Annotated in this window: 43 protein-coding genes and 2 pseudogenes; 33 read left to right on the top strand and 12 right to left on the bottom strand. The window is 61.1% G+C overall.

Features of this window, described 5'->3' with window-relative positions; genetic code table 11:
- Window positions 1-775 precede the first annotated feature (775 nt).
- The 7 genes from AC1Q61_RS30290 (at window position 776) to AC1Q61_RS30260 (ending at window position 7,963) form a co-directional block, all read left to right on the top strand.
- Window positions 776-1,915, top strand: a complete 1,140-nt coding sequence (locus tag AC1Q61_RS30290; protein ID WP_075835651.1) for a hypothetical protein — start codon at window positions 776-778, stop codon at window positions 1,913-1,915.
- A 68-nt stretch (window positions 1,916-1,983) separates the two neighbouring features.
- Window positions 1,984-2,727, top strand: a complete 744-nt coding sequence (locus AC1Q61_RS30285; protein WP_190287584.1) for an AAA family ATPase — start codon at window positions 1,984-1,986, stop codon at window positions 2,725-2,727.
- 43 nt (window positions 2,728-2,770) lie between these two features.
- The gene (locus AC1Q61_RS30280; RefSeq protein WP_058228445.1) at window positions 2,771-3,913 is read left to right on the top strand and encodes a nucleotide-binding protein; all 1,143 of its coding nucleotides are present in this window, start codon (window positions 2,771-2,773) and stop codon (window positions 3,911-3,913) included.
- A 239-nt stretch (window positions 3,914-4,152) separates the two neighbouring features.
- Window positions 4,153-4,338 carry a hypothetical protein gene (locus AC1Q61_RS30275; RefSeq protein ID WP_141695860.1) on the top strand — a complete coding sequence of 62 codons (186 nt, stop codon included), beginning with the start codon at window positions 4,153-4,155 and terminating at the stop codon, window positions 4,336-4,338.
- 78 nt (window positions 4,339-4,416) lie between these two features.
- The gene (locus AC1Q61_RS30270; RefSeq protein WP_125053084.1) at window positions 4,417-7,080 is read left to right on the top strand and encodes an ATP-dependent DNA helicase RecG; all 2,664 of its coding nucleotides are present in this window, start codon (window positions 4,417-4,419) and stop codon (window positions 7,078-7,080) included.
- 137 nt (window positions 7,081-7,217) lie between these two features.
- Complete coding sequence (locus tag AC1Q61_RS30265; RefSeq protein WP_064112267.1) at window positions 7,218-7,457, top strand: hypothetical protein; 240 nt, start codon at window positions 7,218-7,220, stop codon at window positions 7,455-7,457.
- A gap of 134 nt (window positions 7,458-7,591) precedes the next feature.
- Window positions 7,592-7,963 (top strand): hypothetical protein, encoded by a 372-nt coding sequence (locus AC1Q61_RS30260; RefSeq protein WP_075835659.1) that lies wholly within the window; start codon window positions 7,592-7,594, stop codon window positions 7,961-7,963.
- A 115-nt stretch (window positions 7,964-8,078) separates the two neighbouring features.
- On the opposite strand, the gene AC1Q61_RS30255 is transcribed toward AC1Q61_RS30260, so the two are convergent.
- The 4 genes from AC1Q61_RS30255 to AC1Q61_RS30240 all read right to left on the bottom strand — a co-directional run bounded on the left by AC1Q61_RS30255 (window position 8,079) and on the right by AC1Q61_RS30240 (window position 11,078).
- Window positions 8,079-8,657: a hypothetical protein gene (locus AC1Q61_RS30255; RefSeq protein ID WP_075835661.1), complete on the bottom strand. Its 579-nt coding sequence runs from the start codon at window positions 8,655-8,657 to the stop codon at window positions 8,079-8,081.
- 295 nt (window positions 8,658-8,952) lie between these two features.
- The gene (locus AC1Q61_RS30250) at window positions 8,953-9,159 is read right to left on the bottom strand and encodes a hypothetical protein (RefSeq protein WP_143542516.1); all 207 of its coding nucleotides are present in this window, start codon (window positions 9,157-9,159) and stop codon (window positions 8,953-8,955) included.
- Between the two features lie 180 nt (window positions 9,160-9,339).
- Window positions 9,340-9,780, bottom strand: a complete 441-nt coding sequence (locus AC1Q61_RS30245; protein WP_047269150.1) for a hypothetical protein — start codon at window positions 9,778-9,780, stop codon at window positions 9,340-9,342.
- On the bottom strand, window positions 9,777-11,078 hold the full coding sequence (locus AC1Q61_RS30240) for an AAA family ATPase (RefSeq protein WP_047269149.1): 1,302 nt from the start codon (window positions 11,076-11,078) through the stop codon (window positions 9,777-9,779). Before AC1Q61_RS30240 ends, AC1Q61_RS30245 begins: the two co-directional genes overlap by 4 nt.
- 143 nt (window positions 11,079-11,221) lie before the next feature.
- On the opposite strand from AC1Q61_RS30240, the gene AC1Q61_RS30235 reads away from it, so the two are divergent.
- The gene (locus AC1Q61_RS30235; protein ID WP_075835665.1) at window positions 11,222-13,000 is read left to right on the top strand and encodes a hypothetical protein; all 1,779 of its coding nucleotides are present in this window, start codon (window positions 11,222-11,224) and stop codon (window positions 12,998-13,000) included.
- 123 nt (window positions 13,001-13,123) lie between these two features.
- Here AC1Q61_RS30235 and AC1Q61_RS30230 read toward each other — a convergent pair whose 3' ends face one another.
- Both AC1Q61_RS30230 and AC1Q61_RS30225 read right to left on the bottom strand, forming a co-directional pair.
- Complete coding sequence (locus AC1Q61_RS30230) at window positions 13,124-13,567, bottom strand: SRR1 family protein (protein ID WP_058228438.1); 444 nt, start codon at window positions 13,565-13,567, stop codon at window positions 13,124-13,126.
- Window positions 13,568-13,593: 26 nt separating this feature from the next.
- The gene (locus AC1Q61_RS30225; RefSeq protein WP_075835667.1) at window positions 13,594-14,058 is read right to left on the bottom strand and encodes a hypothetical protein; all 465 of its coding nucleotides are present in this window, start codon (window positions 14,056-14,058) and stop codon (window positions 13,594-13,596) included.
- A gap of 126 nt (window positions 14,059-14,184) precedes the next feature.
- Here AC1Q61_RS30225 and AC1Q61_RS30220 point away from each other — a divergent pair, with 126 nt between their 5' ends.
- A complete protein-coding gene (locus AC1Q61_RS30220) occupies window positions 14,185-14,844 on the top strand; it encodes a hypothetical protein (RefSeq protein WP_047269145.1) in 660 nt (219 codons plus the stop codon).
- Between the two features lie 10 nt (window positions 14,845-14,854).
- Window positions 14,855-15,865: a cytochrome gene (locus tag AC1Q61_RS30215; protein WP_143542517.1), complete on the top strand. Its 1,011-nt coding sequence runs from the start codon at window positions 14,855-14,857 to the stop codon at window positions 15,863-15,865.
- Window positions 15,866-15,981: 116 nt separating this feature from the next.
- Here the strand turns inward: AC1Q61_RS30215 and AC1Q61_RS30210 are convergent, their stop codons facing one another.
- The 3 genes and pseudogenes from AC1Q61_RS30210 to AC1Q61_RS30200 form a co-directional block, all read right to left on the bottom strand.
- Window positions 15,982-16,284 carry a pentapeptide repeat-containing protein gene (locus AC1Q61_RS30210; RefSeq protein ID WP_075835671.1) on the bottom strand — a complete coding sequence of 101 codons (303 nt, stop codon included), beginning with the start codon at window positions 16,282-16,284 and terminating at the stop codon, window positions 15,982-15,984.
- Window positions 16,285-16,372: 88 nt separating this feature from the next.
- Window positions 16,373-16,690: a DUF4333 domain-containing protein gene (locus AC1Q61_RS30205; RefSeq protein WP_231915709.1), complete on the bottom strand. Its 318-nt coding sequence runs from the start codon at window positions 16,688-16,690 to the stop codon at window positions 16,373-16,375.
- A 405-nt stretch (window positions 16,691-17,095) separates the two neighbouring features.
- A pseudogene (locus AC1Q61_RS30200) lies at window positions 17,096-17,215 on the bottom strand (DUF2510 domain-containing protein); the annotation flags it as partial.
- A 217-nt stretch (window positions 17,216-17,432) separates the two neighbouring features.
- Between AC1Q61_RS30200 and AC1Q61_RS30195 the strand changes: the two are divergent.
- Window positions 17,433-19,076, top strand: coding sequence for a zinc-ribbon domain-containing protein (locus AC1Q61_RS30195; protein ID WP_074447160.1), 1,644 nt, complete (start codon window positions 17,433-17,435; stop codon window positions 19,074-19,076).
- A gap of 292 nt (window positions 19,077-19,368) precedes the next feature.
- On the top strand, window positions 19,369-19,623 hold the full coding sequence (locus AC1Q61_RS30190; protein WP_058228433.1) for a hypothetical protein: 255 nt from the start codon (window positions 19,369-19,371) through the stop codon (window positions 19,621-19,623).
- Window positions 19,624-19,817: 194 nt separating this feature from the next.
- Here the strand turns inward: AC1Q61_RS30190 and AC1Q61_RS30185 are convergent, their stop codons facing one another.
- Complete coding sequence (locus tag AC1Q61_RS30185; RefSeq protein WP_125053072.1) at window positions 19,818-20,492, bottom strand: hypothetical protein; 675 nt, start codon at window positions 20,490-20,492, stop codon at window positions 19,818-19,820.
- Between the two features lie 86 nt (window positions 20,493-20,578).
- On the opposite strand from AC1Q61_RS30185, the gene AC1Q61_RS30180 reads away from it, so the two are divergent.
- From AC1Q61_RS30180 to AC1Q61_RS30170, 3 genes are all read left to right on the top strand, one after another.
- Entirely contained in the window at window positions 20,579-21,613 is a 1,035-nt protein-coding gene (locus AC1Q61_RS30180; protein WP_143542518.1) for a hypothetical protein, read from the top strand.
- 100 nt (window positions 21,614-21,713) lie between these two features.
- A complete protein-coding gene (locus AC1Q61_RS30175) occupies window positions 21,714-22,241 on the top strand; it encodes a hypothetical protein (protein WP_075835679.1) in 528 nt (175 codons plus the stop codon).
- Between the two features lie 699 nt (window positions 22,242-22,940).
- Window positions 22,941-24,035: a hypothetical protein gene (locus AC1Q61_RS30170; protein ID WP_143542519.1), complete on the top strand. Its 1,095-nt coding sequence runs from the start codon at window positions 22,941-22,943 to the stop codon at window positions 24,033-24,035.
- 210 nt (window positions 24,036-24,245) lie between these two features.
- On the opposite strand, the gene AC1Q61_RS30165 is transcribed toward AC1Q61_RS30170, so the two are convergent.
- Window positions 24,246-24,785, bottom strand: a complete 540-nt coding sequence (locus tag AC1Q61_RS30165; protein WP_064112277.1) for a GIY-YIG nuclease family protein — start codon at window positions 24,783-24,785, stop codon at window positions 24,246-24,248.
- Between the two features lie 382 nt (window positions 24,786-25,167).
- Here AC1Q61_RS30165 and AC1Q61_RS30160 point away from each other — a divergent pair, with 382 nt between their 5' ends.
- From AC1Q61_RS30160 to AC1Q61_RS30140, 5 genes and pseudogenes are all read left to right on the top strand, one after another.
- Window positions 25,168-25,638 (top strand): hypothetical protein, encoded by a 471-nt coding sequence (locus tag AC1Q61_RS30160; protein ID WP_064112278.1) that lies wholly within the window; start codon window positions 25,168-25,170, stop codon window positions 25,636-25,638.
- A 185-nt stretch (window positions 25,639-25,823) separates the two neighbouring features.
- Window positions 25,824-26,117 carry a transposase gene (locus AC1Q61_RS30155; protein ID WP_003945099.1) on the top strand — a complete coding sequence of 98 codons (294 nt, stop codon included), beginning with the start codon at window positions 25,824-25,826 and terminating at the stop codon, window positions 26,115-26,117.
- Entirely contained in the window at window positions 26,114-26,872 is a 759-nt protein-coding gene (locus AC1Q61_RS30150) for a DDE-type integrase/transposase/recombinase (protein ID WP_083954765.1), read from the top strand. Before AC1Q61_RS30155 ends, AC1Q61_RS30150 begins: the two co-directional genes overlap by 4 nt.
- 104 nt (window positions 26,873-26,976) lie before the next feature.
- Window positions 26,977-28,083 carry an IS110 family RNA-guided transposase gene (locus AC1Q61_RS30145; protein WP_003945393.1) on the top strand — a complete coding sequence of 369 codons (1,107 nt, stop codon included), beginning with the start codon at window positions 26,977-26,979 and terminating at the stop codon, window positions 28,081-28,083.
- A 10-nt stretch (window positions 28,084-28,093) separates the two neighbouring features.
- A pseudogene (locus tag AC1Q61_RS30140) lies at window positions 28,094-28,399 on the top strand (integrase core domain-containing protein); the annotation flags it as partial.
- 153 nt (window positions 28,400-28,552) lie between these two features.
- Here the strand turns inward: AC1Q61_RS30140 and AC1Q61_RS30135 are convergent.
- Window positions 28,553-33,283, bottom strand: a complete 4,731-nt coding sequence (locus AC1Q61_RS30135; RefSeq protein ID WP_075835683.1) for a helicase-like domain-containing protein — start codon at window positions 33,281-33,283, stop codon at window positions 28,553-28,555.
- 566 nt (window positions 33,284-33,849) lie between these two features.
- On the opposite strand from AC1Q61_RS30135, the gene AC1Q61_RS30130 reads away from it, so the two are divergent.
- From AC1Q61_RS30130 to AC1Q61_RS30070, 13 genes are all read left to right on the top strand, one after another.
- Window positions 33,850-33,999 (top strand): hypothetical protein, encoded by a 150-nt coding sequence (locus AC1Q61_RS30130; RefSeq protein ID WP_155419141.1) that lies wholly within the window; start codon window positions 33,850-33,852, stop codon window positions 33,997-33,999.
- 110 nt (window positions 34,000-34,109) lie between these two features.
- Complete coding sequence (locus AC1Q61_RS30125; RefSeq protein ID WP_075835684.1) at window positions 34,110-34,628, top strand: hypothetical protein; 519 nt, start codon at window positions 34,110-34,112, stop codon at window positions 34,626-34,628.
- 422 nt (window positions 34,629-35,050) lie between these two features.
- Complete coding sequence (locus AC1Q61_RS30120; protein ID WP_167349925.1) at window positions 35,051-35,683, top strand: TetR family transcriptional regulator; 633 nt, start codon at window positions 35,051-35,053, stop codon at window positions 35,681-35,683.
- A 56-nt stretch (window positions 35,684-35,739) separates the two neighbouring features.
- The gene (locus tag AC1Q61_RS30115; protein WP_263284125.1) at window positions 35,740-35,871 is read left to right on the top strand and encodes a hypothetical protein; all 132 of its coding nucleotides are present in this window, start codon (window positions 35,740-35,742) and stop codon (window positions 35,869-35,871) included.
- 93 nt (window positions 35,872-35,964) lie between these two features.
- Entirely contained in the window at window positions 35,965-36,171 is a 207-nt protein-coding gene (locus AC1Q61_RS30110) for a hypothetical protein (RefSeq protein WP_075835687.1), read from the top strand.
- 24 nt (window positions 36,172-36,195) lie between these two features.
- Window positions 36,196-37,113: a hypothetical protein gene (locus AC1Q61_RS30105; RefSeq protein ID WP_058228514.1), complete on the top strand. Its 918-nt coding sequence runs from the start codon at window positions 36,196-36,198 to the stop codon at window positions 37,111-37,113.
- 77 nt (window positions 37,114-37,190) lie between these two features.
- The gene (locus AC1Q61_RS30100; protein WP_143542520.1) at window positions 37,191-37,601 is read left to right on the top strand and encodes a hypothetical protein; all 411 of its coding nucleotides are present in this window, start codon (window positions 37,191-37,193) and stop codon (window positions 37,599-37,601) included.
- Between the two features lie 370 nt (window positions 37,602-37,971).
- Window positions 37,972-38,769 (top strand): DnaE2-dependent mutagenesis accessory factor ImuA', encoded by a 798-nt coding sequence (imuA', locus tag AC1Q61_RS30095; RefSeq protein ID WP_058228516.1) that lies wholly within the window; start codon window positions 37,972-37,974, stop codon window positions 38,767-38,769.
- Window positions 38,766-39,101 (top strand): hypothetical protein, encoded by a 336-nt coding sequence (locus tag AC1Q61_RS30090; RefSeq protein ID WP_058228517.1) that lies wholly within the window; start codon window positions 38,766-38,768, stop codon window positions 39,099-39,101. The genes imuA' and AC1Q61_RS30090 overlap by 4 nt, the downstream gene beginning before the upstream one ends.
- Window positions 39,102-39,178: 77 nt before the next feature.
- Window positions 39,179-39,322: a hypothetical protein gene (locus AC1Q61_RS30085; protein WP_156519186.1), complete on the top strand. Its 144-nt coding sequence runs from the start codon at window positions 39,179-39,181 to the stop codon at window positions 39,320-39,322.
- 164 nt (window positions 39,323-39,486) lie between these two features.
- Window positions 39,487-39,807 carry a hypothetical protein gene (locus AC1Q61_RS30080; RefSeq protein WP_075835691.1) on the top strand — a complete coding sequence of 107 codons (321 nt, stop codon included), beginning with the start codon at window positions 39,487-39,489 and terminating at the stop codon, window positions 39,805-39,807.
- Window positions 39,808-40,031: 224 nt separating this feature from the next.
- The gene (locus tag AC1Q61_RS30075; RefSeq protein ID WP_075835692.1) at window positions 40,032-42,296 is read left to right on the top strand and encodes an exonuclease domain-containing protein; all 2,265 of its coding nucleotides are present in this window, start codon (window positions 40,032-40,034) and stop codon (window positions 42,294-42,296) included.
- A gap of 228 nt (window positions 42,297-42,524) precedes the next feature.
- A complete protein-coding gene (locus AC1Q61_RS30070) occupies window positions 42,525-43,286 on the top strand; it encodes a hypothetical protein (protein WP_047269123.1) in 762 nt (253 codons plus the stop codon).
- The last annotated feature ends 379 nt before the right edge of the window (window positions 43,287-43,665 follow it).

The raw sequence follows: 43,665 nt of genomic DNA, 5'->3' as shown, positions 1-43,665 counted from the left end.
CCCTGCCTGGAAACAGTTCTTGCTCGTGTCGTCGATTCGGATCAACTTTCACAAGCTCATCGGTGGATTCAGGCTAAATCAGGCCCCATGCCTTCGTCGACGAAGGCATGGGGCCTGATCGGTTGGATGTCGTCCGCTCCGCAGGGAGTAGGGGCACTAAAGGTGTTGAGGCCAGACTTCAAGTTCCCCTCCGGACGAGCGAGTATCAGCTTCAAAACCTGTGGATACCGCACGGGATACCCTATCCATTTCGCTGTCTTCGGATACCCCTACGGATAGGTCAACGGATAGGGTATCCGCATTCAAACTCGCTGGTCAGAGCCGTGGTGGATAGGGTATCCGCTGGGGTATTGGATAGTCGCACGTGCGCGCGTCCGCGCGCGCACGAACAAGACCACAACAAAACCCCACCTCCCTACGGTCGGTGGGGGTGCAGGGGGAGGGTTTTCGCTCGAGTTGACGACCTCGCCGCTTCGCGCCGAGACCCCGATGCGCAAGCGCATCCCCGGATGAACTTCTACGCCGGCCATGAATAGGTTCCGAGTGGAATCGCCGCTGAGAGGCCTTGTGGGCCATTTGTCGGCGGAATGCGACCACGGACCGCGAGTACGCCTCGGCGCAGCTTCTGCGAGGCGCTCAGTGGCGGCTTTGTGTGTCCTGGATGCAGTCCGAGGAACCGGTAAGCAGCGCGAGTACGTGCCGCACACCGGAAACGGTGCTCCTAGCGTTGGCGATCGGAAACACCAACACGACTTCAGCCCGACCGGGAGGGACCATGGCGAACTTGGACGAGGCGGAACTCGCAGCATCGATCGTCGCCGCATTCGAGGCTCGACCGGAATTGATCGAACGACTCGCAGACGCGGTGGCCGGCCGAATCGCCGAGGCGCTCGCAGCTGGTGACTCTGCTCGAAATTCACACCGCGCAGAATCGACGTGGCAAACAGACGAAACTCGCGTCGAAACATTGCTTGAGTGGGTCAGAACGTCGCCGAAGAAACTCATCGACGGCGACCGACATGCGTGGGCATCCGCGATTGTCGGGGCCAGCGGAGCGAGTGATCCCCGCGGAGTGTTGGAATGGGCACTCGGCAACGATTGTGCAACCTCTCATTGGAGAAGCCGAGAAGCGCCGATTCCCGCGCCACACCCGACACGGTCGGGGGCTCCGAAAGCGGGGCCGTACTCGCAGATGCTTGCTGAATTCAGACTTGCCGAGTCCGAGAGCGGTGCAGTCATAGTCGCTGGCATCGACCGTTTGATCAGCGCAGTGATAAACACCGTACGGACATACGGGGTGGTGGGAGATGTGACCCCGACGACAGCGTGGCGGCGAAACGCTATGGCTGTGCTTCGAATTCGAGATGTCGAGGAAGCTTCCGGGGCGATCTCATGGGCGATGAAGCATAAGCCGCATTGGAAGTCGAATATCCAGGGCATGCCAACCGAACGAACATTCCAAAAGTTGTACGCCGACTATCGAACTGCAGGTGCCGGTTTCGACCCTGTGCGTGACGGTGGGGAACATGCCGAGGCGATCAAGGAGTTGAGTCGCGGCTGGTCGTGCTATCTGGGCAAACTGCTCAAGAACGGGGAAGTTCCCGTTCGGGGGGTGACGTATCGCAGGATCTGGGAGGTGTTGACGGGATCGGACGGCGGCGCCTCCGTGCCTGTGGCAGATGTGAAGGCAGTCATCTTGTGGATACTCGCACCTGACGCCGGACGCGCACGATTCTACGTACAAGGCGACGACTTTCCCTCGATCGAGAAGATCCGAAAGGCGATGGTGGACATGGCATCAGGATCGATCCGAACACGAAGCGGTATTGGGGCAGGTGTGAACGAGACGAATACGCTCGCGGGTGACAGTGTCGCGGCCGTGGGATCCACCACGGTGACCGTGCGGGGGATCTGATGGCAAAAACGAGAGCTAACACTGTGGTCAGGGTGAAGTGTCGCCAGTGCGGAGAGGAAGTTCTGCGCATGAGTGGAATGCCAGGTCAACCGCCTGGTTGGCAGTCGAACGTCACATGCACTCGCTGTCGCGGAGAGGACTACGAGCAGACATGGGATCGCGAACTCGAAGGCCAAGCCCGCGGTCGACTGTTGCGCAGGATCGCCGAGTTCGATGCGACTGCAGGTTACGAAGCGGCGACGTTGGGTGACCCGGACGTTCGAAACACCCGGTGGGGCCGCACAGCATGCGAAGCGGTCGCCGCTTGTGAACTTGATGATCGAGCGCGAGCTGGGCTGATGTTCTTCGGACCCACAGGAATCGGCAAGACCTTCGCGGGGTTCGCTGTCTGCAATGCGGTCGCTGAAAAGTTTGGTGCCGACCAGGTGCGATTTGTGTCGGAGGAAGCGCTTCTCGGCGGTGACGTTGCACCGTGGGAACTGCGAGGACGATTGCAGGCTTGGTTGAGAGGAGCGTCGGTGATCCTCATAGATGACATCGGCGTCGCCACCAGGCGCTCAGATCAGATTCAGTCCGCCTGGAAGGAACTGTGCGGTCAGATCGCAGGTCACCAGGGGCCGTTGATCATCGTGGGAACAACGAACAGGCAAGGTTGGGACGGTGATGTAGGTCTGGCTGCGTGGATGGGCGCTCAGTCGACATCGCGCCTTCGTCAGTGGACCGAAGACTGCACAACTGGCTGGGTAGATCGCAGGACGGACACTGTTCACGAGCGGTGGCGCGACCAGTTGACCAGAACACCGGAACAGTGACAGTCACTATGGTGGGCGAACGATTTTCAGGAGGTGAACGTCGATGAGTGAAAATGCGGGCTCCGGGCGCAACGATTCGTTTGGGGGTGGATCCGACAACCCGTGGGATGACCGGGCGCTCGACGACCAGGTTGGGCCCGGAGAGGCTGAGCCGCAGGCGGACAACACTCAGTGGGCGGAGTCAGCGACTCCGGCGTCGGTCACGGCTGTCCGACGACCTCTGCGGCCGGCCGGCGCCGGGAATACGACGAAGGCTGGTGGACAACGGCCGGTTTCGGCAGCGGAGCCCCGTCGCCGAGAGGATTCACCGAAGTCGGAGAAGCGTCGCGGGCGATGGCTGACGATGCTGCGTGGCCGCACCGCAGCGACTGGCCCCGGCGACGATGTGGCACTGGCGAAGTCAATCCGGCGACCGCTGAACGAGCCGAAGAACATTGCCTTCATCAACGAGGGTGGCGGGACAGGGAAGACGACAACCGCCGTGCTTCTCGGGCTGTTGTTGGCTTCGCTCCGGAACGGTCCGATCGTTGCCGTCGACGCATCACCCGGCTGTGGTGACTTGGGAAACAGAGTTCCCGAGTCGAAAAGACCTGCGGGAAACGTACGTAGCGTCGTCGAAGGCATCGGGCGGATCCGGACACTCGATGATCTGCGAGCCCACATGAACCGGGTGGCCGGTGGCTTGGACGTCCTTGCGGCCGACGCATCGACCTCGGCGGAGGCTGTTTTCACGAGCACGGACTACGTAAGGTTGACCGAGATACTTCGCGAGCATTACGAGGTGACGATCACCGACTGCGCCGCCGGCATGGTTTCCGATGTCGTGGAAGCTGTCCTCGATGATGCGGATCTCGTGGTGATCGTGTCCGAGGGTGGGGATGGGGTTCGGTCGTCGACTTGGACGGCTAACCGCATGATGGACCGGGCCGAGGCCAAGCCGAAGTACAAACGACTACTCGATGATGCTGTGGTGGTGGTCAATTCGAGGCACGACCGGACGAAAACCAATACAGCGAAGATCATGGATTTCTATCGAAATATCGTCAGGGCTGTCGTTGAGGTGCCGTTCGATCAGCACCTGGAAGGCGGGGACATCATCGTTTTGGACAAGTTGTCAAAGAACACTCGCACTCAGCTGCTTCGATTCGGTGATGCGGTTATCTCGAGTGACGGGTTCAATCAGTGATGCTGAGAGCCGAAGTCAGCTTTGTGAGGTTGGCCCACACTGTGTAGGGGATGCCGGTGTCGTCGACTGCTGTGAATGGTCGACCGGTTCCGGAGCGGGCGAGTAGCTGATCAGGGTATTGCATCGCGAATTCGGTGATTGACGGTTCTGCGGCCTTGATGATGTGAGCCGTTTTGTCGGTGGATCGTGTAATTGATAGACCTGCAAGAAGTTTGGACATTGTGGATGGGCCGCGATCAGTGGCCAAGACCAACAGGATCGACGGCACGGTGAGGCCGAACTCCGCGCAGCACTCTGCAATTGGCTTTGTCGGAGTGATGATTGTGACCCAGGTTAGAAGTGAGTTACTGCCGGATGTGGTGGTCATGATTTTGATTGTGGTGTGGGTGGTTCTGGTGTGTGGCACGACGCAGAGTGCCGCATGACCGGAAGTGCTTCTCGCAGAATTGAAATCGAGGCGCGGAATGATCCGTGACCACGACCGCAGTAGGGAGCGTGTTGACGTGCAACTGAGCTTGGCCCAGCGAGCGCGTCTGCGGGATGCAGCGGACCGGTTGGCGTCAGTTGGTGTGTGTACCCCTGCGATGGATTCTGCTCGTAAACGCAATGTTCGAGATGAATCGTCGTGGCCGCCCCGTCTGTCTCTGCAACTCCTCGTTGACGTACGCGCGCACGCCGATGCGTTGCCGGCGCTGGGAGTAATAGTTGAGAGCTTGCCAGATCTACCTGCCGGCGCACCGGGGGCAGGTGAGTCGGCGCCAGGGGGCGGAGTGCGACACAGCGGCCGTGACGAGGAATCAGCGGAGCAGTCGGTGCAGGACAGTGACTGGCCGTGGGGGAGTGGGACACGAGTCGCGGCGCCATCGTCCAGAGAGCCGAAGGCTCAGCAAGCGGTTGTGTCCTCACTGGTGGCGTCGACAGTCTCGTGGGGGAGTGGTACGCGAGTTGCGGCGGCTCCGACCGTTGCGGAATCGTTCGCAGCAGTGGGTGTTGAACTCGCGATCCCTCATATTGAGGACAACAGGTCAGCAGCAGCGGTTCTCGCGGAGAAGGGTTCCGGTGAACCGCTGCTATTCGATGGACTGCTCGATTCTCTGCGGGGAGTTCCTGTCGACGATCTTGACGGCGTTGGTGAGACGACGAACGAAAAGATGGTGGCTGGCGGAGTTTCGAGTGTGTTCGACCTGCTGATGCGGGTGCCCCTCCGCTACGTAGACCGAACGCAGTTGGCCCCTCTGGAGACACTGGTCGCCGGGACAAAGCAGGTGACGTTCGTTGCACGAGTCCTCGGAATGAAAACGGACTGGGAGAAGCGTTACGTCCGATTCACGCTCGGCGACCACCGTACGAACATCTCAGCGATGTTCTTCCATGCCATGTGGATGGGCCAGCGGTTCCACCGTGGTGACCTGTTGATCGTGCAGGGTGATCTCGGCGAGTTCAACGGAGCATTGTCAATGACCTCTCCGCTACTCGAACTGATGTCGGATTCCACGGCCCCGCTGTTGGCGATTTACCCACAGTCGCAGAAGCATTCGGTAGACACTTGGATGTTGCGACGGGCGGCGGTTGACGCGTTGCGGCGTATCCCGGCGCTCGACGATCCGATCCCGGCTCCACTGTTGGTTAGGCGGAAGCTACCAACGCGGTTGGCTGCGCTGCGGTCGGTGCATGTCCCGGAGTCGAAAGCTGACGCGGACTTGGGAAGAAATCGGCTTGCCTACGACGAGCTGTTGAGACTGCAACTCGCGCTCGGCGTACTCCGAAATGCGCAGGCCGCGGAACCGGGTGTGACGCACACACCGACTGGGAAACTCGTAGATCCTTGGCTGGCTGGCCTTCCGTACACGCCGACGGGTGCGCAGTCGCGAGCGATCGGTCAGATTCGCAAAGACATGGTCGCTGCCCGGCCGATGAACCGGCTGCTTCAAGGCGACGTTGGTGCAGGAAAGACGCTGGTACTTGCGGCAACTGCACTGATGGCCATTGAGGGTGGCTACCAGGCAGTGCTGATGGCGCCGACTGAGATACTCGCGCGCCAGCACTTCGAGGAGATGGCCGAGGTGCTGCGTCCGTTGGGTGTGACAGTGGATCTGCTGGTGTCGCGGGGACTTCCCCGTCCGCGGAAAAATGTGCTCGCAGACCTCGCGGGCGGGCATGTGAACTTGCTGGTGGGAACCCACTCTGTGCTGTCGGATCCGGTTGTGTTCGCGAACCTTGGTGTGGCATTGATCGATGAACAACACCGTTTCGGTGTGGATCAACGTGCAGTGCTGGCCACGAAGGGCCCGGGTGGGTCGACGCCGGATATTCTGCAAGCCACAGCGACTCCTATACCTCGGACTGCCGCGATCACGACCTACGGTGACGTGGAGCTGTCGATCCTTGATGAGAAGCCGCCGGGTCGAACCCCGACAGTGACGACGTGGCTGGAATCCGCGACGACGGACGACCCGAATTCTCCGGTGTGGAAATCCATCCGTAGCGAGATCAGTCAGGGGAGACAAGCGTTCGTGGTGTGCCCGTTGGTCAAAGTCTCCGGTCAAGACTCGGAAACTAAGATGGCGGCAGCAGCCGAAGACACTTGCGTCGCACTCGAGGCCGGCGCATTGGCAGGCTTGCGGATCGGTTTGGCGACTGGGAAGCAGAAGCCGGACGTGCGGCGAGAAATGATGCGCGCGTTCAAGGAACACGAACTCGACGTACTTGTTGCGACAACCGTGATCGAGGTCGGTGTTTCGGTTCCGAATGCGACTGTGATCGCGATCTTGGATGCCACGAAATTTGGTCTGGCCCAGCTACATCAGCTGCGTGGCCGAGTCGGACGTGGACGCTGGCCCGGCCACTGCTGGCTTGTCGGACAGACCAATAGCGAGGACGGTGTGGCGCGTATGGATGCGATGTGCGAGACCGACGACGGCTTTGTACTCGCCGATCGCGATCTGCAGATCCGCGGGCCTGGCTCCCTGACCGGTTCAGCACAGGCAGGGCGAGATGCTGGGCTGTTGGTTGCGGACCTGATCGATGATGCTCGCATCCATCTCGCAGCGCGGGCGGATGCCCACGACATCTTGGCTCGTGACCCACACTTGCACCGCAGTCAGCTGATGAAACGCGAAGTTGAGGCTGCTCTCGGCGACGATGCGCACTACCTGACGAAGAGCTGATTGGCTGTTCCGCTCGCGCCGCTAAGCAACCTCCGGTGGCAGAGATTCGTGTCCGGCCGAGATGGTCGGTGCCGCAGGCTCGTGCGCCGGCAGACAGAGTCGAGTCACGCGGAAGGCTGTTCGAACAGGAGGTTGAAATGGAAAGCAATAAAAGAAGTTTCGAAGTTTCGGTGACAGTGACGGTGCGCGCAACTGTCGATGGGGCTTTGGTGCCGGGATCGTTGCCGAAGTTGATCCAGCGGTGGCCGACGGACCTGTTCGACGAGCTTCGCCGTGAATGGGTTTCTCAGACTGGATTGTCCGTCGAGCAGTTCGATGAAGCGGACGCGGTCGTGATGAGTGAGAGGGATCCGTCAGGTATTCCGAGCGTGCTGTGAGCAGGTGGTATGCGTGGGTGGTCGAACTCTGCTGACGCCAAGGCGTATTCGCGGAGTCGCGTTGATGCCGCACGTGTTTGTGCGGGGCGAGATGGTGAACCGCATCTACCCCACAGGACAAAGGGAGCAAGGCGATGGGCTTCACGACAAATGACTACGCCGGCCTGGTCGATGAGCAGTCGATCCCAGCGGTCGGCCCGTATATGGCACAGTCCGTTTCGATCGAGGCTTTCCACGACTGGATCGTCGCTTCCACCGATGCTGCTGTTTTTGAAGTCATCGACGGCCGTGAACACGCCGCGCAAGTCGCGACGCTACTGACCGGACGTATCGGGAACGGCTACGGCGCAGCGTCAGGGACAGTGTTCGTCGCCCATCTCAGAGCGATGTATGCGGTGAAGGGCACAATCGTTGGGGTGAACGAGTGTTCGGTGCAGTTCGCCGACGAGCATGGGAACCTGCACGTCCTCCCGATCATGGCAGTACGCGGCCTGATCGTGGAGTGAGTTCTACAGGCACCGGCAAGAGAAGACATTGGCGGCCAGGTAGACCAACCTCAACCTGTGGGCATTCGAGCTCCGATTTGGGTTGCCGCTTTCTCTGCGCTGTCACGACTAGGTGTTATCGCGGTTGAGCCCGTGGTCCGCCCGGACGTGGAAACGGCCAATTCATCACGGCGTCGCGGCGGGAAGCGAGCACTTGCGCGAGGTGGTCGTTGTCTGGGTGGCGCGCTGAAGCCGCAGCAGCCAGGAGGAACCACCGAACATCAAGCGCCGCGGGCTCGTATCCGGTTTGACCTTGTAAGTACGCGCCGATGATCATTGCGCAGTGTTCGGCTTCAAATGCTGTGAGTTGAACGAGTGCGGTGTTGGACGGAAGATCGACGTTGACCAATTCTTGATACTCGTCGGGATCCTGACCGTGATCCTTGTAGTCAGGCGTCCTCGCCAGAGGTGCTCGTTGGTCCTGGTGGCTGGTTCCGTACTTGGAAGAGTCTGCGCTGCCATCGAATCCGCTGTGGTCGCCGACAGCGCCGCTACCACTGATTGCGTCGTCCTTATCTCCTCCGCCGGTCAGCCAATCGGGCTGTCCTTCTTGAGCTTGATCGCGGCGATTGAGAGTGGCCGGAAGCCTCACGAAAACCTGCCACGCGAGAAGAAAGAGCGCGATGACGCCGATGATACCGAGGACGAGGGTCATGGTTATCTCACTTTCCAATGCTCTGCGCCGTTGACGGTGGCGGCGACGGGCAACAGGACATCGCGCGGAGTGAGTTGTGGTCCAGCTCCGATCTCAGTCACTATCGCTCGGTCTGAAGCACATCGCATTGCCGGATTCCGATCTGGACGAGCAACTCCGGCGGTATTCCTTTGCTGCAAGTCGATGATTGTCCTTGCCTTCGGTGGCCACAGGTGATGAATGCCGCGCTGCAACGCATTCCAAGTGCTCGGACGCTGAAGCGACGTCTCTTCGTTCGCGGCGCGTGTGATTCGAGCTAGCTTCGTCCAGTGAACAGGCGCGATGCCAGCGGGGCAGCGCCGAGGAGACCCAAGAACAGTACGACCAAGGCGAAGATCAGGCCGAATTGCCACGGTTCCATTGTGTCGGAAAGGAACAGACACCCGATCAGCGTTCCGATCGCGAAGCCGATCCCGCCAATCCCCGCGACGACCGCAAGAATTTTGGTGATTTCTTTGCTCATGCCTGTCATCCTCTCGTAGTTGGTTCCGGTCAGTGTGCCCTGATGGTCCGACATGGCCCGCGGTGTCGAAGAGATCAGAAGGAGGCGCGAGATTTCATGGGGCTTAGGCGAGTCGACGTGATTCTGGTGGACGGCTGGCTGGTTCGGCGCAAAGGCGCCGAAGGCGTTGTGGCGGGGTCACTAATCGCTGTGACCGAGGGAAAACCCGCGGATGCCAACGATCGGGCGAGCGAGAGCCGGGAACAATTGTGTTCCGTCAGCACGCACGGGCGAACCATTGACGTGCATGTGGAGGATGTTGGTCAGTGCCGCTCGAAGCCCGTGCTCGATGGATCGAGTCTTGCATCGGCGCCTCGACAGAGGAGCGAAGGCGACAACGGTGTTGCCGTGAACTGATGCCCCAGCCTCAGACTGCACGTCAGGGAGCCCGCACATGTCCCGGCGGAAGGCGTATTCGACAACTCTCAGAGTGTGCAGGACCAGTTCATCGTCCGGGATGTCGGCGAAGGTGACACCGAGAAGGTCAGCGGTGGTGTCGATGCCCGTGGTGTTCGTGCCGTCGAGACTGGTCAGCGGACCGCGGGCTCGCCACGTAGGCATGGGTACAGCGAGACTGCTCATGCTGCGCCTCCAAGCTGCAGAGGACGGACGTTGGGGATCGCGAAGGACGTCGAGACTGCGGTGGCGACCAATGTGGAAACATCTGGGTCGGGGCAGGCCGCGACAAGAGTGGCCGCGGCGAACTCGGCGCCCAGGCCGGCGTCGAGTAGCTTCTGCGCCGCGATCAGATCCGCCATCTGGGGTCTCCAGATCGGCCGGCCTCCGGTGGCGATGGATTCGTCATGCTGGGTGAGCAAGTTCCACCCCACTTTGATCAGGCGGGAGTCGATTCCGGCGGATTCTGCAACGTCGTAGTCGGTTTCAACGGTGACTTCGAAAGGGAAGCGTCGCTTGATTGCGTTGTCGAGTGGTCGGATGCCTCGTCCTTCCTCGTTGTATGTGATGACGAGACTGAATCCTGGAGCGGCGTGGACGGTCGGCAGGTCGGGGCGGTCGTCGATGACGAGTTGGGTGCGGGCATCAGCGACTGAGAGCAAGATGGCGATCGTCTCCGAAGGGGCCCGGTTGATTTCGTCGATGAGTAGAACTTTTCCGCACTTCATCGCGCGCAGCAATGGGCCGTCGCACCAGAGGAATGTGCCATCGGGTTGTGGTTGGTAGTGCCCGATGAGCGAGGACACTGACAGATCTCCGTGCCCTTGCACAGTGATCAGATCCTCTCCGAATGCCACCTCTGGGAGGGTGGTCTTACCTCCACCGGCAACCCCCTTGAGTCGAATATTCATGTAACCCCGCAGCTTTCGGAGTACCAGGTAATCCGGCTGGCCCGCGATGGTGCGTGGGAGGTAGCGGCGGCCGTCGGTGAGGAGAAGGCCGTCTCGGTCGGCTTCGGGGATCTCGATGATGATGCGATCAGCGAGGTCGGCACCGCTGCTGGCCTGCGCTGTACCGCGCAGGACCCGCTTGTCTGAGGTCAGCGCCTGCACCGCGACGTTGTAGGGGTCCGATTGTTCGGCCAACTCGAGCATGAACAGCGGTGGAAAGAAGTCCCTCGGATCCACCGGTGCGTCGCCTGGCACGCGAACAGTGCTGATCTGTGGAAATCGGATCACGCGGTTCGAGTGATCGGAATCTGAAGGGAAGAAGGTGTGGAAAGCGTCCGCGAACACAGTCGCGGCGGATTCCGGTGGCGTGGTGCTTTCTCGGACTACGAGTTGGCCCTCTTGGAAGTCGGACTCAGCCCCGAAGCCAGTGATCGTAGTCGAGGTATTGGTGAACGGGTCGCGGTAGGCGACGGTGGCGGTGACCTGCCCGTCTCCAGCCTGTACCGCCCAGGCCGCGAATGTCGCTTCGATCATGGAACCTTCCCTTTCTCAATTCTGTGTCGGAACTCAGACTCCCGGTACCGCGACATCGGTGCGGCACGACTGGTGTGCCGCGGAAACCTGCGCCAGTTGAGACAGTGACTTCGGAGCGAACGTCATCAGAGAGGTAACACGTCATGAATGCACCCGCCGCCCTGACGATGGACAACGAAGTACAGACCTTCACAGCCGACGCGTGGGGTCAGCTCTCCGTGCGAGTGGGTCGGTTCGTCGACGAGATCGCCGCCCGCCGGGATCTGATGACCGTTGTCGGAATCGCCGCAACCCCAGAACTGGCAGGCGGGCGCCCGGCCGGCGCGTACTCTCACACGACCGCCACCGTCACCATCGACGCAGCGCAAACACTCTCTCCCTCTGATGATCCGAACCAAATCGACCTTCGTGACCGCCGCGATCGCGCACGCTTCCCGGTCCTTACCGGAGTAGCTGTGCACGAAGCGGGCCATGCAGCTCACACCGTTCGGCGGGGGCGGCTATCGAAGGCCGCGGGGGCGTGGGCTGCGCTCCTCGAGGAACCACGAATGGAAGGGCGAGTCGTGGCGCGGCGCCCACAGGATCGGGTATGGCTGAGAAGTTCGGCTTCGCATCTGCTTGGAAGCTGCACAGCCAGTTCCGCATCCTCGGCAGCTCGGCTCCTGATCTTGGTGGGTGGTCGCATCGATGCCGGGGTGTATGACCGCTGCGATCTTCCGGATCTCGCGGAGGTAGCCGGGGAGTTCTTGACCGAGAAGCAAATCGGCATTGTTGTCGAGCAGACGCGTGTAGCGGTTGCTCTCGACGACGGTGACGTCGATGGGTTGGTGCGGTGCGCGGAGTCGATCGCCGCAGCGATTGTCGACGAGTTCGATGACGCGGACGTCGACAGCGAGGGCAGCGATGGCGATGACGGCGCTGGATGCAGCCCTCAACATGGAGCCAGCGAAGGCGCCGGCGACGAGATCGCCGCTTCAGGAAAGAACACCAGCCTCCGTGATGCTCTCGCAGCGATGGCCCGGCGTACCGCGGCGACCGCGCAGGCCGCCGAACACATCACTCCGCCATCGGCGGCTGCCGCCCGGGTAACCACAGCGGCGGAGAACCAGCGCCAGATGATCGCAGCAGCTGGACGCGTCGCCAGCACCGGGCGTCTTGCGCACAGCGTCAGAAGGCCAACCGACGGCGAGCTGGCACAGTCCCTCCGGCTGAACCGAGCGGTCGAGGCTGCACTCGACCGCGGTGAACGCACGCAACACATTCCGCAGGCTGTACCACCAGGACGCATGCGGATCCGTGAGCTGGCCCGCCGTGAGGGTCAGATCGCGGCGGGCATGATTCCGACTGCGACGCCCTGGTCTCGCACGCGCCGGACCGTCGTGGAAGCACCACCGTGGGCGGTCGGTATCGCGGTCGACGTCTCCCAGTCGATGGAACCGGTGCTCGAAATCTCCGCAGTGACTGCGTGGATGGTCAATCGGGCAGCAGTTGATCGAGGTGCGGCGGCCACGGTCGTGTGGAACGCGAAAGCAGCGAACCTGCCGGCCGAGAGTATCGGTGGCGCCGTGTATGTCCCGGAGGCCGGTGGCGTCAGCGACGGGCTTCCGGAGGCTCTGCTGGCCTTGGATTCTCGACTGCAGCTGACCTCGGGTGCCGGCACGAGACTCGTGGTTGTGATCACCGACGCGGATCTTCCGAATCTCGACGAGATCTACCATCAGGCAGAACAATTGGCTTCATCTCAGACCCGGATGCTGTGGCTGATCGCCGGGCAGATCAACGACGGACCGCCGGCGCATCTCATTGATCGTGTTGCCGGACTGCCGGGCGTGACGATAACCGAACTCGACGATCCGGCACGTGTCGCCGACATCGTCGGGGAGGCGCTTGTGGCATTGCTGGAATCTGAGTCATTTGCATGATCTGAAACCACGTCGGCCGGCGAACAGCTTCCAATCATCGGTGGCCGCGAATGTCGACGTAAGCGCTCAGCCTTCTGCAACACAGCACTATTGACCGTGCGCTACCGGACCAGCCGTACGACATCAACTTCCGGTGCGGATCTGTTCGATCATGTCCTGCGTTGCGTCTGCGACGTCGATGTAGGACTGGCCGTACGCACGCGGATCTGCAGCGGAGGGCTTCGCAGGTACGGCCAAGAGTCCGGATTGGATGTGCTCCCCAGTCCGCCGGACAACTTGTGCCGCACCTTCTACCGCGCCGCTCGGCATGTAGACCATCGTCGGATCCTGGGCAAACAACTCCGGGTGCTCGTCGACATCGGGCAGGGTGAATGTGAGAGAGGTAAGCAGTTCGGCGATCTCGCGAGGATCGAGCTCCGAAGCCGCCGGCACCCCGGATTCGAGGAGGACGCGGAGCGAGTCGGCGAGCTTGCTACGTAGCATCCCCATCGCGGCGTACCTGGCATAGATGTTGACCTGGTGCACGTCCGCAGACAGTCGATACTGCGGAAAAGTGGCTGTAGACATGGGAATCCCTCAATTCGGGTAGGAAGTCAGTAGGGGCCGGCCAGGTATGCGGAGTCAGGGGCCTTGTTGTTTTGATTGTTGATCAAGTCGGTCACCCAGCTCGCGCAATCGCGGTAACCGCCTGCATGAGCGGTGGGGGACTGATCGGGTTGATCGGGGACGCGGCATACACCGGCTTCGATGTTGCCGGCCGTTGCCAGCAACACATCTCGCGAGAAAATCAGGGCCGCAGTGGCTGAGTGGACCATCGGGATTTCACCGGTGAGAAAATGTCCGGACTCGCCAGAGGTTCTCATCTCGATCCAGGCGAACAGCTCGAGTGCCTCACTGATCTGTATCGGTTCCACTCCCGGGGCCGACCCGCCGGATTCAAGGACGATTCGCAAGGCCTGCGAGAGTGCGTGCTGCACGAGCCCGCTGTCAGCAGCGCTGATCACACAGTCGATGTCGCTCGCCGAAAAGGAGACCCGCGTCTGTGGAAACGTCTTCATGCCAACGAGTGTGCACTAGGGAGTTCCGGTGGCCGGCTGCATGCGCGCGTGCCCCGCCGGCGAGGGGCACCTCGTATACATGAAGGCACCGACAAGGTCTGTCGGACAAGGGAAGGACAAGTGAGCATGACGTACGACCGCGATACCGGCCCGCCTGCGGCCCGGGTGGACGAATTTACTGACGATCCGCAGTACCTTCCGCGGCGACAGACCACTGTCGCCACGCCAGTTCGGCCGCATCCGGGATACCGCTATCAGGCGCTACCCGCCACCGCCGCCTATGTTCCGGATGGCTCCTACCGGCTTGATCTCGATCGGGAACTCCTCATCCGTGAAGGCGTTGAGGTCGCGCGCATCGATTCGGCCGGCCACCACGACTGGACGACGAATGAGGAGAAGCAGGCATTCGACGTATGGGCGCATGATCTGCAGTGGATTCAGCAAGTCCCAGCGCACACGAGTCTGCCGACGCTGGGAATCGAGCTGCTCCGGCGTGAGGCCCGCGTCCACCGGTGGTGCGAAACTCAGTCCCAAACAATGTTGGTCTATGCGAGCGGGGACGACGTGAGGTGCGGCCGCTGGCGGGTGGAAGATTTTCTGAGAGCTGATCGACCCGACGACCTGGCTTTTCTCATCCGGGTGGATCCGAAGGCCGCCTACTTCTGGCAGGGCGGCCGCCGGCATCTGCTCGTCCCTGGCACGCCGGCGCTACTCGACGAGTATTCAGCAGGCGACGGTCTCGCTGCTGCAATGCCGGTGCCGCACAGTGTCGGAGCCTGGACTTAACTTCGCATCCATGACCACTCCCAAGCTCTCTCACCAAACCGCATGGGGCCGAATGTATGGCCGCTTTGTGGGCGACGAGCCTCAGGTGCCGTCGATTACGACTGTGCAAGGGATGGACGCCGATGATCTTCCCGACCCGTTCTCGAAACTTCCCGAGCTCGGGGTCCGGCCGCAGGGGAGCGCACTGGTGGGTTGGCGGGCCCGACTCGTTCAGGACGCGACCGCCGCATACCTGCGCAATGACGAAGAGACGCTGCGTAATCAGTTTCCCCATGTGATCGCAGCGAGGGAGAGAGCGGCAGCGAGATCGCGGAAGCCGGATGCGATAGCCCGTGCCGTGCGCGGTGCGATCGCTGCGACACCGGATGTCGTTGCAGACCAGGCAGCTCAACGAGGCGACCGCGTCCACAACCTCGCTGAACTACTGGGGGAATGGCAGCTCGGGAACATTGACCGATTCGAGGTTGACCAGGCGAGGGCGGACCTCGACGAGCACGGCGAGGGTGACTACGCGTCGGCGTTGATCGACTGGTGGATGCGGTGGAACGTAAAGGCCATCGCCAACGAGGTGACGGTATGGAATCACAGCATCGGCGTGGCCGGAACACTGGACACGATCTTCCGGATCGAAAACCACCTGTACATCGGTGACTTCAAGACGAAGTCCGATCGGGACGGACAGGCGAAACCGATGCAGCCCAAAGTCGGGACACAGTTGGTGAATGGGTTGCACGCGCAGGAATCTGTGGTCGATGCTGACCGCGGTGTGTGGACAGAATGGAAGTACTCGCGACCGGATGGTCTGGTGGCCATTGCAGTGTCCCCGACGGAAGTGGTTCCGAAGTTGATCAATCCTGAACGATACGAGCAGTTGTGGACGAAGTTCTGCAACAACCGCCGTGCTTGGCAGGACCATCACGACCTCGATATGCGGGACGTGCTCAAGCCCATCCGGCCCCCAGCTTCGGCTGCCCGGTGGCCCAACGACTTGCGCGTCGAGTTGCCACCGGTGGCGGCGTAGTCGGGTGCAGGTGTGTGAGCAAGAGCGGGCTGGCACCTGCGGGCTGATGGCGACGTTGCTCACGGACTTTGTATTGGAAGGTTGAGGAACGCTGTCGGAGATGGCTTCTCGCTGGTTCAGCATGAGCGTGGAGATGGATCGCGCCGAAATCGGTCGGCCACCGGGTCGAATCGTCCCAGCAGACATTGTCGAGGTTCGCCCCCCGTCAGGTCCGCTTCGAACAGATCAGCGCCGATCAGGATCGCACCGCTCAGGCCCGAATGCGCGAGGTTCGCGTGCCGCATGTAGGCGCCAGAAAAGTCCACTCCGGTCAGGTTCGTGCCGTACATGCTTGCGTTGTAAAGGTTGACATCAGAGGCATTCGCGCCGGAGGTGCCTGCTTGTTTCCACAACGGCCGAATCCTGTCGGTCTCGTACATGCAGCGGATGACGTGCAACTTTCGAATTCTTCGAAAGTTGCACCACCTTAATATGTTCCGGCTGGGTTCCCGAACTTTCCTGCGGGGGTTATCCGACGTCGAGGTTGATCCGCCACTTGTTGTCTGTGCGGTAGATCGTTGCAACGAGAACGACCTGCGATCCGGACTGCATGTCCATCGTGCATCTAGCGACATCTCCATCGCTGTAGGAGCGACTCGTCGGGCACGCGATCGTGCCGGTCAGCGCACCTGATGTAGCTGCCGGGCCAAGCTGTTCACGCATCATTGTCTGCAGCTCCGAACCGGACAGTGTCGGAGTACTCGATTGCTGCGTCATGAATCCGGCAAGGATCATCGCTGCCACCAGTACGATCGAGCCTCCGGCCAGCATGGTCTTCCGGTGCAAGCGAGCGCCCTCACTTGGGCCGCGGGAGTCGTTCTCGGCGTATTGCCGAGAACGTACGAATAGGAAATATCCAAGTGCAGCAGTAAGGGCCGGGGCCACGACGAAATTCCCGACTATCGTCCCGCGGTCCGTGAAACCGAGGAGACGATAAATGCCGAACACAGTCGCAGTGGTAAAGAGCAACAGGAACCCGAGGGCCACCAGCTCTATGACCAACCGTCCGCGGGTCCGTTTCGGCGCCTCGGCCAGCCTCGTCGCCGACGTACTTGTGATGCTGTTTGGTGCAGGTTGCTCGGTGTTCCACAGATGCTGAAAATCAGTTGGTCGAGGTGACTTGTTTTGGAGAGGCGGTGGCGACTGCGTTGCCGGAAAACCTACAGATGCGGAGGTGTTCGACGGTGTCGCTGGTGGCGGGGCCCACTGATCGGTCCAGTTCTGACCGTCCCACCAACGAAGAGACGGCGATTGAGGTACTGGATACCATCCAGGCTGCGGACTGGATGGTCCGTGGGAGTTTTCAGGCACCGGTAGATGCTAATTGTTCATTTTACGAAAGCCGTGCCTATTGAGTATGTTGACAAACTCACAGGAAAAGGCGCTAACGGATACCTCAGAAATACGATGACCAGCGGCGCGTAAAAAATTGAATACCGAGTGTCAATATGTGTGGTCAATGTAAGAGAATTCGAGATCCTGGCGGCCGCCGCAACAATCACTATGCCCTGGGTGTTTCGGCCGACGGATGCTGGAACTCTCGAAGTGGGCGGTAGAAGATGGTCCGATGAAGTCACCCTTGTCGCGGTCCCACCCAGACCTCAGCGCGCAATGGCATCCGACAAAGAACGGCAGCCGCACCCCCGACCTGGTGACTCTCGGATCCAGCGTAAAAGTTTGGTGGATGTGCGCTCATCAACACGAATGGGAAGACACCCCTAATCACCGCACGAGCCGCGGGAGTGGTTGCCCCTACTGCGCGGGTCGACGAATCTTGGCTGGGTTCAACGACGTAGCCCACACCCACGCCCACCTTGCTCGTGAATGGCACCCCACCAAAAATGGTGAGCTGACCCCAGACACCCTGACGGCGGGGTCGGAAAAGTCCGTCTGGTGGAGAGATGAGTTGGGTCATGAGTGGCAGGCACGGGTGAACAATCGTGCGAACGGAACAGGCTGTCCGTACTGCTCGAACAATGCGGTTCTGCCCGGCTTCAACGATCTCGCAACCGAAAACCCTGTCGTTGCGGCCCAATGGCATCTCGACCGCAACCACGATCTCCGGCCGACCTCGATAGCGGCGCAATCGAACCGTAAAGTGTGGTGGCAGTGCGGGCTTGGGCACCAATGGCAGTCGACCGTCAACAACCGGACGTCAAACGGCCAAGGTTGCCCCGTCTGTGCCGGCCAAAAAGTGTTGGCGGGCTTCAACGATCTGGGTACCACCGATCCCGCGCTCGCAGCCGAGTGGCACCCGACGCTCAACGCACCCTTGTCCCCGGCGAATGTGTTTCGGAGTACGGCGAAACGATTCTGGTGGAGGGATCTCCTCGGCCATGAGTGGCAGGCCAGCGCAAGTGAGCGATCGGCTGGAAATGGCTGTCCGTTCTGCTCGGGCCAACGCATTCTGGCGGGCTTCAACGACCTCGCAGCGAGAAACCCGATGTTGGCCGCTGAATGGCATCCGCGGCTCAACGGAGCCAGGACACCCGAGATGGTGACGTTGATGAACGGGACGAAGGCGTGGTGGAGGTGCGAGGCTGAACACGAGTGGGAAGCGCGGATCGCGAGCAGAGCATCCGGGGCCGGTTGCCCGGCGTGCGCGGGACAGACCGTCTTGGCAGGGATCAACGATCTGGCCTCCCGAAGCCCGACGGTCGCGGCAAGCTGGCATCCCACTCGTAACGGTAGTGCGACACCTGAGAACACCGCGGTGTTCTCGAATCGAAAAGCCTGGTTCAGATGCGCGCGGGGCCACGAGTGGCTCTCGACAGTGAACAACAGAACCCATGGTCAAGACTGTCCCGAGTGCTCCGAGAAGGGAGGATTCAATCCGGGAAGGCCGGGATACCTGTACTTCCTCAGTCATGCCGTGCTCGGTGCCCACAAGGTCGGGATCACGAGCGTGGGGACCAATCGCCTTGACAAGTTTCAGCTGAGCGGGTGGCAGGTCATCCACCTTGAGCTCTTCTCGCGCGGGTCAGATGCTGCAATTGTTGAGCGGGCAATCAAGCGTTGGTGGCGAAGTGATCTCAACCTTCCTGTGTGGCTGGGTCCGTCCGAGATGGCGCAGACTGGCGGGTGGTCAGAGACCATCTCCGCGGACGAGCTGACGACATTCGAGTGCATTCTGCGAATTCAGCATGAACGGACCCTCCTGCAAGGTAGATGAATTCCTCATCGAAACGCCGCGCCGTCAGAACCGACAAGTGAACGGTGAGTGGCGATCATCCGGCAGCTCTCGCGGCTGACACCTGCTTGCGACGGAGACGACGAGAGACTGTGTAGTCAAACACGTAGAAAGCGCGCACGCCCGGTTCAACGTGCCGCAACACCGGAACCGCCAGGAATATCGTCATCTCATTCAACGGCAGTGCACAGCTGCAGTACGCGAATGCGACTCCGCGAGAGGCGCTACCGACCTGGCCGGCGCCGAAACGCCCCAAGACTGAGAAGAGACGCGCATGAATCCACATCGGAAGTACTTCAAACTCAAAATGGTGGGGTCATACGCGATCGTCATGTTCCTCCTGGGAACCTTCGTCTCGACTGCGCTCACGTCAACCAAGGGCGACGGATCCGCCGCATCGCCGTTGTCGTCGCTGAGTCCGTGGATATGGGGATTGATCTGCGGCACTATCGGGCTGGTTCTGGCGGGTATCGGGCCGGCGATCAGCGCGCTTCGGGGAGCATCAGCTGGCCGCGAAAACGAGCTGTGAGAAGCACCAGCGGCCTGTGCGTTCGAGGCACATCACGCACAGGTGAACATCGACGCAGAACGCAATCGTTGCAAGGGGAAATCGCCGGGGAAGCTCGAATCAGCAAAGTGCCTACTGCAACAACTCCTACCGAATCAGGTCCTCGTGTTAGGAGGCACACTGAGGTCGGAATCGCCGAGAGTTCCGGCCTGCGTTCAGTACGTCGACGCCACATCCAAGTCATGCAACGTCGCCGCCACAACGTCACCGAGCGTGTACTCACCGTCAACGGTGTGGTGATAGGTGCCGTGGCCGTTGTTCTCGGCGATCGGCAGCAGCTCGGACTGGGACAGCTGATCGAGCAGATCACACAGCAGTGCATGAGTTCGGACCGGGATTTGCAGCATCTCCATCGGCGGCTGAGTGACCAGATGGCGAGCGAGTTCCAGCGACAATTCCTGGACCCGCTGACGGGCGTCGAGAGCCGTTCCCCGAAGCGTTGCGAGATCGCCGCCGTAGTCGGCCATCCCCAGGCTGACCAACTCTATGAACTCCTCGACCGAGGCGGCCGCGCGTACCAACTCGATGAGCGTTGCGGCGGTTTGCGCGAGAGTGTGCGCAGAGACCAACACCACCCCAGAAGCTGTACCGTCGCAAGGATTTTCCATCGCCAGGATCGTCGGAGCGAGGCTGTCCGCCCATCGCTCCGCTGCCGCTTCCGTGATTGTTTCGCTGGCCGCATGTTCACTGATACCGGCAGTTTCGGCGACCAACGTGAGCATGTTGGATACGAAGGCCTCGACGACATCGCGCCGAACGACGATGTTGCGGTCTTGCAAGATTTCACACAGCAGAGTCGTTTGTGTGGCGTGCCAGTTCGTCGTATCCATGGGCACGATCATGGACTACGCGTTTCGGGTGTTCCTGCCCATAGATTTCACGAGAACACTTCACTGCCCAAGAAAGGTGCACGATCATGACTGCTACCTCAACCGATACTGATCGACCCTGGGAGTGCTCACGCGAGGCAGCTTTGGCGGTAAGCAGACTCGACGCGGCGACGGCGTGGATGCGCACGGACATGGCCGCGGTCATGCGGTTGTTCGTCGAACAACAAAACGCATACAGCTGGTGGACCACAACGCAGAACATCTCTGAGCCCAACGCCGACATGCTCCGGCAGTGGATCCAGTACTTCTACGGACTGAGCGTCGACGACGTAGGCATCGACGCTGACGACGAGCTCAGCGGCCCGGCGCAACTGATGCGGAAAGTTTTGCGGACCCGCGCACAGTCGTTGCGGTACTCGACCATCTACCTCGTCACACCGGAAGTCGTGGAGTCATTGGCTACGCTCGCTCACACGCGTACCTACCGGCAGGGCTTGTCAGACCTCCGGTGCGTGCCGACGGCAAAGGGGCACATCGTGCTGCCTCGAAGCGTCGAATGCCGTCGCGGCGAGGGGGAGGGCAGTGTGGGAGCGAACCTGACGGAAAGCCTGTCCTATCTACAAGCAACACCGCGTCCTGACCCGATTCGCGCGCTCTCATGGAATCTCGACGACACCGCCGGCAGGCCGGTTGTGCGGATTGCGGACTGGATTGTCACCGGCGACATCGGCGGCGAGGACGGTACTGACATCGACAGGCAGGTAGCGGCCGCCGTCCGTGACAATGTCGGCGAGACTGCAATGCCCGAGATGGTGTGGACCAACGAATGGGCTTGCACATTGCCGAATTCCGGTGTGCTGCCGACTATGATCGCGCGAGGCAGGCTGCAGGACGCTGCTAGGGACGTCGCAGCACCGGGGTTCGTACGGTGGGATCCATCGACCGTTTACGACGACACCGACGGGCAGTTCATGGTGAGGCTCACGCAAGCGGTGTGGGATGCGGTGACTGCCGGACTGCTGACGGCGCACCAGTTGACGGCTCCGCAGTGGTACGGCCAACAGTCCGGGATCGGGAAGGACATCGTTGTGTTGGCCGCGCCGGGATCCGAGTGTCGCTGACGCCGTTGAAGTTCGGTCGAACCCGTTGGGGTGCCGCATCTGTCGAGTGGATTGGAGATCGTGAGGGAGTCATTTTCCCCGAGCGAGAAACGAGGCCACCATGTCAATCACCTTTGCACCCGAGATGAGCGAGATCGTTGGATACCGCCTGACCGATCAGATGGGTGGCCGCAGCGAACGCATCGGTGACTACGATTCTGCGATAGCGGCTTTGGAGGACATGCAGCGCACTGGCGCATTGTTGCCGGGGTGCACTGATCCGGAGGAAGCCCGCATCTGGGGCCCTCAGCTCGAGATCGAGACTGCCGACAGCGGCGAGGAACCGTCTGCGAACTTCTCGAACCACAATGCTGTGCGCCTGCTGGAGTTGTTGGGTTTTGCGTCGGGGAACTTTGGCGACGCGGTCGAATCGAGCGGAGAATGCCCGGCAGAGGACTTTCTAGGCCGGGTCATGGTGGCGCAAGCGATCGCGCCTTCCGACGAGGGCGTGCCGTCGTACGAGATGGCTGGCACTCCTCGGTGGATTGAAGGCGGTCGACGCGCCGGGTACACCGAGTCCGCGCTCGATTCGCTTCGTGAGGTGGCGGAGTGGGCGTTGAAATCGGAGCGCGCTGTCTGCTGGGGCTGATCGTCCGGGAACCTTCTTTCGGGGGTTCCACCTCAGTCTGGGAAACGAGGGCTGTCCGGATTGTCGCGACGTGGGTTGGGCTGAGATAGTCCGGATCGGTGATCGAGTGTGCCGCGCCTGAAACGGGTCTCGCTCATCGTTGGCTGAGTTCGATTCCCATCATCGAGAGGCAGCTGAAATGACGTCGACCCCCTGCTCACCCAACTTCCCGCTCCCAATGCTGGCGGCAGCGATGACGACAGCGTGTGAGGACTGTGGGATGGATATGGTTCGACATTGGAACCTCTCCGGTACGGACTTCGTGTGGCTGGACACCGATGGCCGCAGCGTCGGGGGGACGTCCCCGATTCCAGGGGTGACGACAATCAGCGAGCTGCTCGTCTACCTGCTCAAGCATGACCGAATCGCGCTGTACTCCGATCTTTCAGCACGTTTTCCTTCGGGACTCGGTGTGCTGCCTTGGGAGCACCGACATCGGCCGGCGCCGACGTCGCCCCACATTCCGGCTGCCATGGTCCCCGAGTGCTGCGTAATGCCGATGCAACTGGTGCGGGACGGGTGGCGATGCAGGATCGCTCACACTGTCTTTCAACATGATTCGGCCAGCCTCCCAGTGTCCGCCTGACACCAATGCGTAGCTGCCCCGTCGGCACTGAACACTAGGATTCATCACTACACAGCAGAATGGAGATGTTCTTGATGAGCACGACACCATCGAACGACCCGTCACCGCGTTTCCTCCCGGCCGGCGCGGTGAACGACGCTGTGGTTTCCCCGGCCGAGGTCGAGGATCTTCTCACTGACATCACTGAATACGACCCGGCAGCCAATATGCGACTTGCGGAGCTGGAACAGTTCGACTCGAACTCGATCACACCGGAGCTCGCACGAAAGCGAGACGCACGCCGACAGGCCGGGCTCGATGGCTACTACGACTTGCCTCCGGGCTCCGGTCAGGAAACTGCATTCGTCATGTTGGGGATGGCCGCGATTGCTTTTGTGCTTCTTGGGCTGGCAGTAATCGGAGTGCTCGCCACCACTGAGGATTCGAACATCTATGGGCTGGCGATTCCGTTCGCCATTCCAGCTGGATTCGCGCTGGTGGGGGGTGTGGCTGCTGTACGTGCAGTACGGCAGCCGCTCCGTGTGACACGCGAAGAGCGTGCGCAGCTTCGCAAGGCCCACAGGCGAACAGGATTCGAAGCAGTCGGTAACGGAGAGGACTGCGGGGACGCGCAGAAGATTGCGTACCTTGCGGATCATGTCATTGCTGACATCGGCAAGAGTGCAGCATGGAAATCGAGACTTCTCGACGAGCACCGAATTCGGCTTGACCTAGATCGAGAACTGTACGAAATCGTTAGCAGCGCTGCGATACTCGGCAAGCAAATGCGTGCGAACGCTGTAGACCGGGACATCCTCGGTGGAGATGGACCCGACGCGGAACGTCTTCTGCAGGCGGTCAAGCGCAATGCTGGGTTGATCAGTGAAATGCGAGCGAGTTTGGTGCGCAGAGTCGCCGCACTGCTCGCATACCGTAACGAGCTCGCCCCGTTGGATCGACTGATCAAACAGATGCAGGCACTTGATCAGCTCGAGCAGCAGGAGGCAGGCCTCCAGGAGGCATACACCCAGATCACGCTAAATGAGATGGCTACTTCCGAGACCACGCGAATGTCCGATGAACTCACGGCGCTGCGCGCCAACCTAACCGCGCAGATCGAGTACTTGCGCACGAATGTCATCAACAATCCGTTACTCAGCACAGGACTCAGCCTGACCGACGGGCTCTGACTCCGTCATGACCGCACCCCTCGAACACCTGAAATGCAGTGTGTGTGGGAGGAATGGAGCTGTCTCGAAGAGATCAAAATTTTTCGGTGATGGGAACTGCTCAGGTTGCACCCCTCGACGGTGGCAGGGAGGCCGATGCGGCCTGTTGAGGCGGAAGGCGATCTGTCCACATTCGATAGCGGGCTGGGCGCATTGTCGTGTCCGGGCGAGTCAGACACTGGCGGAGTAGGCCGCGCGTGCGGCCTCTATCACGGCACGGGCAGGTCCGCTGGCATGAGCAACATTGAGCGGTGGTGACCACTGCTCAATCACGGTGGCTTCGACCGCGGCCGGTGAGGGGTGCTGGCACCAGGTCAATCGTAGATGGGTGTGCATCCAGGCAGTCAGTCGAATCTCGTCCTCGTCGACGAGGACGACGCGATCAGTGCGTCGGGTCCGGTAGTGCTCGGTATCGAGGAGCAACCCGGCGAGGGTGCGGCGGAGGGTGGATGATCCGCTGCGGCGCAGATGATTACTGATAATCCGCCGGCGCAGGTTCGTGGCGAGACCGATGTAGAGCAGCCGTATCCCGGCGTTGGTCGGGTGTGTGGGCCCCGGGAACTGAGAGAACACCTCCGGCGCCGCCCACCACGCGTAAAGGCCCGGTGCCGCGGGCACCATGGATAGGTCCTCGAGCGCGCGACTAGAGCTACTGAGCGCGGTGATGGTATCGGCTGCATCGTGCGGCGCCGTGGGATGCGGGGTTGGCATAGCGAGCAGTCTGCCTCGCCACGCAGACACTCAGCGCGACAAACAGGAACTGTCGCCGATGAGGGCAGGGTCGTGTGGAGCGAGCTGTCAGCCTCGTCGGCACGGTGCATGCAAAGTGATGAAGGCATCGCGCACCGGGCGGACGCTGTCCGTGAACTGGACCCGAAGCGCGAGAGCGGTGGTGGGTGCGCGTCAGTGCGGTGACCGGGTAGAGAGCTACGGGGTCTCGGTGGGCCAGCGCGTGTTGGAAATCGGATCCGTTGGGTGTGTGTCCTGTCCGGGCTCTCGGTTCGAGCGGAGAATGAGGTCGGCGTGCCGCACCCGCAGTCGTCCCTGGTGACCATTGGCGTATCGGATTTCGCAGACAGAATCGAGGGACACAATGGGTGAAGGACAAAGTCGTTGCTTCCGTGGAGCATTCGTCGTCGCTGATCGAAGTGACGACGATGGTGGGTTGGATGCAACAGTGGCGGCAACGATTGCTTCGCTGGCGTCATGTGGTGCGGAGACACGGGGTGAGTTCTCTGACGTCAGTCCTGATGCGCGGCTCGCTGGCATGTTGGCTGGATTGTTCCGTACGAGCGCCCTGGCAGAGCAGTGCGAGCACTTTCGGGTAGACGGCACGGTGTCGACGTTGCACATCCGGTTCGGCGGTGGAGGTGCGCTGCGCGATGCTGGTCATCCCTGGGACGCCGTAGCGGCCGAAACGGCGCTCTCTGTTGTCGCGGAGTTGGGGGTGACCGGCGAGGTGGAGTACGCCAACTTCGATTCGAGCGAGCCGCTGTTCGTCCGGTGGGTTCTGGACGGCGGCTTGGTTGGCCGAGAGTCTGGACGTGTTGTGTACGCCGCCTGAGAGGCAGATACCGCTGGCGACTTACGAGAGGTTTCTCGTAAGTCGCCAGGGTCATTTGTGGTCGTGGCTGTCCGGCCGCGCTGTGGGGAAGTTGTCTGTGGACCTGTCAGGCTCTTGGGTCTGCTGCACGGATAGGTGACATCTGATCTGTGGTGCCGAGAGGTGCCGCTGGAAGGATGTGCACCATGCCGAAGCCCTATCCCCGAGAGTTCCGTGAGGACGTTGTTCGGGTTGCCCGCAGTCGCGAGCCCGGAATGCTGTTGAAGCAGATCGCCGCCGACTTCGGGATCAGTGAATCCTGCCTGACGGGTTGGCTGAAAGTGGCCGATATCGAGGACGGAATCAAATCAGGAACTACCGGTGAGGACGTGGTCGAGAACCGGGAACTGCGCAAGCGAATCCGGTTGCTCGAGCAGGAGAACGAAGTCTTGCGCCGTGCTGCCGCCTATCTTTCCCAGGCGAACCTGCCGGGAAAATGATGTACCCGCTCGTTCGTGAGCTGGCCGAGGACGGCATTCCCGTCACGGTGACGTGCCGGGTACTCGAGATCGCTCGCCAGCCCTACTACCGGTGGCTGGCTGACCCGGTGACCGATGCCGACCTCGCGGAGGCCTACCGGGCGAACGCTCTGTTCAGGGCCCATAAGGACGACCCGGAGTTCGGCTACCGGTTCCTGTTCTACGAGGCTCGCGACGCCGGCCAGGTGATGGCCGAGCGCACAGCGTGGCGGATCTGCTCGAACAACGGCTGGTGGAGTGTGTTCGGCAAGAAACGCGGAAAAGCCAAGCGCCCGGGGCCTGCGGTCCACGACGACCACGTCCAACGCAACTTCACCGCCGATGCTGCGAATCAGCTGTGGCTGGGCGACATCACAGAGCATTGGACGAGCGAAGGCAAGCTCTACCTGTGCGCGTTCAAAGACGTATTCTCCAACCGGATCGTTGGCTACTCCATCAGCGATCGGATGAAGTCCCGGCTCGCGGTCGATGCGCTCGACAACGCCGTCGCCCGCCGAGATTTCGTCGCAGGCTGCGTGGTCCACACCGACAGTGAGACTGTTCGTGCCGGTGTTTTCGGATTTCCTGACCGTTACCGCATGGAGACGAGAGAATGCTGGTGCCGGGAGTTCCCAGTGTTCCTGACCCTCACTCCGATCGACGATCGTGTGTCTTTCCTTGGATTTGTCGGTTCCTGGGAACCCCCGGTGAGGCGCTACGCCTCACCGTCGGGGTGACCTGAGGAGAGCCTGCACCACCAGGTGCTCATCACTGTCTTGTCCGCCGGTTCGGTCGATGCGCGGCGCCGCCTTGCTCATCGGTCAACGGAGAGGAAAGCGACATGACAAGGATGCCTGACAAAGCCGATCTCGATCAAGACCGGCGAGTGTTCGCCGGAGTCGATACCCACAAAGAACTGCACGTCGCCGCGGTGATCGATACCGACGACAACGTCCTCGGAACTCGCAGTTTTCCGACCACCCGAAACGGGTATCGAACCATGCTGACCTGGATCGGCGAGTACGGCAATCTGATCCGGATCGGTATTGAGGGCACTGGCTCCTACGGAGCTGGGCTGACCCGCCACCTCGCGAAAGCCGGCGTGACGGTACTCGAGGTGGACCGCCCCGATCGCTCGGACCGTCGCCGTAAGGGCAAAGACGACGACCTCGACGCCATCAACGCGGCCCGCGCAGCCAAGACCAACCGGCGCACCACCACCCCGAAATCGAAAGACGGTGCCGTCGAGTCACTTCGGGTGTTGAGGGTGACCCGAGCCCATTCGGTACGAGAGCGGCGCAGTGCGCTGCAACTGCTGCGGATGACGATCATCTCCGCTCCCGACGAGCTGCGCGCTCAGGTCCGCGATCTGACGCGGATGCAACTGATCCGCCTCCTCGCCGCCTGGCGACCGGATGTCGCGAACGCTACTGATCCCGTGACCGCCTACCGGGTGTCGATGAAGTCCCTGGCTCGCCGCTATCTCGAATTAACCGACGAGATCGCCGATCTCGACGAACTGATCAACCCAATCGTGAAAGCCCTCGCACCTCAACTACTCGAGCGCGTCGGAATCGGTATCGAAGTCGCCGGACAAATGCTTGTCACCGCCGGCGATAATTCCGATCGAATGAAATCCGAAGCCGCGTTCGCGATGCTATGCGGTGTTGCACCGCTACCCGCATCTTCTGGCATGACCCAACGCCACCGCCTCAATCGCGGCGGTGACCGCCAAGCCAACCGAGCCTTGCATCTGGCCGTCATCGGCCGCATTCGACTCGACCCGAAAACCCAGGCCTACGTAGAGAAGAAAACCAGCGAAGGCCACTCGAAACTGGAAACTATCCGGTGCCTGAAGCGCTACCTGGCTCGCGAGGTCTACTACCTCCTCAACCCTGGACCGCAGACAATCACCCCGAACACCCGACACCATCGAAAAGCAGCTTGACTCTCAGGAGAGCATCAGAGGATCGCAATTTCAATCAAAAAAATTCGTCCGTGCTCTGAGCCGCCATCACATGGTCGGCTCGATGGGCCGCGTCGCTGCGGCCGGCGACAATGCCGCCATGGAGAGCTTCTTCTCTCTACTGCAAAAGAACGTCCTGGACCGCCGCCCCTGGCGCACCCGTGACGATCTCAGGATCGCGATCGTCACCTGGATCGAAAGGACCTACCACCGCCGACGCCGCCAAGTCGGGCTCGGCCGATTGACCCCCATAGAATACGAGACCATCATGACCACACCAGCCACTCAGGCTGCGTGACTCAACCTGTCACCTGATCGTGCAGCAGACCCATTTGCTGCCGCCGGCACCAGCGAACCGGCCCCCACACCTGATCTGTGAGGGCCGGTTCGCTGGTGTGGGATTCGGGGCAGGTGCGGCAAGGCGAAGGGGTCCACACCTGCCCCGCGTCGGTCAGGCCGCCTGACTGTGCTGGCGGTCGCTGTCGAGGGCGTCGGCGATCTCCGCACCGATCGCAGCTAGGCGGGCTTCGGCGGCGACGAGCGTCTGCTCGTCAGGGAACAGGAGCGAGGTCGCAGCGTTGCGAGCAGCGTCCTCTTCCGCTCGTAGCCGTTCGATCGACTGTTGCAACCGAGCGGATTCGGTTCGCTCTGGGGCGGTGAGACGGTGCAACGTCTCTGCTACTGCTGGTGCGATGCGGGCTGCGCCCCGTCGGAGCTGAGATCGGGAGACCGGGACGTCCGCCAGTGTCGTGTAGTCATGCCGGATCGTGAAGCCGATGATCTGGCCTTCGGACGTTTCCGTTTCCACAGTCAGCGGGCCGACAGATGCGCTTCGATGTGGTCGGGTGATTAAGTACCCGATGTCGTCGACCAACCGGCCGAACATGATTGGCCGGTCGTCGAGGTCTTTGTACAGTTCATCGAGCGCGGTGACACGACGCCGCAGACGTTCGGCCGCTGCTGCGCACTGGTCGGCTTGCTGGACGGCGCGGCGCACATTCTGTAGATGCGTCGCCCGCCGAAGGCGCAACGTACGCACCGTAGATTTGATCTCGGCTTCTTCGAGTAGCAATACGTTCCCCGAAGCCGCAGCTTTGATCTCGGCGTACGCCAATGTTGTATCTCCGATGTCGTCGACCTCCCGGATCGTCGAATCGGTGGAGTACAAGTGTGCGAAGGCACGAGACTTACGATGCAACACTTCCCACGAGTAGGCATCGAAGGTGCGTTCGGTGACGTAGGTGAACACGTCTACGGACTCGCATAGGTTCCCTGGCCGGAACGCGCGACCTTCGCCCTGTTCGACATCGGACGGGCGCCAGGGCGGCGCGATCAGATGAACGGTAGACAGACGGGTTTGAATGTTCGTTCCGATACCGATTTTCGGCGTCGACCCGAGCAACACGGATACTGACCCGTCACGGCAGGCGGCGTGTAGAGCTTCCCGGGATTTCGGTGTCGTAGCCTCGTGTGCGAAACGCACGCGGTTGGCCGGGACCCCGAGTTCGACCACCAGTTGCCGGAGCCTGCCATAGGTGGACGCATCGTCTGGTTTGGGGGTGCCCAGGTCGCAGAGCGCCAATTGCAGGACACCAGGAGTGGTGTTGTTGAACGTGCGGTCGAGGCCTCGACGGTAGGTCGCAGCGATGGTCTCAGCGGCGGCGAGCAGTTTCGGTGACGCGATCTCGATGCCTACAAGATTGGGATCCAAAGCAACCTTGCGGCCGTCTCCGCACACGGTGAGCATGTTGTCTGAGCCGCGGATTCGGCTGTTGGTGTTCTGCAGGTTCTCGGCCCGGCACACCAGCCCAGCAACGTAGTCGAGGATCTGCGGGCCAGGATCGACGACAACGGTGTGATCGTTGCGGGCCGGGCGCTTCTGCCCGAGCGCTTCGGTGGGAAGAAGGTCGGCGAACTCGTTTAGCAGGCCGCGGAGTTCGGGCAGGTTCTGGATTGTGGACGGGCGGGTATGAGTCCGGAAGCCCGACCCGTCGGGTGCAACCTCGATTCGAGTCTCCCACCGGATGAACGTGTGAGCGAACGCGTCGAAATGGGCCAAACCGATCTGGTCGAGACGGTCGGGAATCATAAACCGTGCCCAGCAGTAGATTTCAGCGAGAGTGTTGCGAAACGGGGTTCCGGTGAACATCGACGCCACCGGTCGATTCGGGTACCGGGCCGCCAAAGTCTCCACTTTGAGCAACATGTCAGTAGCGCGTTTGGACGAGCCGAGCGAGAATCCGTCGGCGCGGGTGGCAACCGGTATCCGGATGAACTTGTCGGCCTCGTCAATCAGGATGTAGTCGATTCCGAGTTGTTCGAGCGTGATTTGATCGGGATCAGTCACATTCGAGCGGAGCCGGTCGAGCTGTTCTTCCAATGACCTTACGGCGTTGGCCGTTTGACGTGCGCCCCTACCGAATTCGGGTTCGTTGTTCATGTGCTCGCGGACGGTGGCTTTCTGGGTTTCGATCCACTCCGCTTCGGACTCCGGGTCGACCCCGAGCGTGGAGAACGCCTCGTGGGTCATGATCACGGCATCCCAATCGCCGGTAGCGCAGCGTGCCGCGAACAACCGGCGAGAATCGCGCGCGAGATCTTCCTCTGTAGCGATGAGAAGCCTCGCGGCCGGCGCGGCCTGCTGCGCCTCCCGGCCTATCTGCTCCAAGATATTTTTGGGGACAGCAATGCAGGGTTTGTTCGCTAAACCGAAGCGTCGCAGCATGATCGCTGAGCACACCATCTCCAAGGTCTTTCCGGCGCCGACGGCGTGTGCAATCAGTGCACGGGGACGGGAGAGCACCATGTCGACTGCGTCGAGTTGATGAGGCCACAGGGTGAGCCCAGCAGAAATTCCAGGAACAGTCAGGTGTGACCCGTCGGGGCGACGAGTGACATGGGAACTGAACCGCAAGTTGTAGGCCGCCAGAACCCGTTCGCGGCGTGCTTCGTCCTCGAAGATCCACACGCTAAATCGTTCGTGGAGGGCTTGCAGTCGGTCGGCCGCAGCAGCGGTCCTCTGCGGGCTACGTACGCGTCGGTAGACCCCGTCGTCGAGAAGGTCTATGTAGACGACAGGGCGTTTGCCGTTGAGCCCGCATTGGAGAAGTTCGATCGGGGACATGTCTTCGGTGCCGTAGAGGACCGACGCATCAGGCGAGCATCGAAGGGACGACGACAACTCCCAATACGCGATTGACGGCGAATGGTGAATCGCCCCCGTATACGTGGTGCCGAGTTCTTCGGTGAGGAACGCCCCGATATCGTCCGCCGTTAGCCAAGGAGCCCCCAAACTCACTCGTACGTCATGCATTCCGAGTTGCGTGGGCATCGATTCCTCAAGGGCTGCCACATTGCGGAGGTAAGCGGGATCGAGCTTCGCAGCGCGCCGTGCTGCGTCTAACTTGCTCCGAACATTGCCCGACAGATAGTCGCGTGCCGGGGTCCATCGCCCGCCGTTCTGTGGATCCGAGTAGACCAGATCTCCGAGCGCCGCCGCTGCAGATTGCAGGCTCGAGAGCCCCAACAACTCAGCTACTCGCGACAAGTCCAGGCGGCCTACCTCACCGAGAGTGACGGCCAGCGCTTCGGCCGCAGTGTCGACACGCTCAACCCGCACCGGTCGCTTGTTGACCCGCCCTAGCAGTACTGCTGCCGGCTCAGCTGTCGAAGTGTCGGGGTCGTACTTTTCCAGCGCCAAGACCAGCGGGTAGTCCGGGTCGCGGCGGAACCCGCCCATCGATGGACGACGCACCGACACTGCGGGGACTCCAGTTTCCGGATCAGGTTTCCCCTCACGCACAGTGCACCGATTCAACGCGCCCCACGCTGCGACGTACAGCCTGTACAGGTCCAGAGCATGTGCGCGAGCGGGAGCGATCGTTTCGTCGGGCAAGTCCGGATCGGACTCGAGGTCCATCAAGTTAATGGCCGCATCTCGAAGCGAGATCAGATCGAACAACTCCCGCGCCGGCCGTTGTACCTGGACAAGAGCACCATCGGTCACAGTGAAGATCTGCCCGTCTACGACGTGAAACGAACGCTCTTTGCGACCTTGCGCGTCTACCAGGATTACATCCGAAAGCCCGTCATCGGCGATAGGAGCAGCGGTCATTGCAGGTAGCGCGCTGCAGACAGAGGTGATCGCCGCATCTACCGCTGGGCCGGGGGCGTCAGTGACGACCGCTAAACCGTTGTATCGGTTGCCGGTTACGCGCATCTCACCTGCCACATGAAGCGGATGCAATGCCCAATACCGATTCACGCGTACCGCTGTAGCGTTTTGGCCCTCACCCAACGGGGTGTCGACGACGTCGCGTTCATCGACAGTTGCTCCCAGTCGGTAACCGGGATTCCGCGAGAAATTGACCGTGTCAATCCAGCCCGAAGCCTTCTGGCCGGGCGCGCGGACCTGCAATACCAGCACGTCAGCCACAACATCGGTTCCAGGGAAGGTGCCCGAGGGCAGCCGTACTGCCGCTACGAGGTCGGCATGACGAGCCAGTTCACTGCCGGTGGTGCCGGAGTCCATCACGAACCGCGAGGTAATTGCCACGACGTAGCCGCCAGGGCGAACCGCTCGGACCGCGCGCATGAGAAAGTAGCTGTGCAACGGCAAGTTGATCCGGTGCACTGAGTCGTGAACATTGACGGACGAGAACGGGACGTTCGCCACGACTGCATCGAAGTAGTTGTCGCGCAACGATCGTGACTGCAAACGGCCAGTGTGAATCGTGGCACGCGAGTGCAGCAGTGAAGCGATACGCGCGGACGTGGGGTCTACTTCTACGCCGGTAACGTCGATAGGCAGTCCGTCCGGGGCAGCCGAAATGAGCGCGCCGTGTCCGCAGCCGAGATCAAGCACCCGGCCGCCCGTGAAACCTGCAGCGGTAAGGATCTGCCAAAGACGTTGTCCCACCTCTGGGGGCGTGTAATAGGCCGTGTCGACAACGTCGGCAGCAGCAGCGCGTGCGGGAGGGGTGAGCAGTGAATCGAGCTGGTCGGCCAGATGAAGCCACTTCCCGGAAGGTTCCGGGGCGAATGCCGATGCCAGCGAACCCCACCCGGGCCATGCCTGCAATGTGGAGCGTTGGTCGCCGGTGAGTGGAAAGCCGTCGACGAGGTCGCGCTGCAGTTCCAGCGCGGCTATAGCGTCGGCGACGATGTCGCGAGTTTTTCCCATGAATTTTGCCTCCGAGATCTGGTGGAGACCTGCCAGGTGTGGTGTGTGTACCGGCAGGCCATCGAGCAGAACTCACAATCCGGGGCATCGAAAATGAGTGCGGCACAGCAGGATAAGTGCAGTTAAAAGGCTGTTTTCTAGTATTGCTGAGCTGTGCAATACGGCTGCGCTGTAATCGCCGGTATCAACGTGCATTTCAGTCCCTCTGTGACCACGCATCAGAACCAGCGTGATCGCTTGAAATCTCGAGCTTCGAGACCCGCCCGGAAGGAACAGAGCAGGCAAGGGTGGGAAACGATCGTTGCCGGGCGCACGTTTCGTAGCTCCTGTCCGATGGGTCGTGATTCTCACAGTCATCAACGATCGGCCCTGGCTTGTGGCATAGCGGGACGGTATTGAGAGGTGGGGTATACCCCGCCGTGTCATTTCTGCAGTGTCGATCCTGTCCTGGTCAGATTGCCGTTGCGACAGGATGTTTCGCGTGCTCACAAGGCCTGTTGTGCCGCACTGCGTTATGGCTTCGACGACAGTAGGTGAAGAACACACCGACTGCGAAGGAGATCGAAATGAAGCGTAAGACTGTGGGCGGCGACGAGGTCGACGCATTCGCGAAGACCCGCCGTTCTCGAAACTGGAAGGCAGGAGAACGTAAGGCGCTCAAGGCGAAGGCTTCCCGCCGGGAACGCCGCGATGCGCGAATTGCGCTCGCGCGCTGATCCGAACGTCATCCGGGCCGGAGAGAGACCCTCCTGGGAACTCTCCGGCCCTTGCCATTTTTCGCATACAGAGTTTCTCCCCCGACAGAACGTTTGAGAGGACGATCGATATGGGATCGAATACCGTCACCGACACATGCTCGAGGATCACCGCAGCGGACCGCGCGAAAGCCTTGCACCTGTTTCGCGCCCGTGACGCCGGTACAAATACCGCCTACGACGACGGAGACCTCGCGTGCCTAGTGTCGGCAGTGTTCGGTCTGTGGCGGGACGACGAATCATCGGACAGCACAGAGCTTCCCCACCCGACAGGGGAGGGGCCATGGCGGCTTTACCCGGCGGACTGCGACGCGCCCGCATTCGCGGATCCACTCGTCGAAGACGACGACTTGAATTCCCATCAGATCACGGAACTGTATGTGCTGGTCATCGAGCACAAGCACGGGTCGAACGTCACTGTGCACTTTGACGAGCAGTCAGCGAAGGCCGCCGCAGCAGAGTTCGCCGCCTGTTGGTGGGGTGAGCGTGATGGGCCGATCCCAGCGGACATCGATGAAGTGCTTTCCCGGTACTTCGACAATGGCGGTCAGGAGTTCTACACAGTCGTGGCCGCGTCTATCGAATTCTGAGAGCGCCCAGTGCCCACCACATGTTTCGGGTGGGCACTGGCCGGCTCAGTCCAGCCTGGTGGTCGCGGGATTGCTGTCCGGATCATCCGCTGACCGCAGCCCTGTATCGGGCAAGCAATCAGTTACTGTCCACCGAAATGGCCTTGTTATGTTGCTGTTCGCCAAGTCACTGGTGCCGCACACTGCAACATTGGCAGCAACAGTGGGCCCGAACACACAGCTTTGAAACCGGAGGTCAAGACGATGACAGCAGGGGCGGTACTGCGCGATACCGACGCGGAACGTGTCCTCGACGCCCATCGCCCTCCTATGCGACCGCCGCAGCAAGCAACGAGAACGAACGAGTAAACCTCTACCCACAAGGTGCCCCTGACAGTGCGCTAAAACCAGGGACGAACAGTCACAAGAACGGACCTGCCACGATGAACGATTCGATTCGGCCCACCATCAACCGACCCTCCGGTGGCTCCCCACGTCACATGCAGCAGCGGGCGCTCACCACCCGGCACGCGATTCTCGACGCATCGGCCGCGATCTTTGACGCGAGGGGATACAGCGCTGCCAGCATCAAGGACGTGATCACGAGCAAAGATCTCTCCAAAGGTGCTCTCTTTTATCACTTTCCATCCAAAGAGGCCATTGCCCAGCAGCTTGTTCACGGCTGGTCGAGTGCCGTCGAGACCGCATTCTCCGGCGCTTGCACCGCCGCAGAACCCCCTGCAGAGAAGCTAAGAAGGGTGTTCCTCGATCTCTCGCGCGGCGTCGAGAGTGATCTGCAACTGCGTGCCGGCATGAAACTGACCCTCGAAGCCGGAATCGAGGGTGCGCATCAGGCTTATCGGCAGTGGGTCGATACCGCCGGTGACGTTGTCGACGAAGGCATCGCAGACGGAACTATCGGAGACACCGCACACGCGCACCACCTGGCTTGGAACGTGTGCGCTGGATTCGTCGGAATAGTCAATGCCGCCCCCATCATGCGAGAGGACGTCGATCTTCCCACCCGTATTGATGACCTGCTCACTGCCCATTTGAGCCTCGTAGTAGCGCGCTGAGATACCCACCGCAATCAAGAGGGGGCAAAGTAGAACGGCAATGGGCGGAGCCCAGCATGACACCGTCTTGCGTGAGAGAGTTTTCGCGGAGGCAGTGGAGGGGAGCAGAGATGGCACCGCTGAATGAAGAATCCGAGGACGACGAGACCTTCTACGAAGGCCAGATCGACGAGACGATCTTCGACTAAACATGGCGCGTTCTGAGTCAGTGGCTCGCCATGGACACGAACGCCAGCGACGAAGTCCTCGCGATGGGCAGGGAATCGGAATGACTCCAGCGGTTGACTGACACCGCAACCGAATCACTGGAGCATCAGCTGAACAAGCAATGGAGCCAATCGAACCCTGGTAAGACACCCACCGACCTGGACCTAGCTCAGATGAAGGGAGCAGCGACGACGACAGCAGTGGCAGCGGTCCTCGAACAGGAGCTGTATCCGCAGGTGACACCACAAATTGTGGCTCAGATCGAGCGACTCGCGATATAGGACGACAAGGAGACCTCAGCGGAAATGACATCACCGAAGAAACACGAAGAACTCGCGGCACGCCCAGCTGGGGAGATCGCGGCGACTGTGGTGATAGCTCGTCCCGGCAGTCGGTACCGATGGATCCACGTGGCCAATGCCCTCGGACTGACCCTGCTCGTCATCGGGACGGTCCTGACCATACTCGGAATTCTCGCCCTCCCCCTCGGTTTTCTGGCCGCTGGTGCGAACCCGATCGAACTTCTCTTCCCCGCTGTGGAGGAGACGAACAACGAACCCACCCCATGGCTGGTACTGGCAGGTGGGTGGGGGGTTTTCGGGGGGCTCGGCCTTTCCCTCGCTGGTTACGGACTAGGCGGCGCAGCCAAGAAGAGGGCTGAACGCGCCGACATCGTCACCGCCGGAGAGATCCTCAACGCGCCTAAACGACTGGCGGAGCCCCTCGGGCGCGCACTCGATGCGGCAGAGACGATCCGGCGCTCCGCAGCTGTCCGGGAGGGGTGGCTCACCGGTATCGACGTCGACGCGGCCCTGTGGAACCTCGCGCAGCAGTTCAAAGCCGGAGTGCACCTCGATGCGGAACTGCGCGCCGTGTACGACGAGGCGGCCGGGGCGTCGGTACCCGACTTCCGGGGGCAAATCGACGCGGCCGAAGCTGCCGTCCTCGCATGCACCGAAAATTTGAGGGAAGGCGCACAACGCCTGACGGACATCGCAGAGCGCGTCGACAGTTTCGACCGCGAACTTTCCGAACCCGCACGTCGAGCCGCCCTGACGAAGGAACGCGAATGCAGTACACGCCGCACCCGTGAACAGGTCGGGAAACTCACCACCGCCCGAACCGCACTCGAGAACATCGAACCGGTCCTCGACAACGTCGTCGATATCGCCACCGGGCAACTCGATGCGTACGACGAGCTGCCGAAGATCGAAAAGATCTGAAAATGAAGCGGAAGTGGACAATTCGAATGCATCAGCATCCTGGGGCATTGCCTTCTCATGATCGGAGCATCGCACTCATGACTAAAAACAGCTCACACGCTGATCCGCCGTACGAATTCGTACCCATGACGCAAACGCTTGCCGATTTCGGGCTTTCACCGGGCGAACCCGTGCCGAGAGGAGTCGTCATGGACCACTCGGCCTCGCCGCTGTCGAATCAGATCAGCGAATTCGCCACCGAAGACGAGCTGGCAGAATTGCGTCGCCGTGCCAATGTTTTCCTCGACTTCGACTTCGCATTATTTGACGAGATCGGTGAGTTCGTCAACGATCACGATTTCAGTCGGATCAGGGCAGCGGCCGGACGCGTCGGCCTGACGGAACTGTACGCGCGGATGACCGAGCGAACGGATCGTTCATTTGCCCGCCTGCTCGCGGACTGGCCAGAAGATGCTCGACGACCGCCACCGCGCTCATCCCGCCCATGAGGACTGATGATCGGCAGTGCCACAACGTAGTTCAGACTATCGTCTGCGCGCTCTCATATAGGTGACCAACACTGAAGTCCGCATCAACCGACTGCGTTGGTCGAACTTCCCGCCCGTCATGCAGAGCGAAAAATGGGGCCCACCCCCCGGCGAGTACACAGCCGGTTGGTGGGCCCTTGTGCGCGGTGCGGGCGCAGATACCCCTTCAGTACTTCGCCGCTTCCCGCCCTGTACGACTTCCCTGCTGCGCCGGATCGAAACACTCGAGCCCCATCTCGGAGGGTAAGCGTCGACGTAGCTGCACTGGATTTCGAATATACGTTCGACTAGAGTGTGGGCGGTAAGGCGATGACGGAGGAGGTCAGCACCTATGACCGCCGATCCGAGCACTCTCGCGGCACTGGCTCCCGGTGACCGTATCGAGGCATTGCGTCGACGTATGGCGTCGATCCCCGCACGTACCGACGGGGCCGCTGCCCCGGCCGTACCCACCGAACACAGCGAAGCGCGGTTCGAGACACGTCCCGAGACGATCACCGAATCCGCAACGAGTGTCCTCGAGGTTCCTCCGGCGCTCGCCGACCTGCTCCCGAGGGGCGGACTCGCACGCGGTTCTGTCGTCTCGGTGGACGGAGCGTCGTCGGTGCTACTCAGCCTGCTCGCCTCCGTCACCGGCAGCGGTAAGCACGCCGCGATCATCGGCCTGCCGAAGCTCGGACTCCTCGCGGCCACCGAAATGGGAGCCGACCTCGCCCGCTGCGCTCTGATCCCTACTCCGGGATCTGCGGCAATAGACGTGGCAGCGATCCTGCTCGACGGGATGGATTTAGTTGTCCTCGGGCTGGCCGGCGCAGCGGTTCCTCCGACCAGGGCGCGCGCGGTAGTTGCCCGTGCGCGCTCGAAAGGTTCTGTACTTCTTGTCACGCAAGGGAACTGGCCAGGTGTGGACCTGCGTATCGAAGCCACTGTCACAGGCTACGGAGGAGTCGAAGGCGGGCGTGGTCGAATAAACGCCGTCCAGTTCGACGTCGCGGCTGCCGGCAAGGGATTTCAACGCCGCACACAGCGTATGGAAGTCCGCGACGGAACAGGCAACCTGACATGGAAGGCGCTCGATGGCGCCCCGAAGAACAATGCCAGCGATACTCGACTGCTCGAGGCACTGTGATCGACACCCATGGATGGGTCGACGCCTGGCCGGAGCACCCCAACATCCATTGGCTCACACCACCACGGAAAGTGCTCGTGGACATGGACATTGCCCTCGGTCTTGCCCGCCATACGCCACGTGCTGACCGGATACCGCTACATGTGAAAGCCACCGCCATCCATATCGACGGAATCATGGCCGGCACCCAGTTCGCTTGGCTGCGCACGACGACCTCGATCTGGATTGCCGTGGTAAAAGTGGCTGCTACCAGTGGAAACCATCAGAACACCGTTACTCTCGACCTGTGCGTTACCGAAGACGCCATCAGCCTTCCTGTCGATCACCGCTGAGTACGGGGAAGCTCACGGGAGGGTTTTACCGCAGGCCGTGAGGGAACCAGGACGGCTCCGGATGCGTCCAACAGGCTATGAACGAAGACGACCGCGCACTGCTCATCGCTGACGGCGAAGATCCCGACGACCCCCGCATCATCGCAGCTTACGAATACATGGAAACTGCACTTGCGTTGTATGCGAAGGTGCATCGACGCATGAGCCCTCGATCTAGGTAGTGCTACTGAACCCGAGCTCGCCGCCATGTTTTGCGTTCTCAATCCGTCCTGCCACACCCGCCGGCTGTCTCTTTCCCTCTTCGGAGGTTGCCGCACGGATCTCTGGCCATTGCGACGCTCAGTTTGAAAAGGCCAGAGAGACGCGACAGCAAGGAGATCGAACTGTGGAGAATGCGCGCGACAGCGTGGAACCTGCCACGGGAGTGCCCGCCACTTCCGAGACGGGGCCGTACGGGCGGGCTGTCGGGCTAATTGCCTTCGCTGCTGTCGGAGTTGGGATGGCAGTTGGTGTGCACGCCGGCAGCTCCCTATTCGGCGTCGCTACCGCGGTGTTGGTATCGGCACTTGCAGTGCTCGTCATCGCAATCCGCGGGCGACTACCCAGCGACTGGACGGACTGGGCCGGGGTGCTCGAAGTTCTGACCGCTACGGGAATTGCTGCAACACTTGTGATGCGACTGGCGGAATGGTCGATCGTGGTGTGATCCGGCCGGTCCGGAGCATCTGGGCGGAGAAATCCTGGTCTAGCGAGGCGTCTAGGAGATTCGCAGTCGAGCTGTCCTGGAGCCCTAGCTGCCCCTTCGTGCAGTGCCTTCCTACAAGATCGTGTCCGGTTCTGTGGGAGCCTGCCGGGAGCCGGTGACGCACATGTCAGTAGCTGCAAATAAGTTGTCCCCCATCGGAGATCACCACATCTGCAAGGGACGCCATGACCGATCTGATTATCACGCAACGTATGGTCCGCAAAACGGAGACTGGGAAGCCGGGAATCCTCACGCGGACGCCATTCGTTGCGATCGACGTTGAGACCACCGGAGTCTCGGACGACGGCCGGGTTATCGAAGTGGCCGCGGTGAAGATGAACCACCGGGGAGAAGTGATCGACAGATTCGAATCGTTGATCAACCCTGGATACGATGTTCCGCTGAATCCCCACGCGCAGCGGATACACGGAATCACCCCGAACATGGTGTGGTCGGCTCCTTCATCGGAGGAGGTGTTCGCGGACCTCGCCGAGTTCGTGGGACGCAGCGGAGTCGTCGCGCACAGCCTTTCGTTCGAGAATCGTTTCCTCACAGCCGAATACGCTCGCTTGGAACTGCCTCGACCGCAGTGGCAAGGTATCTGCACACTCGCGGCAGCCCGGGCGATGGTGATCGCGCCGAACCACAAGCTCGCCACGCTGCTGGATCTACTCGAACTGCCGGGAATGAACAGCCATCGCGCAGCTGATGATGCGCACGCATGTGGCCTCTTGATGGCCGCGATGATCGAACGATGCGACGCAGGTGACCTCGTCCCGCTGGGCGAAGTCACGCCGAAAGCCGCCAGACAGTCGGCACCGATCACCGGCCCCATCGTGATGGCGGAGCACCCGGTTCTCGACACCCACACAGTCAGGTCTGCCATGGGCGGATTCGATCCCACCGAGGAACAAGCTCGAATCCTCGACGGATTCGACACCGGCGCAGACCTCGTCATTTGCGCCCTCGCCGGCACAGGAAAGACGTCAACCCTGAAAGGGATCGCACGGATCGAAGCAGCCAGAAATCCGGGACGCCACGGTCTGTACCTCGCGTTCAACCGTTCCGTGGCTACCGAAGCGAAAGCACACTTTCCTGAACAAGTGCAGACATCGACTGCACACGCGTTCGCGCTCCGTCACTTGCGGAACACCGCGCACGGTCCACTCCTGGCGAAGCTCGATGGCGGGCGATCGAAGTTCCGAGAGATGGCGGAGGCGATCAATTCACACAAAATCTTCTTCTCTGCAGGCGGCGATGGCCCGCGGGTACTCGCGCAGTATCCGGTGACAAGGTTGGCGCTCGCAACAGTCGACGAGTTCTGCAAAACAATGGACGAACAGATCGGACCACAGCACGTCCCCGAGCAGAGGGGAATCGACGTCGGCAGCGCGCAGCGGGACGAACTGGTCGGCCATGTTCTCCCGATTGCCCGCCGCGCGTGGGCTGCGATTCGCGACCCCCACAACTGGACCATCAAATTCACACCGACCCACATGTTGAAGCTGTGGGCAGATACCCACCCCATCGTGGGTCGGCAAGGTGACTACCTGATGTTGGATGAAGCACAGGATGCGAATCCGTTGATCGACAGCATTATTCGCGATCAAGTTCATATGCAGCGGATACGTGTGGGTGACGAGAACCAAGCTATCTACGGCTTCACCGGCGCCATTAACAGTATGTCGAACGTCGCCGGCGCCACATATTTGTCGCTGACGAAGTCATGGCGGTTCGGGCCAGCGGTCGCAGACACCGCGAACTTCTACCTCAGGAAACTCGGCACAACCTTGCAGGTCATCGGCAACGAGAACGTGGAATCGCGGCTGATCTCGATCTCCGATCCTGTCGATGCAGTGTTGTGCCGGACCAATGGTGCTGCGCTGACCGAAGTGATCGCAGCCCAGCAGGCAGGGAAGACGACTGCACTGATCGGTGACGCCGCCGCAGCTACCCGGTTCTGCGAATCCGCTGAACTGCTGAAGGCCGGGCAATCACCCAAAGACGCGGATCTGGCCGCATTCACGACATGGGCAGATCTGCAGGACTACGTAGAGAACGCGCCAGGGGAGGGGGAACTTAAAACCCTGGTCGAATTGGTCGACACATACGGCGTCGACGAGGTGCGAGCAGCGATGGCATCGACAGTGAGACCAGATAGGGCCGAACTGGTTTCGGCTACCTGTCACAAAGCTAAGGGCCTGGAATTCGATCGAGTGCGAATCAGCCACGAATGGGAGCTCGAGCCGGACGATGCTCCGTTCCCTCTCGACCTCGACGATCTAAGAGATGAGCAGATGCTGGCGTATGTGGGCTTGACGCGGGCAAAGCGTCATCTGGATCCAGGCCTACTCCTCGACCAACGAGTCGTAGATCTGATCAGTGCTCGTCACGCTCATCCCGAGGTGATCCCGGGCCTGACACCTCCCCTGGAGGGCATGCTTCTCTGACGAGTGCATTCCTCGCTGACGGATGCCTGAGCGGCGGAGTCCGGATGCGAACACGGGCGGATTGCAGGCGTACCGATCCAGAGGTTGTCCGCGCAGCCTCCGGAACCAGCGCTGTCCATGCACAGACGCCGCGTCGGCGAGCTGTCCGGGGTGATCAGGGGTGCCGCGCCGCTTGGCCGCTGGAGTGAGTGTGGAGACGAAATATCCACGCGAGCAACAGGAGTAAGCATGGGCGGTCACGATTTCCATGAAGTGGTGTACACGAACAGTGACGTTGAGGCGGTCTACGAAGATTTGTGTGCCGAGGCGGTACTCGAGTACGGAAACAACGGCTACAACGGCACCATCAGCACGACCCGGGGAGTGAATCCCGTTCGTGTTCCCCCAATGAGCTTGGCCGCCGCATTCACTCTAGCGAGCGACCGCGTGGACGGACTCGACAAATGGAGTGCATGCGAAGCGATTCCACTTCTTGAAGAACGACAACCGGTGTATGAAAACGACGGACGGGTAACAGTGAGCCTCCAGGTGCCGTGGTCGGTGTACTCAGACCACGATGCACTGCGCTCCGCACTGGGAAAGAAGCTGGGGCGGTCGGAAGACGAGGTTGCGGATTGGTTCCTGATAGCTCGGGAAACCAACGTCACGAGACGTGCGAAGATCACCACGACCACCGGACAGCGGGAGACTCGCCACTTCGTGGTGAGTTCGAACCAGAACCAGCTACCAGCGTGGGCGCTCGGCCACCGAACCCAGGCGGCTGCGAGGGAAGCGATGAAGGGGATCGGGGCCACCTCGTTGGCCGAAACTGTTGATCTGGACGTCATCTCGATCACCCGCCGTGTAGATGGTCAACCGCTGGTGAAAGCGACGCTGACCGCGAAGGACGTGAACGCGAAAGCATCGGTGTCATTGCAACGGAAGACGTGCGACGGATTCCTCGGCACTAAGCAGGCCGGCTGGCTGTTCTACGGCTGGGCCGCATCCTGATCGATTCGGTGTGCAGTTGCGATGGCAGTTGCACACCGAATCCGCCGTAACCGAGCCTGTCCGCTGCCTGCATGGCAGGTCGAGTGGCTACGAGCATCCTGTCCGCTCATCGAATGCGGCGAAAGACGGTGCGAACTGCAGCAACAGCGTTCGCCGGCGTTCGTGCGCGTGCCGCACTGCCGGGCTGGTGCGAACAAGCTCTGAACGTAATCAACCAGCGAGTTCGTAGAAACGGGGTAGCGAGATGGCGACTGTGGCCAAGAACAATGCGGCGATCCGAGGTGCGGGAGCACTTGTCACCGCTTGTCGACGACGGGTGAAAACTGAACGGATGTCGTCGGACGAAAATTAACCACCTTGCGTGAGTGTTGTGGGGTGA

This window comes from Rhodococcus sp. MPR-R1B (assembly GCF_058793255.1).
Note: the sequence above shows the minus strand (reverse complement) of the source record. Positions and strands in the feature narration are given on the sequence as shown.

Bases quoted from the DNA above. Each gene is read 5' to 3' on its own strand.
- AC1Q61_RS30115 (WP_263284125.1), top strand. From the start codon at position 35,740: ATGACACCGTCTTGCGTGAGAGAGTTTTCGCGGAGGCAGTGGAGGGGA.
- AC1Q61_RS30120 (WP_167349925.1), top strand. From the start codon at position 35,051: ATGAACGATTCGATTCGGCCCACCATCAACCGACCCTCCGGTGGCTCC.
- AC1Q61_RS30125 (WP_075835684.1), top strand. From the start codon at position 34,110: ATGGGATCGAATACCGTCACCGACACATGCTCGAGGATCACCGCAGCG.
- AC1Q61_RS30210 (WP_075835671.1), bottom strand. From the start codon at position 16,284: ATGTACGAGACCGACAGGATTCGGCCGTTGTGGAAACAAGCAGGCACC.
- AC1Q61_RS30220 (WP_047269145.1), top strand. From the start codon at position 14,185: ATGACGTACGACCGCGATACCGGCCCGCCTGCGGCCCGGGTGGACGAA.
- AC1Q61_RS30180 (WP_143542518.1), top strand. From the start codon at position 20,579: ATGACTGCTACCTCAACCGATACTGATCGACCCTGGGAGTGCTCACGC.
- AC1Q61_RS30100 (WP_143542520.1), top strand. From the start codon at position 37,191: ATGACTAAAAACAGCTCACACGCTGATCCGCCGTACGAATTCGTACCC.
- AC1Q61_RS30195 (WP_074447160.1), top strand. From the start codon at position 17,433: ATGCTGGAACTCTCGAAGTGGGCGGTAGAAGATGGTCCGATGAAGTCA.
- AC1Q61_RS30105 (WP_058228514.1), top strand. From the start codon at position 36,196: ATGACATCACCGAAGAAACACGAAGAACTCGCGGCACGCCCAGCTGGG.
- AC1Q61_RS30225 (WP_075835667.1), bottom strand. From the start codon at position 14,058: ATGAAGACGTTTCCACAGACGCGGGTCTCCTTTTCGGCGAGCGACATC.
- AC1Q61_RS30235 (WP_075835665.1), top strand. From the start codon at position 11,222: ATGAATGCACCCGCCGCCCTGACGATGGACAACGAAGTACAGACCTTC.
- AC1Q61_RS30155 (WP_003945099.1), top strand. From the start codon at position 25,824: ATGCCGAAGCCCTATCCCCGAGAGTTCCGTGAGGACGTTGTTCGGGTT.
- AC1Q61_RS30250 (WP_143542516.1), bottom strand. From the start codon at position 9,159: ATGAGCAAAGAAATCACCAAAATTCTTGCGGTCGTCGCGGGGATTGGC.
- AC1Q61_RS30185 (WP_125053072.1), bottom strand. From the start codon at position 20,492: ATGGATACGACGAACTGGCACGCCACACAAACGACTCTGCTGTGTGAA.
- AC1Q61_RS30075 (WP_075835692.1), top strand. From the start codon at position 40,032: ATGACCGATCTGATTATCACGCAACGTATGGTCCGCAAAACGGAGACT.
- AC1Q61_RS30230 (WP_058228438.1), bottom strand. From the start codon at position 13,567: ATGTCTACAGCCACTTTTCCGCAGTATCGACTGTCTGCGGACGTGCAC.
- AC1Q61_RS30175 (WP_075835679.1), top strand. From the start codon at position 21,714: ATGTCAATCACCTTTGCACCCGAGATGAGCGAGATCGTTGGATACCGC.
- AC1Q61_RS30290 (WP_075835651.1), top strand. From the start codon at position 776: ATGGCGAACTTGGACGAGGCGGAACTCGCAGCATCGATCGTCGCCGCA.
- AC1Q61_RS30215 (WP_143542517.1), top strand. From the start codon at position 14,855: ATGACCACTCCCAAGCTCTCTCACCAAACCGCATGGGGCCGAATGTAT.
- AC1Q61_RS30245 (WP_047269150.1), bottom strand. From the start codon at position 9,780: ATGAGCAGTCTCGCTGTACCCATGCCTACGTGGCGAGCCCGCGGTCCG.
- AC1Q61_RS30130 (WP_155419141.1), top strand. From the start codon at position 33,850: ATGAAGCGTAAGACTGTGGGCGGCGACGAGGTCGACGCATTCGCGAAG.
- AC1Q61_RS30085 (WP_156519186.1), top strand. From the start codon at position 39,179: ATGAACGAAGACGACCGCGCACTGCTCATCGCTGACGGCGAAGATCCC.
- imuA' (WP_058228516.1), top strand. From the start codon at position 37,972: ATGACCGCCGATCCGAGCACTCTCGCGGCACTGGCTCCCGGTGACCGT.
- AC1Q61_RS30190 (WP_058228433.1), top strand. From the start codon at position 19,369: ATGAATCCACATCGGAAGTACTTCAAACTCAAAATGGTGGGGTCATAC.
- AC1Q61_RS30265 (WP_064112267.1), top strand. From the start codon at position 7,218: ATGGAAAGCAATAAAAGAAGTTTCGAAGTTTCGGTGACAGTGACGGTG.
- AC1Q61_RS30165 (WP_064112277.1), bottom strand. From the start codon at position 24,785: ATGCCAACCCCGCATCCCACGGCGCCGCACGATGCAGCCGATACCATC.
- AC1Q61_RS30145 (WP_003945393.1), top strand. From the start codon at position 26,977: ATGACAAGGATGCCTGACAAAGCCGATCTCGATCAAGACCGGCGAGTG.
- AC1Q61_RS30135 (WP_075835683.1), bottom strand. From the start codon at position 33,283: ATGGGAAAAACTCGCGACATCGTCGCCGACGCTATAGCCGCGCTGGAA.
- AC1Q61_RS30255 (WP_075835661.1), bottom strand. From the start codon at position 8,657: ATGACCCTCGTCCTCGGTATCATCGGCGTCATCGCGCTCTTTCTTCTC.
- AC1Q61_RS30285 (WP_190287584.1), top strand. From the start codon at position 1,984: ATGAGTGGAATGCCAGGTCAACCGCCTGGTTGGCAGTCGAACGTCACA.
- AC1Q61_RS30280 (WP_058228445.1), top strand. From the start codon at position 2,771: ATGAGTGAAAATGCGGGCTCCGGGCGCAACGATTCGTTTGGGGGTGGA.
- AC1Q61_RS30260 (WP_075835659.1), top strand. From the start codon at position 7,592: ATGGGCTTCACGACAAATGACTACGCCGGCCTGGTCGATGAGCAGTCG.
- AC1Q61_RS30150 (WP_083954765.1), top strand. From the start codon at position 26,114: ATGATGTACCCGCTCGTTCGTGAGCTGGCCGAGGACGGCATTCCCGTC.
- AC1Q61_RS30160 (WP_064112278.1), top strand. From the start codon at position 25,168: ATGGGTGAAGGACAAAGTCGTTGCTTCCGTGGAGCATTCGTCGTCGCT.
- AC1Q61_RS30070 (WP_047269123.1), top strand. From the start codon at position 42,525: ATGGGCGGTCACGATTTCCATGAAGTGGTGTACACGAACAGTGACGTT.
- AC1Q61_RS30170 (WP_143542519.1), top strand. From the start codon at position 22,941: ATGAGCACGACACCATCGAACGACCCGTCACCGCGTTTCCTCCCGGCC.
- AC1Q61_RS30240 (WP_047269149.1), bottom strand. From the start codon at position 11,078: ATGATCGAAGCGACATTCGCGGCCTGGGCGGTACAGGCTGGAGACGGG.